Annotated in this window: 37 protein-coding genes (2 of these 37 cut by a window edge); 24 read left to right on the forward strand and 13 right to left on the reverse strand. The window is 59.7% G+C overall.

Annotated elements, in window-relative coordinates; genetic code table 11:
• Nucleotides 1-29: the start of a hypothetical protein gene (locus LOC68_RS02150; protein ID WP_230215140.1), read on the reverse strand. Its footprint begins 1,486 nt before the window's first position; 29 of the gene's 1,515 nt are visible here — the first part of the coding sequence; the start codon lies at nt 27-29; the stop codon falls past the left edge of the window.
• 421 nt (nt 30-450) lie between these two features.
• Here LOC68_RS02150 and LOC68_RS02155 point away from each other — a divergent pair, with 421 nt between their 5' ends.
• From LOC68_RS02155 to LOC68_RS02200, 10 genes are all read left to right on the forward strand, one after another.
• On the forward strand, nt 451-1,200 hold the full coding sequence (locus tag LOC68_RS02155) for a hypothetical protein (protein WP_230215142.1): 750 nt from the start codon (nt 451-453) through the stop codon (nt 1,198-1,200).
• Between the two features lie 111 nt (nt 1,201-1,311).
• Nucleotides 1,312-3,135 carry a vWA domain-containing protein gene (locus tag LOC68_RS02160; RefSeq protein WP_230215144.1) on the forward strand — a complete coding sequence of 608 codons (1,824 nt, stop codon included), beginning with the start codon at nt 1,312-1,314 and terminating at the stop codon, nt 3,133-3,135.
• Nucleotides 3,136-3,337: 202 nt separating this feature from the next.
• On the forward strand, nt 3,338-5,965 hold the full coding sequence (locus LOC68_RS02165) for a tetratricopeptide repeat protein (protein WP_230215146.1): 2,628 nt from the start codon (nt 3,338-3,340) through the stop codon (nt 5,963-5,965).
• A complete protein-coding gene (locus tag LOC68_RS02170; RefSeq protein ID WP_230215148.1) occupies nt 5,962-6,807 on the forward strand; it encodes a DUF4159 domain-containing protein in 846 nt (281 codons plus the stop codon). Before LOC68_RS02165 ends, LOC68_RS02170 begins: the two co-directional genes overlap by 4 nt.
• Nucleotides 6,808-6,872: 65 nt before the next feature.
• Nucleotides 6,873-7,886 carry an AAA family ATPase gene (locus LOC68_RS02175; protein WP_230215150.1) on the forward strand — a complete coding sequence of 338 codons (1,014 nt, stop codon included), beginning with the start codon at nt 6,873-6,875 and terminating at the stop codon, nt 7,884-7,886.
• Complete coding sequence (locus tag LOC68_RS02180; RefSeq protein WP_230215152.1) at nt 7,886-8,854, forward strand: DUF58 domain-containing protein; 969 nt, start codon at nt 7,886-7,888, stop codon at nt 8,852-8,854. The genes LOC68_RS02175 and LOC68_RS02180 overlap by 1 nt, the downstream gene beginning before the upstream one ends.
• On the forward strand, nt 8,851-10,953 hold the full coding sequence (locus tag LOC68_RS02185; RefSeq protein ID WP_230215154.1) for a BatA domain-containing protein: 2,103 nt from the start codon (nt 8,851-8,853) through the stop codon (nt 10,951-10,953). The genes LOC68_RS02180 and LOC68_RS02185 overlap by 4 nt, the downstream gene beginning before the upstream one ends.
• The gene (locus tag LOC68_RS02190) at nt 10,950-14,717 is read left to right on the forward strand and encodes a DUF4175 domain-containing protein (protein ID WP_230215156.1); all 3,768 of its coding nucleotides are present in this window, start codon (nt 10,950-10,952) and stop codon (nt 14,715-14,717) included. Before LOC68_RS02185 ends, LOC68_RS02190 begins: the two co-directional genes overlap by 4 nt.
• The gene (locus LOC68_RS02195; protein ID WP_230215158.1) at nt 14,714-17,092 is read left to right on the forward strand and encodes a glutamine amidotransferase; all 2,379 of its coding nucleotides are present in this window, start codon (nt 14,714-14,716) and stop codon (nt 17,090-17,092) included. The genes LOC68_RS02190 and LOC68_RS02195 overlap by 4 nt, the downstream gene beginning before the upstream one ends.
• A 2-nt stretch (nt 17,093-17,094) precedes the next feature.
• Nucleotides 17,095-18,069, forward strand: coding sequence for a hypothetical protein (locus tag LOC68_RS02200; protein ID WP_230215160.1), 975 nt, complete (start codon nt 17,095-17,097; stop codon nt 18,067-18,069).
• Here the strand turns inward: LOC68_RS02200 and LOC68_RS02205 are convergent.
• Nucleotides 18,066-19,391 (reverse strand): sulfatase-like hydrolase/transferase, encoded by a 1,326-nt coding sequence (locus tag LOC68_RS02205; RefSeq protein ID WP_230215162.1) that lies wholly within the window; start codon nt 19,389-19,391, stop codon nt 18,066-18,068. The genes LOC68_RS02200 and LOC68_RS02205 overlap by 4 nt on opposite strands.
• 233 nt (nt 19,392-19,624) lie before the next feature.
• Here LOC68_RS02205 and LOC68_RS02210 point away from each other — a divergent pair, with 233 nt between their 5' ends.
• From LOC68_RS02210 to LOC68_RS02235, 6 genes are all read left to right on the forward strand, one after another.
• On the forward strand, nt 19,625-20,536 hold the full coding sequence (locus LOC68_RS02210) for a ThuA domain-containing protein (RefSeq protein WP_230215164.1): 912 nt from the start codon (nt 19,625-19,627) through the stop codon (nt 20,534-20,536).
• A 716-nt stretch (nt 20,537-21,252) separates the two neighbouring features.
• Nucleotides 21,253-21,891: a hypothetical protein gene (locus LOC68_RS02215; RefSeq protein ID WP_230215166.1), complete on the forward strand. Its 639-nt coding sequence runs from the start codon at nt 21,253-21,255 to the stop codon at nt 21,889-21,891.
• Nucleotides 21,892-21,899: 8 nt separating this feature from the next.
• On the forward strand, nt 21,900-23,069 hold the full coding sequence (locus tag LOC68_RS02220) for an AAA family ATPase (protein WP_230215174.1): 1,170 nt from the start codon (nt 21,900-21,902) through the stop codon (nt 23,067-23,069).
• On the forward strand, nt 23,066-23,788 hold the full coding sequence (locus LOC68_RS02225; RefSeq protein WP_230215176.1) for a hypothetical protein: 723 nt from the start codon (nt 23,066-23,068) through the stop codon (nt 23,786-23,788). Before LOC68_RS02220 ends, LOC68_RS02225 begins: the two co-directional genes overlap by 4 nt.
• Nucleotides 23,775-26,573, forward strand: a complete 2,799-nt coding sequence (locus LOC68_RS02230) for a hypothetical protein (protein WP_230215178.1) — start codon at nt 23,775-23,777, stop codon at nt 26,571-26,573. The genes LOC68_RS02225 and LOC68_RS02230 overlap by 14 nt, the downstream gene beginning before the upstream one ends.
• Nucleotides 26,570-29,422, forward strand: coding sequence for a hypothetical protein (locus LOC68_RS02235; RefSeq protein WP_230215180.1), 2,853 nt, complete (start codon nt 26,570-26,572; stop codon nt 29,420-29,422). The genes LOC68_RS02230 and LOC68_RS02235 overlap by 4 nt, the downstream gene beginning before the upstream one ends.
• Here LOC68_RS02235 and LOC68_RS02240 read toward each other — a convergent pair.
• Together LOC68_RS02240 and LOC68_RS02245 are read right to left on the reverse strand one after the other, a co-directional pair.
• Entirely contained in the window at nt 29,419-32,517 is a 3,099-nt protein-coding gene (locus tag LOC68_RS02240) for an efflux RND transporter permease subunit (RefSeq protein ID WP_230215182.1), read from the reverse strand. The genes LOC68_RS02235 and LOC68_RS02240 overlap by 4 nt on opposite strands.
• 60 nt (nt 32,518-32,577) lie before the next feature.
• Nucleotides 32,578-34,062 (reverse strand): efflux RND transporter periplasmic adaptor subunit, encoded by a 1,485-nt coding sequence (locus LOC68_RS02245; RefSeq protein WP_230215184.1) that lies wholly within the window; start codon nt 34,060-34,062, stop codon nt 32,578-32,580.
• 298 nt (nt 34,063-34,360) lie between these two features.
• Here LOC68_RS02245 and LOC68_RS02250 point away from each other — a divergent pair, with 298 nt between their 5' ends.
• From LOC68_RS02250 to LOC68_RS02260, 3 genes are all read left to right on the forward strand, one after another.
• Nucleotides 34,361-35,239 (forward strand): sensor histidine kinase, encoded by an 879-nt coding sequence (locus tag LOC68_RS02250; RefSeq protein ID WP_230215186.1) that lies wholly within the window; start codon nt 34,361-34,363, stop codon nt 35,237-35,239.
• Nucleotides 35,236-35,931 (forward strand): response regulator, encoded by a 696-nt coding sequence (locus LOC68_RS02255; RefSeq protein ID WP_230215188.1) that lies wholly within the window; start codon nt 35,236-35,238, stop codon nt 35,929-35,931. Before LOC68_RS02250 ends, LOC68_RS02255 begins: the two co-directional genes overlap by 4 nt.
• Nucleotides 35,932-36,164: 233 nt before the next feature.
• Nucleotides 36,165-38,537 (forward strand): glycoside hydrolase family 15 protein, encoded by a 2,373-nt coding sequence (locus LOC68_RS02260; RefSeq protein WP_230215190.1) that lies wholly within the window; start codon nt 36,165-36,167, stop codon nt 38,535-38,537.
• A 38-nt stretch (nt 38,538-38,575) separates the two neighbouring features.
• Here LOC68_RS02260 and LOC68_RS02265 read toward each other — a convergent pair whose 3' ends face one another.
• The 4 genes from LOC68_RS02265 to LOC68_RS02280 all read right to left on the reverse strand — a co-directional run bounded on the left by LOC68_RS02265 (nt 38,576) and on the right by LOC68_RS02280 (nt 42,079).
• The gene (locus LOC68_RS02265) at nt 38,576-39,055 is read right to left on the reverse strand and encodes an SMI1/KNR4 family protein (RefSeq protein ID WP_230215192.1); all 480 of its coding nucleotides are present in this window, start codon (nt 39,053-39,055) and stop codon (nt 38,576-38,578) included.
• Nucleotides 39,056-39,207: 152 nt separating this feature from the next.
• Nucleotides 39,208-40,545 (reverse strand): HAD-IA family hydrolase, encoded by a 1,338-nt coding sequence (locus LOC68_RS02270; protein ID WP_230215194.1) that lies wholly within the window; start codon nt 40,543-40,545, stop codon nt 39,208-39,210.
• A 122-nt stretch (nt 40,546-40,667) separates the two neighbouring features.
• Nucleotides 40,668-41,318, reverse strand: coding sequence for a rhomboid family intramembrane serine protease (locus LOC68_RS02275; protein ID WP_230215196.1), 651 nt, complete (start codon nt 41,316-41,318; stop codon nt 40,668-40,670).
• Nucleotides 41,306-42,079 carry a M90 family metallopeptidase gene (locus LOC68_RS02280; protein WP_230215199.1) on the reverse strand — a complete coding sequence of 258 codons (774 nt, stop codon included), beginning with the start codon at nt 42,077-42,079 and terminating at the stop codon, nt 41,306-41,308. The genes LOC68_RS02275 and LOC68_RS02280 overlap by 13 nt, the downstream gene beginning before the upstream one ends.
• Nucleotides 42,080-42,303: 224 nt before the next feature.
• On the opposite strand from LOC68_RS02280, the gene LOC68_RS02285 reads away from it, so the two are divergent.
• A complete protein-coding gene (locus tag LOC68_RS02285) occupies nt 42,304-43,710 on the forward strand; it encodes an SHD1 domain-containing protein (protein WP_230215201.1) in 1,407 nt (468 codons plus the stop codon).
• Nucleotides 43,711-43,720: 10 nt separating this feature from the next.
• Here LOC68_RS02285 and LOC68_RS02290 read toward each other — a convergent pair whose 3' ends face one another.
• The 3 genes from LOC68_RS02290 to LOC68_RS02300 are packed head-to-tail and all read right to left on the reverse strand — an operon-like array spanning nt 43,721 to nt 47,024.
• Nucleotides 43,721-45,397, reverse strand: a complete 1,677-nt coding sequence (locus tag LOC68_RS02290) for a hypothetical protein (RefSeq protein WP_230215203.1) — start codon at nt 45,395-45,397, stop codon at nt 43,721-43,723.
• Nucleotides 45,394-45,681 (reverse strand): hypothetical protein, encoded by a 288-nt coding sequence (locus LOC68_RS02295; RefSeq protein ID WP_230215205.1) that lies wholly within the window; start codon nt 45,679-45,681, stop codon nt 45,394-45,396. The genes LOC68_RS02290 and LOC68_RS02295 overlap by 4 nt, the downstream gene beginning before the upstream one ends.
• 8 nt (nt 45,682-45,689) lie before the next feature.
• Nucleotides 45,690-47,024 (reverse strand): procyclic acidic repetitive family protein, encoded by a 1,335-nt coding sequence (locus LOC68_RS02300; protein WP_230215207.1) that lies wholly within the window; start codon nt 47,022-47,024, stop codon nt 45,690-45,692.
• A gap of 144 nt (nt 47,025-47,168) precedes the next feature.
• Between LOC68_RS02300 and LOC68_RS02305 the strand changes: the two genes are divergently transcribed.
• Nucleotides 47,169-47,537: a hypothetical protein gene (locus tag LOC68_RS02305; RefSeq protein WP_230215209.1), complete on the forward strand. Its 369-nt coding sequence runs from the start codon at nt 47,169-47,171 to the stop codon at nt 47,535-47,537.
• A 129-nt stretch (nt 47,538-47,666) separates the two neighbouring features.
• Here the strand turns inward: LOC68_RS02305 and LOC68_RS02310 are convergent, their stop codons facing one another.
• Nucleotides 47,667-50,003, reverse strand: coding sequence for a hypothetical protein (locus tag LOC68_RS02310; RefSeq protein WP_230215211.1), 2,337 nt, complete (start codon nt 50,001-50,003; stop codon nt 47,667-47,669).
• A 238-nt stretch (nt 50,004-50,241) separates the two neighbouring features.
• On the opposite strand from LOC68_RS02310, the gene LOC68_RS02315 reads away from it, so the two are divergent.
• Together LOC68_RS02315 and LOC68_RS02320 are read left to right on the forward strand one after the other, a co-directional pair.
• The gene (locus LOC68_RS02315; protein WP_230215218.1) at nt 50,242-51,702 is read left to right on the forward strand and encodes a sulfatase; all 1,461 of its coding nucleotides are present in this window, start codon (nt 50,242-50,244) and stop codon (nt 51,700-51,702) included.
• 231 nt (nt 51,703-51,933) lie between these two features.
• On the forward strand, nt 51,934-53,889 hold the full coding sequence (locus LOC68_RS02320) for an amylosucrase (protein WP_230215220.1): 1,956 nt from the start codon (nt 51,934-51,936) through the stop codon (nt 53,887-53,889).
• On the opposite strand, the gene LOC68_RS02325 is transcribed toward LOC68_RS02320, so the two are convergent.
• Nucleotides 53,886-56,240 carry a serine hydrolase gene (locus tag LOC68_RS02325; RefSeq protein ID WP_230215222.1) on the reverse strand — a complete coding sequence of 785 codons (2,355 nt, stop codon included), beginning with the start codon at nt 56,238-56,240 and terminating at the stop codon, nt 53,886-53,888. The two genes, LOC68_RS02320 and LOC68_RS02325, sit on opposite strands and share 4 nt — an antisense overlap.
• A gap of 343 nt (nt 56,241-56,583) precedes the next feature.
• On the opposite strand from LOC68_RS02325, the gene LOC68_RS02330 reads away from it, so the two are divergent.
• A protein-coding gene (locus tag LOC68_RS02330) for a PVC-type heme-binding CxxCH protein (protein ID WP_230215224.1) crosses the window boundary here: on the forward strand, nt 56,584-57,671 show its start. The gene runs 2,755 nt beyond the window's last position; the window shows 1,088 of its 3,843 coding nt (coding positions 1-1,088); it begins with the start codon at nt 56,584-56,586; its stop codon lies beyond the right edge, outside the window.

The raw sequence follows: 57,671 nt of genomic DNA on the forward strand, positions 1-57,671 counted from the left end.
GCTACGGAAAGGCCAACCCAGATCATCATGGCGGACAGGGAAGCCGACAGCAGACGGGGTCGAATCGCAAGATTGGTCATAGCGGTGAGACTGTAGGTAGGTGGGAACGGCAGAACGGATCTCGGTACGGTTTAAACCCGAACCGGGCCTTGCAGTTTCTCCCATTGTACTGAACCGTTGGAATCGTTCGACAGGAAATGAAGGAGCCCCGTTGTCGAATATTCCAACACTAGGCGCAAATCGATCGACATCGACTTGGCTAATCGCGGGACGGAACCCCTCATGCGGCTGTCCGCCGACCGTATTGATCGTGCAAGAATTGGCTTTCTCTTCCCATAAATCGACCTCTGGTCATGTGAAACGCGCTGCGAACCCCTTTTCGGCATTCCCTTTGCTTACCTTGAGTTCGCTGGGGTATCGCGACAACTTCCGATTGGCCTGAAGCGAAGAATGACACGTTGTTCCAATAATCACGAAGTTTGGAAGGGGTTTCTCCTTGCTCATCCCTATCGGCTTTGGGGTTGGAACCTGGCGTCGTGGCTGACGCTGCTCATTTGGATCTTGCTTGATGCAAGCGCCGGCGCCAGTTGGAACCAGCTGGCCGCCGCCGTTGACCTACAACTCGGGGAACTATCGCGACTGCCGTTCCCGTTTTTTCTGATGGCGGCGCTACTCGGTTTGAGCCTCTTGGGAATGGTCGTTGCTTGGGTCTCAATTGTCGCCGGCCCGAGAAACTACCGCTCTTTATTGGCCTGGATGGCGACGATTGGCTTGACCTCGTTATGGCTGGGTCTGATCGTCAACATGCCCGACTTGATCTGGAGCGGCTATCGATTTCGTCTTCATGCGGCGCTCCCGAAGTATGAAGCGGCGACGCGCCCGCTTTGCGCGGATTGGCCAAACTCCGATGGCGAAATGGAAGCGTGGGGGCCGTACTCCGCCTATCCCATCGCCCAGCCGAAGATGCTCCTGATGCTGGCGCCGCCCGAGATCTGTTCTGGATCGCACGTCGTCTCGGTAGAACGTGCGGAATCCGGCGGCGTTCGACTGGAACTGACCGGAAAAGAGCAGGGAGTTTGGCTTGAATGGCACCCGCCGGGGTCGGAACCAAGTTCGTTTGTCGGCGGTCTCGCCGATCCCCATAGGCTGATACGCACCTCCCGACTGCGAGACAACTGGTTCGTCGTACGTTATAAGTAGAGGAGTCGCAACACGACTGACCGCATGAAAACATCGGCCCGTTTCCGTTCCGCATGCTAGTGGCGAACAAAGAACTTCGCCATCGGCGGACGCTTTGAGAACCGTGACGCCATGCGAAAACCGCCACGTACCCGCGTCGACTCGTCAGCTTCGCGCTCGAAGTCTGTCCGCAAGTCGAACCATTCCTGGCGAGATCAACGCCCCTTTCTGTTCTCGGTCGCGGTTCATGCAGTTTTGATTCTGTTGTTGGCCCTGCTGGCCGTGCCTGTGATCAGCGGACAGCGGATGGGGGCGGTGATTCTCGACGAGTCGGCCCTCCTGCCGCTCGACTCGCAACTTGCTGAGTCGAATCAACTGGTTCCCGAGCTGGAATTACCAGTGCTGGTGGAAACGCCGCTGGATGCCGAAGACTCCGTCCCGGCGTCGTTAACCTCTCCGTCGCTCGAAGCCGATTTCTCGAAAGAGATGCCGACGAAGTCGGTCGAGAATCTTTCTGGAGAAGGATCGACGCAAGTCGCCCAAGTTTCGCCCCGTAATGGCCGAGGCGCGACGCATGTCGCCGTCGGCAACTACGACGAGGCGATGGACCAGATCACGCGCGAGCTGATTCGCTTGCTGAAAGATGGGGAGGTGGTCGTCGTCTGGCTTTTTGATCAGTCGACCAGCATGGAAGATGATCGCGCTCAAATCGGCGCCCGCATCGGCCGCGTCTATCAAGAATTAACCGCTTCCGGTTTCGCCGAACATAACGCCCTGACGACCGGCATCGCCAGCTATTCAGGCGACTATGCCCAGCACACGGCGACTCCGACCAGCGACGTTCGGCAAATCTATCGCGCCATCGAACGCGTTCCGATCGATACGATCGGCAAAGAACTGACTTGCAAGTCGGTGATCGAAGCGATCGCTCGCCATCGTCGTTACGTCGAAAATAGCAAACGCCAGTTCGCGCTGATCGTCGTGACCGACGAAAGCGGCGATCCGGAAGACAATCAGCGCAACTTGGAAAAGGCGATCCTGGAAGCGCAATCGACCGGCTGTCGCGTTTACTTCCTGGGTCGAGAGTCGATGTTCGGCTATCCCTACGAACATTTAGCCGCAGTCGATCTGCAGCATGGAATTTCGCGCGTCTCCACCTACGATCGCGGTCCCGAGACGCCGTTTATCGAACAATTGCAGACCGACGGATTCGCCGCTCGCACCGATGCGGTCCTCAGCGGATTTGGCCCGTACGAGCAAGTTCGTCTGACCCGCGAAACCGGCGGCCTCTTTTTCATGATGCCCGACGACAAGCCGGCCGGCGGTCCGCCGATGCGCCACCACTATGACCCGGTCGTCCTCGATCATTATCTTCCCGATTGGCGACCGCGCAGCGAAGTTGTCGAAGACTTGAAGCGAGACCCGCTTCAATTACTGATGACGAAAGTGATTCAAGAGCTGAATCCGTTTCAATCGGCGTCGGTAAATGCGGCGGCGATTCGGCAGCTCTTCTCCAGCGATCCGGCGATTCTGATCGGCGAGATACAGCAAGAGCAAGTGAAGATGCGGGCCTACATCGCCTACCTCAACCAGGCGATCCACTCGCTGGAAGTCGCGAAACCGCTCCGCGACGCCTCCCCCAGCCTTCGCCAACAAGCGAACTACGACTTGCTGTTCGCCCAACTGCTCACTTACCGCATTCGCGCCGCCGAATTGCACGATTATCTCACCCTCTTCCTGCAAGAACGGCCAGCAGGGGGTTCAAAGTGGGGTTGGCGGATCGTCATGACCAAACAGTTGATGACGCCGCAGAATCATTGGGCGGAAGTGGCGCTTGCCCGCAGCTTTTTGGAACATATCGTCACCGCGCGAAAGGGAACTCCCTGGGCCGCCGCCGCACAGCTCGAACTCGATCGCGGTTTTGGCGCCGCTATTCAACCGGTTCCAGCGCCCTGAGTCGCCAAACGATTGGCTCCCGTCCAAGAGTGGTAGTTTCCGATTCTTTTGTGAAACAGCTCGCTGAAGTCGGGCAAGCCGGACGACTATCTGCCGCATTGCGCTGGGAGCTAAGGCGAAAATTTCTTGTATAAAGCGATTCCAGCCTTCTACAATGGCGTCACGAACGCGCGGGCGTTGTGAAATCGAGAAGGAGTCGGTTTTGGAAAGATTGGGGAGCCGTCAAAAGCGGATAGTCGCTTTCGTTGGTCGATCGTTCTGCTGGGCGATCACGTTGGCGGGGCTCTTTCTGGTCTGCAGCCCCTGTGCGGCGGAGACCTTATCGGAAGCGAAAGAACTCTTCCGTACCGGGCAGTACGAAAAGTGCGCCGACGCCGCCGCCAAAGAGATCGCCGACGGAACCTATTCGGAAGAGTGGCGACTCCTTCGCTTGGAAAGCGAACTGATGCTAGGTCGCTATGCCGATGCTCTGACGTCGCTGGAAGAAGCGAGAAAGGTCAACACCTACAGCATCCGCCTCCGCTGGCTCGAACGGGACATCCGCCGCTACAACGGCGATTCGGCGAAGGCGAAAGAAGTGCTCGCCGAGATCGCCGCCGAAGTCGAACGCTTGAGCGCCCGCTATCGTTCGCCAGAAGATATGGTGGTCGTCGGAAGTTTTTTCCTGGAAATTGGCGACGACCCAAAGCAGATTCGCACCAACCGCTTCAAACAGATCCAACAGCGTGCCCCGGGGTTCTCCGGCGGTTTTATCGTCGCGGCCGAACTCGCCCTGGCGAAAAATGACTACGCCTTGGCCGCCGAAGATTTCCAGAAGGCGATCAAGGTCGATCCCGAGAACCCGCGGATTCTCTACGGTTTGGCCCGCGCCTTTGAATCGAGCGATGCCGAAAAGGCAGAAGGATTTCTCGCCCAATCGCTCGAGATCAATCCGAACTACATCCCCAGCCTCCTTTTCATCGCCGAAGAGCACCTCCAAGCCGAACGCTACGACGAGGCGGAAAAGCAGCTCGAAAAAGTGTTCGCAATCAATCCGGCTGAGCCGAAGGCCTGGGCGATTCGCGCGGTAATCGCTCACCTCAGCAGCGACGCCGAAAAGGAGAAAAAGGCCCGCGAAGAGGCGCTTAAGCATTGGACCGACAATCCCGAAGTCGATTACCTGATCGGCAAGTACCTCGCGCAGAAGTACCGCTTTGCCGAAGCGGCCGCGGCCCAGCGACAGGCGCTCGCGTTTGATTCCTCCTATCTGCCGGCCAAGATGGAGCTTTCCAACGACCTGCTGCGGCTCGGTGAAGAGGAAGCTGGCTGGAAACTGGCCGAGGAAGTCTTTGACGCCGACAACTACAACGTCGTCGCCCACAACCTTTCTACGCTCCATGATCATATGGCGAAGTATCGCACGTTGATCCAAGATGGCTTCGTCGTTCGGATGGACGCCAAAGAGGCCGAAATCTACGGCCCGCGCGTGCTGGAACTGCTGGTCGAAGCGAAGCAAGTGTTGTGTGAAAAGTACAACGTTGAGTTGCCTGAAACGGTCGCCGTCGAGATCTTTCCGCGGCAGCAGGACTTTGCCATTCGAACCTTCGGTTTGCCAGGGGGCGCTGGCTTTCTGGGAGTTTGCTTCGGCAGCGTCGTCACGATGAATTCCCCCGCTTCGCAAGGAAGTACGCCGTCAAACTGGGAAGCGGTTCTGTGGCACGAGTTCTGCCACGTCGTCACGCTCACCAAGACCCACAACAAGATGCCGCGCTGGCTGAGCGAAGGGATTTCCGTTTACGAAGAGCGTCTGCGTGATCCGGCGTGGGGCCAATCGCTGTCGCTTCGCTACCGCACTATGATTCTGGGAGACGACCTGACGCCGGTCAGCCAGTTGAGCGGCGCGTTCCTGCGGCCGAAAAGCCCGCAGCATCTGATGTTCGCCTATTACGAGTCTTCGCTGGTGGTCGAGTTTCTGGTCGACAAGTTTGGGATCGACGCGCTTCGCGCTATCCTGGATGACCTTGGCAAAGGATTACAGATCAACGACGCGATCACGCGGCATGCCGCGCCGGTCGAAGCGTTTGACGCCGAATTCGAGAAGTACATTCGCGAGCAGGCCAATGCCTTTGCCGAAGGCGCTGACTTCACCGAAGAAGAAATACCCGCCAGCGGTGATGCGGCCGTTTGGAAAGAGTGGCTGGCCAAGCATCCCGATAGCTTTCAGGGACTTGGTCGTTATGCGATGGCCCTGATCGCCGAAGAAAAGTGGGAAGAAGCCCGCGAGCCGATCGAGCGTCTCGTGAAACTGGCGCCTGACTACGCAGGGGAGGGGAGCGGCCTGCCGATGAAAGCGAAGATTTCTCGCGAGCTGGGCGAAACCGAACAAGAGGTCGCCGTGTTAGAACATTTGGCCGAATTGTCCGCCGATGGGCTACCGGTCTATCGACGCCTGGCCGATTTGCACGCCGAACAAGAGAACTGGGAAGCGGTCACGGTAAACGCGCGGCGGATACTCGCCGTCAATCCGCTCCTTCCCGAACCGCATCGCTTGTTGGCGACTGCTGGAGAAAAATCCGGGGACCGAGACGCGGCGATCGATGGATTACGGGCGATCTCCTTGATGGACCCGTTCGACCCGGCCGACGTGCACTATCGAGCGGCGAAGCTGTTGCACGAAGCGGGACGTTCGGACGAAGCCCGCAAGCAGGTTCTCCTCGCGCTGGAAGAAGCTCCCCGCTATCGCGACGCACACCAATTGCTGCTTCAACTAGTCGAAGCGAAAGAAGCGGACAGCGACGAGGAACCCGCTCCGATGAAAGAAGATCCCATGACGGAAGAGGCTGCCCAGTGAGTTGGAAACGATCGACAGTCCGGCTCGTCATCGCCGTAGCCCTGTTTGCGATTCTCGGCGGCATCGTCTTCGCCCAGTTTGGCGGCGGAAATGGCTTCTTTGGTCGTCGCGGGAGAGGAGGTTACCGCGGTTACGCGCCCGAAACCGGCGCACGTAACGATTGGGAAATCGACGAACGGTTCCAGCACGACGCGTTCCGCTTTGCTCGCGTAAAGTATTCGGAATATGGGGGGGGCACGAAATGGGCCACCGATTTTCCCGAAAGCGATCTCCACCTGCCGCAGCGTTTGCGTGAATTAACCTCCATGGAAGTCCATCCCGAAAGCGTGATCGTCGAACTGACGGACGAGCGACTTTCCGACTATCCATTCATCTACATTATCGAACCGGGCAACATGCAGCTAACCGACGAAGAGGTCGCCGGTTTGCGCCGCTATCTGCTCAATGGCGGCTTCCTGATGGTCGACGACTTTTGGGGAGAATGGGAATGGGACAATTTCTATCAAAACATCAAGCGAGTCTTCCCTGATCGCGAACCGGAAGAACTCCCGCTGGAACATGAGATCTTTCATCTCGTTTACGACCTTGAAGAAAAGCCGATGATCGTCGGCCTTGATACCTGGAGAAGCGGCCGCCGGGCCGAACGTCCTGACGCGCAAGAGCCCCACTACAAAGGCATCTTCGACGACAAAGGGCGAATGATGGCGATCATTTGCCACAACACCGACCTCGGCGACGGCTGGGAAGAGGAAGGGGTCGATCCGACCTACTTCAAAGAATACTCCGAGCGTTTCGCCTATCCCCTCGGAATCAACATTATCACCTACGCGATGACGCATTGAGTGGGCCGCTTCAAACGTTCCGCCCAATCCTCCTCGATTGACCTCAGCGAGAAAGTCCACAGATCGTGAGTACCGAAACCGACGCCTACGCCGCCGAACAAGCGGCGGTAGAACAGATCCGTACCGGCCGCGAGCGGATTCTGTCTGAATTGTCGAAAGCCGTGATCGGACAGCAGGAAGTAATCGAGCAATTGCTCCTCTGCTTGTTCGCCGGCGGTCACTGCTTGATTACCGGGGCGCCCGGTCTGGCGAAGACCTTGCTCGTCAACTCGATCTCTCAGATTTTTGACCTCGAGTTTCGCCGCATTCAGTTCACTCCCGACCTGATGCCGGCCGATATCACCGGAACCGAAATTCTGGAAGAGACGCACGACGGCAAGCGGAAGCTGCAGTTCGCGAAAGGCCCGATCTTCGCCAACGTGATTCTCGCGGACGAAATCAACCGTACGCCTCCCAAGACGCAAGCGGCCCTTCTGGAAGCGATGCAGGAGCATCAAGTCACCGCGGCCGGCGTTCGCTATCCGCTCGAAAAGCCGTTCTTCGTGCTCGCCACGCAAAACCCGATCGAAATGGAAGGGACCTATCCGCTGCCGGAAGCGCAGCTCGATCGCTTCATGTTCAATATCTGGATTGATTACCTGCCGGAAGATGACGAAGTGGCGGTCGTCAGCCAAACCACCTCCCGCAGTAACCAGCCGATTCAGTCATTGTTCTCCGGCGACGACGTCCTCCGTTTCCACCAGATCGTGAAGAAGGTGCCGATCGCGGAAAACCTGGTTCGCTACGCGGTTCGTATTGCCGACGCATCGCGACCGGGCCGCGCATCGACCCCTGACTTCATCAATCAATGGGTCACTTGGGGTGCTGGTCTGCGTGCCGCCCAGTATCTGGTTCTGGGTGCGAAAGCCCGCGCCTTGCTGCAAGGTCGCCCCCATGTGGTCGCCGACGATATCAAGGCGCTCGCCCACGTCACGCTGCGGCATCGCATCCTGGTCGGCTATCGCGCCGAAGCGGAGGGAATCACTGTCGAGAAGGTGATCGACAAACTGCTGAAGACCGTCGCAGTGCCGGGGGCCTAATGAGCACGGCAGCGAATAGATCGACAGGACATCCGCAGCGCGGCGCCGCGCTGATCGATCCCGGTTCGCTGATGCGCATCAAGAATCTGGAGCTCCGGGCCCGCGCGATCGTCGAAGGTTTTCTCTCCGGTCTACATCGTTCTCCCTATCATGGCTTTTCGGTAGAATTTACCGAGTATCGCCAATACTCGCCGGGCGACGATCCCCGTTTTCTCGACTGGAAGTTGTACGCTCGTTCCGATCGCTACTTCATCAAGTGCTTTGAAGACGAGACCAATCTCCGCTGTCATCTGCTGGTCGACTTGAGCCGTTCCATGAATTACGGCACGGTCGGCTATAGTAAAGCGGAATACGCCAAGACCGCTGCAGCGACGGTCGCTTATTTCCTGTCGCTCCAGCGCGACGCGGTCGGGCTCCTTACCTTTGACGAGAAAATCGTCGACGTGATTCCTCCGCGGTTCCGCACTGGGCATATCCATCACCTGATGATGAGTCTCGAGCGAGCCCCGGCCGGCAAAGGGACCGACATCGAAAAGCCGCTCGAGCAAATCGCCGCGACCGTCGCCAAACGGGGCGTCGTCGTCCTGATCTCGGACCTATTGACCCCGATCGGCGCTCTAAAGAAGAATCTCAGCTACCTCCGCGCGCGAGGGCACGAAGTGGTCATTTTGCGGGTCCTTGATCCGCGTGAGGTCGACTTCGCTTTTGATCAACCGGCGATGTTCCACGATATCGAATCGGGACGCGATCTCTACATCGATCCGGCCGCCGCGCGGGACAACTATCTCTCTGCGTTTCAAGAACATTCCGGCAGCTTGCAGACGATCTGCAACCAGCTCGGCATCGAGCTGCACATGATCACCATCGATCGTCCCCTCGAATTGATGCTGTTTGACCTGCTGACCGAACGGATGAATCGGGGCGCGAACGTTCGCCAGCGAACTCCGGCCGGGGGAGGCGCGTCATGAGCTTCCTCACCGGGGCGTTCCTGTTCGGGGCGCTCGCGATCGCGGCGCCGCTGCTGTTTCACCTGATTCGCCGGACGCCGAAGGCCCATTACGAATTCAGTTCGTTAATGTTCCTGAAGCCCTCGCCGCCGAAACTGACGCGGCGGAGTCGACTTGACGAATGGTTGCTGCTGTTACTCCGAGCGCTGGCGATTTTGCTGTTGGCGTTCGCCTTCATGCGCCCCTATTTCCGCACCCAAGCCGAGCTGTCTTTAAACGATGCGCCGCAGCGGCATATCGCGATCCTGATCGACCGCAGCGCCAGCATGCGGCGCGGGGAGCTGTGGGAAAAGGCCGTTCAAGAAGTTGAATCGGCGCTCGACGATCTCGAAGATACCGACGAGGTTTCCCTGTTCGCCTACGACGAGAAGCTGGAAATGCTCCTCGCCCCCGAAGGCGCCGACAGTGTCAATCGCGCGGAACGTCGTGAACTGGTCCGGGAAAAACTAAAAGAGTTATCGCCAACATGGGGCGGCAGCAACTTGGGAGCGGCGCTGTTAGGAGTCGCCGAACGGCTCGAGACGGCCGATGACACACGTCAAACGCACGCGGCGCTGCAGATCTTGCTGGTGGGTGATTTGCAGTCCGGTTCGCAGCTTGACGCGTTGCAAATGAGCGAATGGCCCGAGACGGTCCGGGTCGATGTTCATGCCGTGGCGCCGAAGACGGAAGGGAATGCCCGCGTTCGCCTGGTCGAAACTTCGGCCGATGAGACCGATGATGCAGGCCCGCCGCGAGTCCGCGTCCGCAATGCCGCCGGATCCGACGTCGAACAATTCGAGGTCGTCTGGAGTGACGGCGAGAGCGATCGTTCGCGGCAAGTTTCGTTCTACGTACCTCCAGGCGAAAGCCTTGTGCTGGAAGTCCCCGCGGAACATGGCGCCATCGCCCCCGATCGCGTCCTGTTGCGTGGTGACGGCCCCGGTATGGAATTCGACAACGCCTTCTACCAGGTTCCCGCGATCCAGGAGCAAATCAAGCTCGCCTACTTCGGCGCCGACCGCGACGACGATCCGGAGCAGATGCGGTTCTATCTCGCCCGAGCGTTTGACGAGACGCCTGCTCGCAAGGTTGACATCGAAGCGATCGAGGGAGACGCGATGCCGAACTGGGAATTCGACTCCGAACCCCGCTTTGCCGTCATCGCGGGCTCGCTGAGCGAAGCGCAGCAGAAGGGACTCGACGGCTATCTCAACCAAGGCGGCGACGCCCTCGTCGTCCTTCGCGACGACCAGATGATCAGTGACTTAGGCAAATGGCTCGGCGGCGTCGTTTCCACCGAAGCGGAGCCCGCTTCCAGTAAACAGTCGTACGCGCTGCTCGGCAGCATCGACTTCCAGCATCCGCTGCTCGCCCCCTTCGCTGGCGCCCGCTACAACGACTTCACTAAGATTCGCTTCTGGCGCCATCGTCGCGTCAGCCTGAAAGAGGTTGACGCAGCGACCGTCATCGCCAGCTATACCGACAACACGCCGGCTCTCTGGTCGATCGAACGCGGTAAGGGAACGTTGTACGTCATGTCCGCCGGTTGGAACCGAGACGACAGTCAACTGGCCCTTTCGACCAAGTTCATCCCGCTACTTTCTCGTTGGTTGGAACTCGCAGCTCGCGGCGGTCTCGCAGCGCAGTCGTACGTGGTCAACCAGCCGGTTCCTTTGCCGCCGGCCGAAGGAAAGCGCAGCGTCAAAACGCCCGATGGCGAAGTTCAGGAACTCGCGCAAGAGGAAACGACGTTCACCGCGACGACCGTCCCCGGCATCTACACGCTGATAGATGCTGGGAACGAGACGAAGTTTGCGGTCAACGTCGCCGATGCGGAGAGCGAAACCGATCCGCTCGACGTCGGTCGTTTGGAGCAATTCAACGTCGTGCTCGGCGCCGCTCCCACGCAAGCGGCGCAGCTCGATCAACTGCGACAGTTGCGGGACGCCGAGCTAGAAAATCGCCAAAAAATCTGGAAGTGGCTGGTCGTCGCCGTTTTGGCTCTCTTGGGAGTCGAAACGCTGCTTGCCGCCCGTCGAAGTCGTCAACCGGTTCAGGTCGCAGGAGACCTCGCATGATCGATCGCCAGTTAAGTCGACAATTGCAGCAAGCCGCCGTCCGGCTTCGCGCGTACCGGATTTGGACCGGCGTCGCGATCGTCCTGTTCGCCGCCACCACCTTGTTGGGCCTCACCAAACTGGTCGGCATGGCGAACGGCGTCGTCTTCGCAGGCGCCATTCCGCTGGCGCTGCTGCTCGCGGTATTGGGTTCGCTGATTGCGTGCGTTATCGGCGCCCGCTCCGGACGAAACATTCGCCGTCTGGCTCAAAAGATCGAAGCGAAGTTTCCACAGCTCGACTCGACGCTGATGACGGCCGTCGAGCAAGACCCTCACGTTTCGGTGGCCGGACTTGGCTACTTGCAGCGAGCGGTCGTCGATCGCGCCCTCGATCATGCGCGGAGCAACGACTGGCGCAACATCGTTTCGCCGGCCCGGATGGGGCTGATTCGCTTGCTCGCCTACGCTGCGGCGGCGCTCTTGATCTTCGCGGCCCTTTCGCTCCATTGGCAAAACGTCGATCTCCTCGCGCGGCAGCCCGACGCCGAGCTCAACTTCGGCGACGTCGTCCTCAGCGGAACGCAATACGAAGCGACGATCGAACCTGGCGATGCAGAGGTCGAACTCGGTTCGAGCCTCTTGGTCCTCGCCCGGTTCGCCGATCGGCTGCCGCCGGAAGCGACCCTCGTCTACACCGCCGAAGATGGCGAAGAGCATACCTCCGCGATGTCGCAGTCGCTCGACGATCCGCTCTTCGGCGGGCGCATCGCGGCAGTCAGCACGCCGCTCCGCTATCGCGTCGCCTTTGGCGATCAAGTTTCGCCCGAGTTTCAAGTCACCGTCTTCGAGTATCCCGAACTCTTGCAATCGGACGCGAAGCTCGTCTTCCCCAGCTATACCGGCCAAGAGGAAAAGCTGGTGCAGGATACGCGCCGCGTTTCGGCGGTCGAAGGGACCGAACTGACGCTCTATTGCCATGTCAACAAGCCGCTCGCTGCAGCGGAGCTGGTCGAAACGACCAAAGAGGGCGAACAGACGATCCCACTGGCCGTCGATGCAAAGGATCCGCTCACCTACGTCGTCACGATGAAGATCGAGCGTTCGCAGCAGTTGACGCTCCGTTTGACCGACGACGCCGGGCGAACCGACCAGCACCCGGCCGAGTTCAAGATCGTCATGATCACAAACCAGCCCCCCGACATCAAACTGGCGCAGCCGACCCGCGATATCGAAGTCTCGCCGATCGAAGAGGTCGATCTGGCCGCTTCGGCGTGGGACGACTTCGGCCTGAAACGAGTCGGCATCAGCTATTCGATCCCCGGTAAACTTGATCGCGAAGTCTCGCTTGGTGAGTCGTTCCCCAGCAAAGAACGCGTTCAGGCCGAACATCTGCTCGCCTTTGAAGAGCTGAAGGCCGAGCCTGATCAGCTCCTCTCTTGGCATTTCTGGGCGGAAGACATCGGTCCGAACGGCGAAGTCCGCCGCACGTCGAGCGATCTCTTCTTCGCCGAAGTTCGTCCCTTTGAAGAAATCTTCCGCCAGGGAGAACAACCGGCCGACGGCTCTCAGCAACAACAGCAGCAACAGGGTGGTCAAAACGCCGAGCAAGCCCAGAAGCTGGCCGAACTGCAAAAGCAGATCATCAACGCCACGTGGAAGCTGATCCGCCGTGAGACCCGCAGCGAACCGACGCCGGAGTTCACGCCCGACATTCAGCTGCTGATCGAGTCGCAACAATCGGCTCTCGCCCAAGCGGAAGAGCTGGAGCAGAACCTGCAAGATCCGCAGTCGCTGGAGCATGTCCAGCGCGTCAAACAAGCGATGCAGCAAGCGATCTCGACCCTCGAGGCCTCTGCGGCCGGACCGTCGATTCCAGAACTGCAGCCGGCCCTCGGCTTCGAACAGGCCGCCTATCAAAACCTGCTTCGCCTCCGAGCCCGCGAGCACGAGGTGGTTCAGTCGAGCCAATCGCAACAGTCCAGCCAATCGTCGCAATCGCAAAACAGCCGTTCGCAGCAGCAACTTCAACAGTTGAAACTGCGCGAAGATGAAAACCGCTACGCTGACGAGCAGCAGGCCCAATCGGAACAGCAGCAAGAGGCCCGCGAAGATCGCCAGATCTTGAATCGGTTGCGGGAGCTGGCCCAGCGGCAGAACGACCTGAACGAACGAATCAAAGAGCAGCAAGGGGCGCTCGAAGCGGCCGAGACCGAAGAAGAACGGGCCGAGGCCGAACGTCAGCTCAAGCGTCTCCGCGAAGAGCAGGAAGAGATTCTTCGCGACACCGAAGAGTTGCAGCAGCGGATGGAAGAGCCCGAAAACCAGGAGCGAATGGCCGAACAGCGGCAGCAACTGGAGCAGGCCCGCGAAAACGTCCGCCAATCGGCCGAAGCGCTCCAGCAGCAGATGGTCACCCAGGCCGCCAGCGCGGGGACGCGCGCCCAAAGCGATCTGAACGAATTGCAGGACGAATTCCAAAAGCGATCCTCCGGTCAGTTTGAAGAGCAAGTTCGCGAAATGCGGAAGCAAGCTCAGGAAGTCGTGCAAAAGGAACAGCAGCTGGCCGAGGAGCTCGAGCAACTGCAAACCGGCTCCGGAGGCGATGAGAACTCGCTCCGCGACACCGGCGATCGTTCGCAAACCCAGGCCCAAATCGCCGAGCAGCGTGAGCGGCTCGGGCGGCTGATGGATCAGATGCGGGAAACGATCGAAGAGGCCGAAGATTCGCAGCCGCTGTTGGCCGAAACCCTTTACGATTCGATCCGCGAGACCCGCAAGGCCGATCCGCAGAAGGCGCTCGAAGCGGCCGAGTCTTCGCTCCGCCGCGGCTTCGTCGACGACTCGATCCGTCAGGAAGCGCAAGCGCGACCAAGCATCGACCAGTTGGCCGAAGGAATCGAACAAGCGGCCGAACAGATCCTGGGAGACGAAACCGAAACGCTCCGGCGAGCCCTCAGCGAACTGCAAAACTTGAATAACGATCTGGAAGGGGAAATCGCCCGGGCCGAAGGACGCCAGCCGAATCGCCAACCCACGCAAAACCAACAAGGCGAACCTGGCTCTCCAGGCGAACAAGGCCAAAACGGCGGCGAACAACCAATGGAAGGAAGCCCGCAGCCTGGCGAGTCGCCGGAAAACCAACCAGGTCAACAACCAGGTCAGCAACCAGGTCAACAACCAGGTCAGCAACCAGGTCAACAACCAGGTCAACAACCAGGTCAACAACCAGGTCAACAACCAGGTCAGCAACCAGGTCAGCAACCAGGTCAGCAACCAGGTCAGCAACCAGGTCAGCAACCGGGTCAGCAACCGGGTCAGCAACCGGGTCAGCAACCGGGTCAGCAACCAGGTCAACAACCGGGTCAACAAGGTGGCGGCGGCGGTCGTGGTGACTTAGCCGGCGGTTGGGAACAGTTTATGGAAGGGGGCGGCTTTCAGCCGACCTCTCCGTTTGGTGGCGATGACTTTGTCGACTGGTCCGATCGACTTCGCGACGTCGAGGAAATCGTCGACGATCCGGAACTTCGCGCCGAAGCGGCCCGCATTCGGGACGCCGCTCGCGAAATTCGTCGCGAGCTCAAAGGGACCTCTGCGCCGCCGCAATGGGACATCATCAAGCGAAAGGTGGCTCAGCCGCTGTCGAACTTGCAGAACCGCGTCGCCGAAGAGCTGCTGAAGCGAACTGCGGATGACGCCCGGGTTCCGATCGACAAGGATCCTGTTCCCGCCCAGTACGAAAACGCCGTTCGTCGCTACTACGAGCGTCTCGGGAGCAGCGAATGAGCGAGTGGTTTCGCGAACAGTTCCTGATCGAGTGGCCGAACGTCTGGGCCGATCGCGGCTGGACTGTGCCGGCCTGCGTCGTCGGCGGTGCGCTCTTCCTATTGATCTTGTGGGCGTACCGTTCAATTCAGGCTCCACTTTGGCTGAAGTTTACCTGTGCGGCGTTCAAGACGCTGGCCGTGCTGCTGCTCGCGGCGATACTGGTCGAACCGATGCGGAGCGAATCGAAGCCGGTTCCCGGCGCCAACCTGTTCGCGGTGCTGGCCGATCGCTCGCAAAGTTTGCAGATCGCCGACCGCGGCGAGTCGTCTTCTCGGGCCGACAAATTGAAGCCGCAGCTCGAACGGAGCGCTCCGTGGCAGGTCGCACTCGGCCAACAGTTCGACGTTCGCCGTTACGAGTTCGATCGCCAACTCGCGCCGGTCGCCGACTTCCAAGCGTTCGCCCCCGATGGCGAAGGGTCGTCGATCGTCGCCGCGCTGACCGGCGTCGCCGAGCGCTACGCCGAACGCCCGATCGCCGGGATTCTGCTCTTCACCGACGGCAACGCGACCGACTTCTCCGACAAAACGATCGACTGGAGCCAATCGCCGCCGATCTTTCCGGTGGTGCTGGGCGCTGAGCGAACCGCCAGCGATATCGGCATCCGCCGCGTCACCGCGAGTCAAACCAACTTTGAAGCGGCGCCGGTCACGATCACAGCCGAGCTGGAAGGGGATGGTTTCGCCGGCAAGTCGGTAACGGTCGAATTGCTCGACGAAAAGGGAGAGCGTCAGCAGACGCAGACCGTGTCGGACGTCCGCGACGGTCAGCTCTTCTCGGTCCGCTTTCAAGTCAAACCGACCGAGCGAGGCGTTATCTTCTACCAGGTCCGCGCCTACGCCAAAGGGGAAGAAGAATCTCTGGAAGATCCCACGAAAAGCGACGAAGCGACCCTGCTGAACAACCAGCGAATCGCGGTCGTCAATCGGGGCCAGGGGCCTTACAAAGTGCTCTACGTTTCGGGTCGCCCCAACTGGGAGTTCAAGTTTCTCAATCGTTCGCTCGCCGAGGATGACGAGATCAAACTCGACGCCTTGGTGCGGATCGCCAAGCGGGAAGCGAAGTTCCAGTTTCGGGACAAAGATTCGAGCGCCAATCGGATCTTCACCAACTCCGACGACGAAAAGAAGGAGCAGGTCGAACAGTACGACGAAGCGGTTCTGCTCCGCGTCGGCAAGCTCCAGCCGGGCGAACTCTCCGGCGGCTTTCCCAAATCGTCCGACGAATTGTTCCAGTATCACGCGATCATCCTCGATGACCTCGAAGCCGACTTCTTCACCCAAGAGCAAAAGTCGCTTATCCAGGACTTTGTCAGCCTGCGCGGCGGTGGTTTTCTGATGCTCGGCGGGACGGAATCGTTCGCCGAAGGTCAGTTCCACCGCACTCCGATCGGCGAGTTGCTCCCTGTCTATCTGAGCGGCGTGCAAAACCCGCCGCAGCAGACCGAGTTCGGGCTCGAGATGACCCGCGAAGGGTTGCTCGAACCGTGGGTCCGCGTGCGGGCGACCGAGCAGGAAGAAGAGAAGCGATTCGAAGAGATGCCGCAGCTCCGGACCCTCAACTCGGTCGGCGCGCTGAAGCCGGGGGCGACGCAACTGTTGGCGACGCCGATTGGCGAGAGCGAAACGCGTCCGGTCCTTGTGACGCAGCGGTTCGGCAAAGGACGCACCGCCGCGCTGATGCTCGGCGATCTGTGGCGGTGGAAGCTGCATCAAGATTCGCCTGACAACGAGGACCTCGAAAAGGCATGGCGGCAGACGATTCGCTGGCTCGTCGGCGACGTTCCGCAGCGGGTCAAAGTCGAAGCGAACCGCCGCACCGCCGATCCGAATCGTCCGGTCGAAATCGCCGTCGAAGTCAACGACGAGAACTTCAAGCCGCTCGATAACGCCAACGTCACGATCGAAGTGAGCACGCCGGACGGAGAAACTCTGACGCTGACCGCCCAGCCGAAAGACGCCGTGTCGGGGAAGTACGCGTCGACCTATGTGCCGCGAACGCCGGGCGCCTATCGGGCCAACGTCATCGCTTACAACCCGGACGGCAGCGAGATCCAACAGACCGAGACAGGCTGGGTCGCCGAACCGGCCAGCGAAGAGTTCGCCACGTTGAAACCGAATCGGGACTTCCTCGAAATGATCGCGCAGAAGTCGGGGGGCGAAGTCGTTCCGCTCGATAACCTCGATGCGTTCGTCGCAACGCTTCCCGATCGCGAGATTCCGATCGTCGAGCCGAAGATTCATTCGGTCTGGCATACCTGGGGCGTCTTTCTGTTGGCGATTGTTTTGCTCGTCGGCGAATGGGGCCTGCGGCGCTGGAAAGGATTGGCCTAGCTATGTTGTGGATCGTTGCGTGCGTCGCCCTGCTGTCTGGCGTCGAAGCGGAGAGCGAAAAAGCCGTTCCCGCCAACACCGTCATCGTCGCGGTCGGTGAGCCGGGGGAACCGCAGTACGAACAGATGTTCGCCGAGTGGGCCGCTCGTTGGCGGGAAGCGACCGCCAAGTCCGACAGCAAATGTGTGGAGATCGGCCTCACGCCGCGCGAGGCCGACTCGAAGGCCGATCGCGACATTCTCCAAGCGACCCTCGCCGAACTTGCCAAGGATCCGCCGCAAACGCTCTGGATCGTCTTGATCGGGCACGGCACCTTCGACGGCAAAAAGGCGAAGTTCAATCTCCGCGGCGCCGACATCACCGCAGCCGATCTGGCCGAGCGGCTGGCGCCCCTTTCGTGCCGGGTTGCGATCGTCAACTGTGCGTCGGCCAGCGGTCCCTTTCTCCAACAGCTGACCGGCGAGAACCGCGCCGTCATCACGTCGACGCAAAGCGGTTTCGAGCACAACTTCGCTCGTTTCGGCGGATACTTATCGAAGGCGATTGGCGACGCGGCCGGCGATCTCGACAAAGATGGCCAGACGTCGCTGCTCGAAGCGTGGCTCGCGGCCGCCAAGCAGACGCAAGAGTACTACGATTCCGACTCCCGTTTGGCGACCGAGCATTCGCTGCTCGACGACAACGGCGACGGCAAAGGGACGCCGGCCGATTGGTTCCGCGGCATCCACATCATCAAAACGTCCAAAGACGCCGCGCTACCCGACGGTACGCTCGCCAACCAGTTCATCCTGACGCCGAGCGACGCCAAGTCGGCGCTGCCGGAAGAGCTGCGTCAGCAGCGCGATGAGCTGGAGCGCAAACTGGCCGAGCTTCGTCAGCAAAAGGAGACTCTGGCGGAAGAGGAATACCTCCAACAGCTGGAGGCGATTCTCATTCCGTTGGCGAAACTCTATCAATCGGCGGAAGCGAAAGACTAGTCATCACTCGCCTTCTTTCCCTTCTTCGGCGCCCAGAGCGTCGCCTGGTGCGTTTTGACCCACGTCTTGTAGCCATCGTGCAGGCGTTTCACCACCTCGGGATGTTCGGCGGCGATGTCGTGCGCTTCGGCGATGTCTTTCGAGAGATTGAACAACTGCAGCTTCCCATCCTGCTCTTTATGTCCGCCGACCAACTTGTAGTCGCCGCTGCGGACCGACCAGTTGCTTCCCATCTTCCAGAAGAGCGCTTCGTGCGGGTCTTTCGCCTCTTTGCCGCTCAAATACGGCGTTAGATCAACCCCGTCGAGCGGCTGACCGGACGGTTCGACCCCGGCGGCGGCCAGACAAGTCGACGCGATATCGAGTGCGATCACCGGCTCATCGTAAACCTTTCCCTTCGGCAGCTTGGCCGGCCAGCTGACGACGAACGGCACTCGCGTTCCCCCTTCCCAGCAGCTTCCCTTAAAGCCATGCAGCGGGCGATTGTCATGCGCCGGGGTACCGCCGTTGTCATTCAAGAAGAAGACGATCGTGTTGTCGGTCAGATCGTTCTCCTGCAGCGCATCCATCACCTTACCGACCGCGCGATCGAGCGCGATCGTCATCGCCGGAACCTTTTTGCCGCCGGTCGTCGCCAGGTCGGCTTCGGTCGCATGATTCGGGCCGTGAGTCGCATTGAACGCCAGGTAGATGAAGAACGGCTTGTCTTTGCTGTCGGCGATATACTTGGCCGCTTCGTCGGCCAGGTGATCGGTCATGTAGTCGAACTTCTCCGGACGAACCGGATCGCGATCGCGCAGAATTTGATTCAAGCGGGTCGGCTTCTCCAGCGGAAAGTAGCTGCGCTGCCCTTGAAGAAAGCCGTAGTAGTCAGTGAAGCCGCGATCGAGCGGATGAAACTTCGGCGCGTAACCGAGGTGCCATTTGCCGAGGGCGATCGTGCGATAGCCCGCTTCCTTCAGCATCGCCGGGAAGAGCGTCTCGGTCAGGGGCAATCCATTCACTTCGCTATACGCCGGGGGAATGTTGTACTCATGTCCAAACCGCTGTTGATAGCGACCGGTCAACAGGCCGGCTCGCGATGGACTGCAAACGCAGCCAGAGACATATCCGTTGGTGCAGCGAACGCCGCTTTCGGCCAGGGCGTCGATCCGCGGCGTAGCGGTCTCGCCGCCGTGCATCGTGAAGTCGTTGTACCCGGCGTCGTCCGACAGGATCACAATCAGGTTCGGCCGATCCGCGGCTTTCTCCGCCGCGACAGACGCCGCCGCCGAGATCCACGTCCCCAACACCGCCGCAATCAGAAGAGCCGCTCGCGTCATATCAAAAAATCCGTCAAGTTTCTTCAAAATATGCCTGTCTCTTTGAATGTAGTTGGAAATCGCTGCGTGCGAATAGGCGAAAACCCGCGAACACTGCGAATAGAATCTCCTCTCCCGTCGTGGTCTTTCTCCCGCCTGATCGGCTCTTCGCGCAATCTAGTCAAACATTTGCTCGGCTCGAGTATTCGGGGTAACATGCCGCCAAGTGACGGCCTACATCGTTTGGAGCGACCATGAACAAAAAGCTGACTCTCCTGCTGCTGTTGACCTGCTTCTTCTCCGCATTAGCGGTCGCCCACAGTCAGGCCGAGGACGCGCCGCGAAAGAAGATCGTGTTGATCGCCGGCAAGAAAAGTCACGGCCCGGTCGGCAACGGTATTCATGACTATCCCTGGTCGGTGAAGCTGCTGAAAGTGATGCTCGATCAAAGTAACGTCGCCGATCAGGTAAAGGTCGAATTCCACCTGGAAGGCTGGCCGCAGGACGAAAGCACGCTCGCCGACGCCGACGCGATCATGGTCATCTCCGACGGACGTGACGGCGACAAGTTCGAAGAAGCGCCTCACTTTCAGTCGGACGAACGTGTCGCCGTCATGCAAAAGCAGATTGATCGGGGCTGCGGCTTTTTGACGTTTCACTTTTCGACGTTCGCTCCTGACAAGTACGCGTCCCAGATCCTCGACTGGAGCGGCGGATTTTTTGATTGGGAAGAAAATGGGAAACGGCAGTGGTATTCGGCGATCGAAACGCAAACCGCCGCGCTGCAGCTTCCGGCGGCCGACCATCCGATCTCGCACGGCGTAAAACCGTTTACGCTGCGGGAAGAGTTCTACTACAACCTGCGGTTCAATCCGGACGACGCGCGGCGTCAGTCAATCGCCGCCGTCCCAACTCTCCCGGGCCGCGAGCCGGACGGCAAAGTGGTCGCGTGGGCTCGGGAGCGGGAAAACGGGGGCCGCGGATTCGGCACAACCTGCGGCCACTATTACGACAATTGGCAAGAGCCGCAGTTCCGCAAACTCATTCTGAACGCAATCGCCTGGTCGGCGCACGCCGAAGTTCCCCCCGGCGGCGTCGAAGCGAAGTTCTACACGCACGACGAAATCGAAGCGGCCCTGGCCGCCGGGTCGTCTGCCGAAAAATAGGACCGGACCGCCGCCCGTTTTTTTTGGGCGGGCGAGCTTCCGTAGGGTCCGCTGTGCGGACCATCGGAATTGCCAACCGACTGGCCCGATCAATCGCCACATCCCCGGTCCGCACAGCGGACCCTACGGCTGAAGAGTGGACTGGACCGCTGTCGATTTTTTTTCGAACCACGCCCGCTGAATTCATTAGCGCTCAAACGGACAGTGGACTGGACCGCAACTTTTTTTCGCGACGACATCTCGGCAGGTCCCAAATCGTTTGCCTGACCTGCGATCTCCCAGTTTTGTTCCCCTTTCCTTACCCAGACCGCCTAGCATGTGGACCGCAGCGCTCATTTTTTTTCGTCACAGAGTGGACTGGACTGCGCGCGAAAAAATTTGCTTCGCGGCGTCCCGAGTTGAATGACGAATCCAACCTGACTCTCACAATGACCTTCCACCGGTCCCGAAACAGGACCGGACCGTTCGCATTCTTTTTCTAGCATGCGACGACTCCATGAGCGGACTATCTCCTGGCTTGCCGACCAAGACCCGACGCTTCGCCAGGCAAAGTCGACCCCATTTCCGTGCGCTTTGTCAACAGACAAAGTTACGGCGAAATCATCGCCGCAGGCGTCCAAAAACTGGTCCTAGCGAAACGGAAACGCGAACCTCCCCTCGGCCGCGGGAATCCCCTAAACTAGTAGCAATTCGTAGGACCACCGTCAGGATTCGGCATGAAGTTCGGCTCGTTTCTTATCCAGTTGTTCGCCGAGGGAGACGTTGCGTTCCCGCCGCTTGGCGCTATGACCGAGCGGGAACTGCTCGAAGGGGACGCCGTCTTAACCGAGCACGAAGCGCTCTGGCGACTCGATCAGCCGGCGCCGACGCCTAGTTTTGACCTGACGGCCGGTCGCTGGGGAGCGGTTCGGCTGTTCCGCGCCTGTCAGTTCGTGTTGTATCGCGAAGCGGACGCCGCGGCGATCGAAGAAGAACTGGCCCCGCCGTATCCCGGCCCGCTCACGCCCGCAGTCTGCTATTCGGTCGATCTGACGTTTCGCTATTTGCCGCAGCTGATCAACTTCGCCCGGTCGGCGTCGCCCGACGATCCGCTGGTCGCCCGCTTGCAGATTTGGGGAGCCGAATGGCCGTTGTCTTCGGTCGGCATGGCGAACCTCGAAGAGCTGCCGATCGACGTCCTGATCGACCATCCCGGCCTGCGGCGTCAATACGTCGACCGGATCATCGCAATCGGAGATCTGGCGCGACTTGACGATCCTCGCGTGCAAGCGGCGATCGGCCAGGCGCTCGGAATGTATCCCGAGCTTGCCCCGCGAATCGCCCAGAAAATTCCTGCTTTCACCACTCCAACTTGATGAGCGACATGACGGAAGAAGCCCGCGTAAATGAACTGCTGCAACTTGGCGCCAAGCTGACCAGCGACGTCCTCGGTCCGATGAAGGAAGCGTTCGTCGGTAAGGATGAGATCATCGACTTGCTCGGCATCTGCCTTGTCGCGCGGGAAAACCTCTTCATCCTGGGTCCACCAGGGACGGCGAAGAGCGCGCTGGTGCAGCAACTGGCGCGGCGGATCGAAGGGAAGATGTTCGACTATTTGCTGACCCGCTTTTCGGAGCCGAACGAGATCTTCGGCCCGTTCGATATTCGCAAGCTCCGCGACGGGGAACTGGTCACCAATACCGAAGGAATGTTGCCAGAGGCGACGTTCGTCTTTCTCGACGAACTGTTGAATGCGAACAGCGCTATTCTGAATAGCTTGCTCTTGGTGCTGAACGAGCGAGTCTTTCGTCGCGGGCGGGAAACGCGACACTTGCCGACGCTGATGGTGGTCGGCGCCAGCAACTGTTTGCCGCAGGACGATGCGCTGGGCGCTTTGTTCGACCGCTTTCTGCTCCGCGTGCGAAGCGACAACGTCAATCAAGAAGAGCTGGGGGATGTTCTGTCGGCCGGTTGGAAGCTCGATCAAAGCCGCGATCGCATCGCGACCGGCATTACGGTCGAAGATGTGCAGCAGCTTAGTTCGCTGCTGACCGCAGCGGACTTGTCCGAAGTTCGCAGCGACTATGTCGAACTGGTTCATCGTCTGCGTCATGCCGGCGTCGCGGTCTCCGATCGCCGCGCGGTGAAGCTCCAGCGGATCTTGGCGGCCAGCGCGATTCTTTCCGGTCGACTGAAGGTCAATCGAACCGACATGTGGGTCCTGAAACATATTTGGGACACCGAAGAGCAGCAGGACGTGCTGAAGTCGATCATCGGCGACGTCTTGCAGCGGGCCAGCGACGAAGAAAAAGAGCAAAGTCACCCGCGTAGCCAGAGCGCCGACGCCCCTGATCCGCAGCGTTTGGCGGACGAGCTTGACCGGATCGCGAGCAAAATCGCCCAAGGGGTGCTGCAAGCGACCGAGAAGTCGTACGTCCGCGATCAACTCGGGTTGCTCGCGTCGCGCTGCCAATGGGTCGCCGATTCGCAGCAGCGTGAATTCTTGCAGCAGCGGACCAGTTCGCTGTTGGATCAACTTGGGGAGGCCGCATGACGCCGCAAGTGCTGCGGATGGAACGTCGGTTCGCCGAGACGCTAGGACGGGTCCGCAGCCGGCCCGAGTTGTCGGTCGGCGAGACCGCGGAGCATCTCTGGGTCCGCTGGGAACAGGAGGAGGAGACGCTCGACGGCGAACTCTTGAGCCTGCCGGCCGTTGGCTTTGCGGTCCTGGAAGATGGCCAACTGATCGAGCGCGGCCGGAGCGTGCCGCTCGGCTATTTGCCGGAAGTCGAATGGACGCCGATCGCCGAGTGGATGACGATCCAAATCGATGCCCCGGCTTTGGCCGCGACGATCCCCACGCCCGTTCGGTTCCAGATGAAAGCGACGTCCGTCGCACAGGAGAGCAACGTCCTGCTCACGTCCGCCAAGAAGTGGCGCGACTACGCTGAATCGGCGCCGCAGGTTCGTTTGAATGCGCTCGTTTTCGCCCAGAACGCCGACCAGGAAGTGATCGTGCGCGGCACGCCGCTGCCGCCGATTGCCGGAACCTACTTCGTCGAGCAAGCAGGCGTCGCCGTGGTCGCCGGTTGGACCTGGAGCCCGCCGGTCGCGGCGGAAGTGCTGGCGCGTTCACTGCGGATCTCTGGCGACGATTTGGCGCTGCTGCATGCCGACGGGAGTTGGGAGAAGATTCGGGGAGAGGAGTTTGTGCGGGCGACGCGGACGGCGGTGCGGTTGTCGACGCAGGAGCGTGACGATGAGCAAAAATGATCTGGAAATCGCGCGCGAGTATCTTCTCCCCGGCCCCAACAGCTTTTGGAGGTGGGGAGACAAAGGAGACGCGATCGAGTGGACCCAAGGAGGGACGATCGCATTTCGCCCAGAGTTGGTCTTCGTCCTGCGCCATTTGGTCCCAGTCGGTCTGCCGCCGCGCGATTGCGTCCTCTTGCTACTCGCGGCGACGCGCGACAATTGGAGCGCCGCGCCGCATGATGCCATTTTCAATTCGATACCGTGCGAAGTCGCCGGCGAAATGTTGGATCTCCAGCAATCATCCGCCCTCCGCGAGCGACTCTTCGAGAACGGTCGGGGATTAAGCAAACTCGTCCAACTGCCGACCGCACTCCGCAGTTCTTTGGAAGCGAAAGCGACGTTAATCGAGGTGGTCCTGGAAGAGTTCAGGGCCGTGACGACGCCAAGCGAGGCGAACATCGTGCTCGACTACCTCGAAAATGGAATGGGCGAGATCCTGGCCTGGTACGACTCATCCGTCGAGGCCCGAATTGAATCGACGCTATCGCGCGAGCGATTGGAGACGCTCTGCGAAGGCCTGGAACGAGCGACGCCAGAGACGCTACGCAATCGGCGGCAAACTTCGCTCGATCAACTCCCGCAAGCCATCGACTCAGAACTGCCGCAATCGCAGCAAGCTCGAGCGCTACTGACCAGCTTGCTGGACGATGACCAACTGCAAGGCCTGGCCAAGTTGGCGCGCGATTTGATGGCGGCCGTTTCGTTGCCGCGGGCGTTGGCCGACCAGGAAGAAATGCAAATCGGCGGCGTATCGGACATTACCAATCGGGGCCCGCTCGACCGGCTGCTGCTGACCGAACTGGTCCATGACGACTTGACGCTCGCCGTCCGAGTGAGCGTCAATGAGGCGCTCTATCTGCGCCGTGAGTCGCCGCCGCGGACTCCGCAAAAAGAGCGGATTGTGTTGCTCGACTCCGGAATTCGCTCGTGGGGCGTTCCCCGCGTCTTTGCCACAGCCGTGGCGCTGGCGCTGACGGCGACAACCGGGAGCAACACGCAAATCTCGGTCTTTCGCGCCGCTGACGAGAAGGTGAAGCCGGTCAATCTGCTGACGCGGGAAGGTTTGGTCGAACATCTGCAGCAGTTGGACGCGACGGCCCATCCCGGCAAAGCGCTTCCCGCGTTTCTGGAAGCGTTTCAGACCTTGGATTCAGCCGCCGAACCGGTGATCGTGGTGGCGGAAGAGGTGCTAAGCGATCCGGAGTTTCAACAGGCGCTCGCCGCGGCGGCATTTCCCAGCGTTCACCTGGCTTCGGTCTCGCGGAGCGGACGGTTTTGCTTGATCGAAAAGAATCTTCGCGGTTCGAAGCGCGTCCGTGAGGCGGAGCTGAACGTTGAGCAACTCTTCGCCGACCGCCCGGCTACGGCGACTCCGCTGATCGATCGGAGTTTGGCGAACGACTTGCCGGTGATTTTCAAGCAGCGTCCCTTTCCGCTGCGGATTTCGCACCAGGTCGAATATAAACAAACGATCTCGCTGGCGGAGCATGGTTTTCTGACCATCAGCAATCATGGGTGTCTTCATCATTGGGATCAGAAGTCCACATTCGGCTCCCGCATTTTGCACGACCAACTTCCCGCGGGAGGTTTAACGTGGTGCAAGTACGACGCATCGGAGAAGATGGCCTATGGTGTGATTACGAAGATCGATCGGCGCGAGTTGGCGTTTCTGCAAGTCGACGTCACGAATTCGGTGGCGAAGACGAGTTTCGTAACGCCGCGCAGCAAAGGAAACGTGATCGCGCTACGAGACGGCGTGTTGCTGGTTCTTTCGCCGAATCAATCCCATTTGGAAGCGATTTCCTTGCAGACTGCCGAGTCCCTGGATGTGCTGCGGCTGCCCACCGAGATTGCCTGGACGCATGACCGCTTCTTTCGCGGCAGGCACGTTCAAGATCCCTGGCATGCGGCGTCGTTTGACGGTAGTCGCTTGCAACTCGACTCGGTCGTTCATTCGGACGACGCCAAGAAGTACGAATTCGTCCACTTCGGGGAATACCACGGCTTGAACGCTCCGTACGGCGTCACCCGAGACGGCATGATCTACTATTCCGACACGCGCGAGGTATGGCCCATCTGGCGAGAAGACCGCTTGATCCAAGACTCTCCCCGCGTTTCCCAAGACGGCCGGCGCCTGTTGCTCTATCCGCAGCTTGCGAAAAACAGTCCTGAACTTCCCTGTTGTCTGGTCGACTTGCAGTCGCGAACGCCGGCCATGATCCAGTCGCCCAAACCGGAGAAGATTTTTCCGACGCTTCATCCCGAGGCGAAGCGTTTCCTGACGTCGCACAGCATGCGGAACCACTTTACCCATGTCGCCGTCTCCAGACGAGACGACCTCGATTGCCTGGTGCTAGTCACACGCAGGAAAGGGCTGCTGGCGTTGAAGAATCTAGCGGAAGGGCGTCCGCGACTCTATCGCGAAAAGTATTCGGAGAACGTGACGCTCGGCAAGACGTTCAAGATGGTCAAGGCGCCGCGCTTTCAATTCTCGCTCGGCTGTGCGACTTGGGAGGACGGCAGCCAGGCCTTTCTCGATTCTCGGGGGATCTTGCACCTGCGGTCGTCCGATCCCAACTTGCCGGAGCTTTCAATCACACTTTCAGATTGGGAAGCGACCGGTTGGAGTTCGGATGGGCGGCATTGGGGAGCCAGCTGGCAAACCGGACGCCCAACGTCGTCCGATTCGGAAGGGAAGCCGCTCGAAAATCTGGTCCGCCGGTTTATTAGGAACTTGCGATGATCGAGCGAACCGTTCAACTGCGCTACACGCCGCATCCGCTGCGGGACGCGACCGCGTGGCTGATCGCATCGCCGGATCCAGCCGACTGGCTGCAAGCGATCGCCGCTTGTGGCGCCCAGACGCAGATCGCGGTCCGTCTGCTGATGATTCCGGGCGAGCGGTACTCGCAAACGGTCGGCGGCGCGTTTCTCTTTCTGCCCGAAAACGCCCGCGGCGACTTGCGTCCGCTGCAAGCTGCGGCGAAGTGCGTTCCGTACGGTAAGGTGGGGAAGCGGTTGTTCGTACCGATCGAAGCGACGTTTGACCCAGCCCTCTCTCCGGAAGAGTTGCAAACGATTCTTGCCGCCGATCTGACCTACGTCTGGCATCCGGCGGCCGGCCTGATTGGGTTCGAAGCGGACGATGTGTGGCAGTCGGCCGACTTTCTGGAGGCTGGACTTGCCGTCGATCGCCGCTGGGATCGGGCGACGGCCGGAACGCAGCTGGCGCCGAAGCTACGCTCGCTTGCGCCGAGCGAGCCGCCGGGGATCGAGATCGTGCTGCAGCAAGGGAAGGGAGACATCGGATCGGAAAGCGAAGAGTTGGGCAATCGCCCGCCCGATGCGGACCGTCCCCAGCCAGGCCTGGGGCATTCGATCCAGTGGTTCGGTTTGAAAGTGTTGGGCGCCGGACTGGCCGGGTTGAGCGCGCTCGGTGGAGCGCTGGCTGCTGGCGCCGGTTCAACGGCAGGGGGCGCGGCGGGCGGTAATCGTCCAGGACCTCAGCCGAGCGGCAGCGGCGGGCCATCGTGGCTCCAGCGGCTCGAAAGCTGGATGTCCGAGCGTCTGGCGGGGCTCGACCAGGCGCTCCTCAGCGAACGTGAGAAGGCGATCCAGAAGCTGATGGGCTTGCTCGATAGCGATCCCGACGAAGGGCTGAAGTACGCGCTGCCGCTCGGCGGAAGAGCGGGGCGCGGAATCGCTCCGCCGGGGAGCCGGCTTTCGTCCAACGACGTCAACTTCAACATGAATCGCCTTGGTGGCGGAGGAGGGCCCGGCGACGCGTGGAATCTCGATTGGGAAACTCAGCAGAAGCTGACCGCCCGATATCGCGAGTTGGCCAATCGCGAACTGCGGCTGGGACGTTATCGCCGCGCCGCCTATATCTTCGGCGAACTGCTGAACGACATCAGCGCCGCCGCGAGCGCCCTGGAACAAGGGGAACATTGGCGCGAAGCGGCGGTTCTCTACCGCGAACGGCTCAAGCAGCCGTTGGCCGCCGCGCGCTGCTATGAGAACGGGGGCCTCTGGACCGAAGCGTGTCAGCTGTACGAGGAGATCGACGAATTTGAAAAGGCAGGGGACATCCTCACACGGCTTGAGCAGCATGAGGAAGCGAAAGCGCAGTATCGCAAAGAGGTCGTCAAACGGCGGAGCAGGGGAGAGCTGTTGGCGGCGGCGCGCTTGCTGGAGCTGAAGCTCGACGCCGTCGACGAAGCGGTGGAAGAACTGGAATCAGCCTGGCCCGCGACGTCACAGGCCGGTCCCTGCCTACAGGAAATGATCGCCCTCTTGGGACGACATGCGCGGCATGACGCGGCCGGGACTCGGTTGAGAAAACTGCGGGACGAAACGGTTCCCCACCCAATCCGCATCAAGCAGATCGAAATCATCGCCGAAGCGAGCGCGTCCTATCCTGATCGCCGGGTCCAAGCGCAAGCCGCCGACGACACGCGGGTGTTGGCGTCGCGGATGTTGAAGGGAGGGAGCGTCATCGATTCGTCGCGTGTGCTCGACGCGGTCCGTAAGGTGGCGCCGGAAGATCGGTTGCTCGCGCGCGACTGCACGCGATTCGACGAAGCCCGCAACGCGCGGGCGCCGCTACCAACGCTCAAGTCATCGCGGCTGCAGCGAACCGCCGAATTGATCCATCAATTTCAGATTCCGTGGAAAGCGCTGCGCTGGAAGTCGGCTGTTTCGTCGGCCAACATGATCTTCGCCGCGGGCGTCTTTCACGGGCATCTAAAACTGTTCCGCTACGGATTCGACGGCAATCTGGCGCCGCAGCAGTTTTCCCCCAATCGGCAAAGCCAGTTTTCCGATCCAGAAATTCTGCTGGCGGTTAACGGCAATCACCCCGACTTCGTCGTCATTCATCCCTTTGGCGGACCGCCGATCGCCGACGCGTTCGAGTTTCCCGAGACGAATCGGATCGCTTATCGTACGCGCGCCGGTTCGCTGCCGGGGATGACCGGCAATTTGTGCGGCGCCGCCCATTCAGGACAAGATCTCGTCTGGCTGTTGGAGTTCCGTAACCAGTCGCCCACGCTGATCGGCGTGCGAACTGGCGGCGAGATCGCCGTCACCGAAACGCTCGATATCGACTTTCACACGGTTGCCTTACCGCTGAACGAAAGTCGTTTCGTGCCGATGTTCGCCAATGGGCGGATGGTATACATCGGAGCCGGCGAGCGACTCTGCGCCTATCGACAAGGGGTATTACAGCACAAACTGGAGCTCGATCAGCCGATCTATCAATTGGCGGGAACCCTCCCCAACACGCGCAGTCGGGTCGCCGTGGCGATGGAGCGCGGCGGGGTCGTCTTTTGGGATGATGCGCCGGATGGAAAACGGGAACGCTTCTCCACCCAAATGTCCCATCCGCAAATCGTGTTTAATCGGGGCGGACTTTTGATTTCCGCCAGCGGACGGACCGGCGAAGTTTACAGCACGCATGATACGAAACTGAAGCTGGAGGCCGAACTGGAGTTCTCCGGCAACGTCGTCGCCGTCGCGTCCGACATCAGCCCGAATCGATTCTCGGTGTTGCTCGAATCGGGCGAGATTCAGCAGTTTCTCGTCAGCGGTTAGGCGACCGGATTCGCTTCCGGATCCCGTTCGATCGGCAGTCCTTTGGCGAACCAAGGATAGATGCACGGCACCACCAGCGACGTGAGAAGCGTCGACGTGATCAGCCCGCCGATCACGACCGTCGCCAAAGGACGTTGCATTTCGGCGCCGTCGCTGGTTGAGAGAGCCATCGGCAAGAAGCCGAGACTCGCTACGAGCGCGGTCATCAGCACCGGTCGCAACCGGGCCAAGGCGGTCGTGTGGCTGATCCCGTCGATCGGCACGCCTGCCTTGCGGAGATTTTCCGCCGAGCTGACCCAGACCAGTCCGTTGAGCACCGCCACGCCGAACAGGGCGATGAACCCGACGCCGGCCGAGATGCTGAACGGCATCTCTCGCAGGTAGAGCGCGAAGATGCCGCCCGACGCGGCCATCGGCACCGCCAGGAAGATGAGCAGCGCCAAGCGGACCGAGCCGAGACTCGTGTGCAACAGCAGCAGAATGATCAACAGCACGATCGGCGTGATGATCGCCAAGCGTTGACTGGCCGATTGCAGATTCTGGAAGTCGCCGCCCCACTGGATTTCGTAGCCGGTCGGCAACGCGACCTTTTCGCCGATCGTGCGCTGCGCTTCCTGCACGAACGTTGCGACATCGCGACCACGGACGTTGGCCGACACGAAGGTTCGACGTCGGCCTCCTTCATGTTCGATACCGGGCGGAGTTTCTTCGAGCGTGATCTCGGCCAATTCCTTAAGCGGAACTGGTTCACCGCCGGCTTCGGCGACTGGAAGTTGCTCCAGCAGATTGAGCCGCTCGCGCCATTCCAGTGGAATGCGGACCATGATGGGGTATTTCGCTCGCCCTTCAAAGATTTCCCCGACCGGCACGCCGCCGATCGAAGCGACGACGTCGAGCACCGATTGGGCGTCGACGCCGTACCGAGCCAGCTTCTCCGGCTGCGTTTTGATCGCGATCGTCGCGAGGTTCGCCTGGTAGTCGGCTTTGACGTCGACGGCGCCGGGGATTCCGCGGAGGACCGATTCGATCTCTTTCCCCTTCTTGGCGAGAATCTCCAGATCGTCGCCGTACAAGAGCACCGCGACGTCGGCTTTCACGCCGGCGACCAACTCGTCGACGCGCATTTCGATCGGTTGAGTGAAACCGAAGGCGACGCCGGGGACGTTCGAGTTGAGCTTTTCCGACATTTCCTCAATCAGCTCGTCGCGAGTCTTGTGATCGGGCCAATCATGCGGCGGCTTCAGCAGCACCCACACGTCGGTTTGATGCACGCCCATCACGTCATTGGCGATTTCGGGACGACCCGTTTTGCAGAAGACGGTCCGCACCTCAGGGAATTCTTTCAGCAACTTTTCGATCTGCGTCGACATCGCGATCGATCCTTCGAGCGTGGCGCTCGGCAGACGAACCGCTTCAACCAGAAGGTCCCCTTCGTTCAGTCGCGGCATAAACTCGGCGCCCAGGTCCATCGCGACGGGAATGCTGATCAAGAAGACCGAGAGGGCGACGGCGACCGTTGCGCCGGAGTAGCGAATCGCCCGGGTCACGATCGGATCGTAGATCCACTTGATCCAGCGAATCAGGAAGATTTCTTTGTCTTCCATCGTTTTCGGCAGCATCAGCGACGCCATCGCCGGCATGAAAGTGAGCGACAGGACGAGCGAACCGGCCAGTGCGAAGAGGACGGTCATCGCCATCGGGCGGAACAGTTTTCCTTCGGTCCCTTGCAGCAGCAAGATCGGAATGAACACGACCGATATGATCAACTCGCCGAACATCGTCGGCTTGCGAACTTCAATCGCCGCGTCCCGAATCACGTCAGCGTGCAGCTTGTCGCCGTTGTCGTGCGAAAGTCGGTGGATGCAGTTTTCGATCATGATCACCGAGCTGTCGACGATCAAACCAAAGTCGATCGCCCCCAAGCTCATCAAGCTGGCGGTCACGCCGACGGTCGCCATAACATTGGTCGCGAACAGCATCGAAAGCGGAATCGCCATCGCCACCAGGATGCCGGCGCGAAGACTTCCCAGCATGAACAACAGCACGACGACGACCAAGAGTCCACCTTCGGTCAGGTTCGTTAAGACCGTTTTCAGCGTTCGGCCGATCAGCGCCGCTCGGTCGTAGGTCACTTCCAGACGGACCCCTTCGGGCAACGTCTTTTCGATTTCCTTCAGGCGTTCCTTGGTCGCCATCACCACTTCGCGCGAATTCTCGCCGATCAGCATCATCACCAGCCCCGTGACCGCTTCTCCACGACCATCACGCGTCACGGCGCCTTGCCGCGTCATCGGGGCGATCACCACGTTGGCGACGTCGCCGACCAGGATCGGGGCTCCGTTCGCTTCGCGGCGAATGACGATCGCTTTGATGTCGTCGATGTCGCGAAGGAGCGAAATCCCGCGGACGAAACGCTGTTCGCCGTAGTGAATCACATAACCGCCGCCGGAAGTGGCGTTGTTGTTCCGCAGACGCTCAAAGAGCGTTTCCAGCGTAATGCCGTAGCTGGTCATCCGATCGGGATCGGGCTGCACTTCAAACGTCTTGTAGTAGCCGCCGTGCGTGTTGATTTCGGTCACGCCCGAGACTTCGCGCAAGCGGGGAGCAATTTCCCATTCCAGCATCGTGCGAAGCGCCATCGGCGAATGGCGATCGCTACGGACCTCGAACTGCAAAATTTCGCCGAGCGCCGTCGTCAGCGGGCCAAGCGCCGGAGTCCCGTATCCTTCGGGAATGTTGGCGGTCGCTTCCACCAAACGCTGCGCAACCAAGTTGCGCGCCCAGTAGATGTCGGTCCCTTCCTGAAAGACGATCGTCACCACCGAGATGCCGAACTTCGAAACGCTGCGGACTTCCTCCACGTTCGGCAGCCCACCCATGATGTTTTCGACCGGGTAGGTGACGTAGCGTTCGACTTCGACCGGCGACAGCGAACCAGCGTCGGTGACGACCTGGACCTGAACGTTGGTCATGTCCGGCACTGCGTCAATCGGCAGCTCGATCGCCGAATAGATGCCGGCGCCGGCCATGAGCAGGGTCAGGATGACGACCAGCCCACGGTTCTTCAGCGAGAATTCGATCAGGTGAGTTAGCATGGCGGGATTTCAGGGAATGCGGGAAGGTGATTCTTATCGGCGGGATTGGGACGCAAGCGGCTATTCCCCTTCCCCTTCCAATAGCCACTCGGATTTGAGGACGAAGACCCCTTTCTCGACGACGCGTTGTCCGGCCGTGAGACCCGATTGAACTTCGACCCAGTCTTCCGATCGCAAATCGCCGCAGACGACCGGCGTCGGCTGAAATTCGCTGTCAGAAACTGCGACGAAGACGAAGTCGCGGTTGTCATGCTGAAAGATCGCTTCGGGGCGAACGGCGAGGACCGTTTTCGGCTTGCCGACCGGCAGCGAGACGCGGGCAAACATCCCGGGACGCAAAACTCCGTTTTGATTTGCGATCACAGCGACCAAGGGGACCGCGTTCGTATCGGCGTGCACTTCGCGACCGACATAGTGAACGCGGGCCGTCATCTGGGTGTCGGGAAGGGCCGGGACAGAAACTAGGATCTCCGCGCCAGGTTCGATCGAAACCGCTGGCCAATCTTGCTCACGAATGTCCGCGGAAACGTACAGCTTGTCCGTGTTCGCGATGACGAACAAACCATCAGCCCGATAGACCCGTTCGTTCTCTGCGAACTTGCGGGACTCAACGGTGCCCGCGATCGGCGAGCGAATATCGAGAGTCGACAAGTCGTCTTCGGCCGAACTGACGTACTTAGCGCCCCCCAGCATCGCATTGAGTTGTTCCCTGGCGATCTCGGTTTGCCGCCGGGCGTTGTCCAGTTCGGCATGCGCTTCACGCTCGGCTTGCGTCGAATCGAAGATCGCCTGATCGCGGGCCGCCTGATATTCGGCCATGGCGACTTGATACTCGGCGTCACGTTCGCGAATCGTACGTCCCGAAAGGGCGCCGGTACCGGTCAAGGGGCGAACGTTTTCCAACAGTTCGGACGCCAGGCGATACTTGACGTAAGCGGGTTGCAGCGTTTGGCGATAGTCGCCGATCGTCCGATTTTCGAACGCAGTTTCGAGCTCCGCCGCATCGATGCGGTCTTCCAGCATGGATGCGAATTGGCGGACGTTCGCGGCGACGTCTTTCGCGCGGTCGTAACGTGCGGCGACGAGCTTCTCTTGCGAATCTTGGCGCATCAGTTCGGCACGGGCCTGACCGATTTCGGGGCTGCTGATTTTCGCGATCGTCTGGCCGACGTCGACAACCTCGCCGGTTTTCACCAACACTTTCGCGAGGACGCCGTCGATCGGCGAACGGACCTCAATATGATGCGATTGGTCGTAGCCGATCCGACCCGGCACCTCGTGAATGTGCTGAATCGCATGCGGTTCGGCGAGTCCAAACGCCAATCCGGCCGACGCCAACTTCCCTTCGGTTAACGTGACGCGGTCCGCAATCGGCGCTTCCACGTCGGCCGTTGACTCCTCCGCATGGTCGGCCCCTTCGGTGTCCATGTGATGGACCGCCAGCCATCCGGCGCCAAGCAGACTGAGCACGAACAGGGACGAAAGAACCTTGGAAACCGTCGCCATCATCGGGGATCGCGTCACGAGGTTCGGGGAAGCTGACATGGCACTGTCCAAGCGGGAAGGAAGGGAAGGCGGGTCGAGACGAAGCGAGGCGATATCGACCTGCAGTCGAAGCCGATAATCGCCCCAAAACATTGTCCGCTGTCGACCCGAAATGAGGCAATTCAGGAGAAGCGGCAAAGTTTTCAGGAATGTCGGGGTTTCCCTGACGGATGTAAGGGTCACGGCAGGTTGAAACGGCGTTTTTCGGTGTTTTCCGCAGAGCGTCTTCTCCCGAACCGTCCCTTGGATCGATGTACAATGAGGATCACTTGGACGAACTCACCACCGGAATCGCCTCATGAAAACGTCACGTCTGGAAACCGCTCGCCCGGTGAGGCCGCTCCTGATCTGTTTGACGATCTTGCTGGTCGTCTTTGTCGCGGAAATCATCGTGATGATGCTCTTACCGTCGGTTTTTGGCGAAAGCGCTCCGTGGAGCGAAGCGATTGCCGACGCTGGACTGTTGACGATCATTCTGACGCCGGTGCTGTGGTTTACCGCGATTGCCCCGTTGCGTGAAATCGCGACAATGCGAGCAAGGCTGTTGGAACAATTCGTTTCGCTGCAAGAAGAAGAACGTCGCCGGATCGCTTTCGATCTACACGACGAAATTGGACAATCGCTGACGTCGGTGATGATGGGTTTGCGAGCGATGGGAGATCGCCCTGACCCGGAAAACTACCACAAGCGGTTGGCCGATCTGCGCGAGATCGTCAATCAGGCGGTGCACGAAGTGCGACGGATTTCCAACGGACTGCGTCCTGCGGCGCTCGATCATTTGGGTTTGCCTCTGGCGCTAGAACGACTAGCGGAAGATGCGAGTCAGGTGCATGATTTGCAGGTGGAGCGTTTGATCGATGCGAAGGATATCGAATCGCTTTCTCCACCGCTGCAGATCGCCGTTTACCGCATCTTGCAAGAGGCGCTGACGAACGTGGTGCGTCATGCGGGGGCAGACAAGGTTCGCATCCTGGTCAAACGCCAGGGGGACGAACTGGTTTTGGAAGTCGAGGACAATGGCCACGGGATGCCGGCCGAAACGACCGAGTCGCCCGACGGGCATCTTGGCCTGGCCGGAATGATGCAGCGCACGGCGCTGCTGGAGGGTGATTTGACCCTCCAGTCGCAGCCGGGCAAAGGAACTTTACTGCGAGCGAGGTTACCAATACTGCGATGACGCCGCCAAAAAAGATCCGACTGGTAGTCGCCGACGATCACACCGTCTTTCGGGCCGGGCTGAAACTATTGCTCGAAGCGCACGACGACATGGAAGTGATCGGCGAGGTCGCCGACACGCACCATGTGCTTGACGAGGTCGTGCGTTTGCGACCGGACGTCCTGATCTTGGACCTCACGATGCCCGGCGGCAGCAGCGTTCCGCATATCGAAAAGATCCGTCGCGCGGCGCCAGAGACGCGAATCCTGGTCTTATCGATGCACGACGATCTGGGCCTGGTCCGCGCGGTCTTGGCGAGCGGCGCCAGCGGATACGTCGTCAAAGCGGCGGCCGATACCGAAGTGGCGGCCGCGATTCGGACCGTCGCCAGCGGCAAGATCTTCGTCGACTTGGATCTCGATCCGACCCAGGTCGGTTCGCTGCTGGTCGCGGAAAGAAAAGAGCCGGCGGGAAAAGTAACCGGGCCGCTAGAAGGATTGAGCGATCGCGAGAAGGCGGTCTTTACGCGCCTGGCCAAGGGGCACACCAACCAAGAGATCGCCGACGAATTGGAGCTTAGCGTCAAAACGATTGAGACCTACCGCGGGCGGATCGGCGTGAAGCTGGGGCTCCGCAGCCGGGCCGACTTCGTCCGCTTTGCGATCGAACTGGGACTGATTGGTCCCGAAAGCTACAGCTCCGACTCGGCCTGATCGCCAACCGCTTCCATTCCCGCTCGCTGATCAATGCGACTCTTTTCGCGCAGCAACCTATATTGATAGGGAAGAGCCAGGCTCTGCCGCGGGACCACTTATCCGGCATAATCGCCCGCATCCTCTTAATCGACCAGAGCATGACGCACTCGTCTTGCATCGCCGAAGGAGGATAAGAGCCGATCTCGCTCGTTTGTCGCGCCTGCTGTGATTCTGGAGCTTGGATTCCCCCTATGAACGACCGCATCGCCCCTGGCGCTCCTGGAATCGAACCGCGTTGGACTTCCAGCGCCAAAGATGGTCTCGGAACCGCCTATCACAGCGGCTCGCACGTCTGGTTTACGCTGAGCCACGGCATCGTTAACGAGATCTATTATCCGCACGTCGACTCTCCCAATACCCGCGACTTGCAGCTGTTGGTTACTGACGGCGAGAGCTTCTTTCATGAAGAAAAGCGGGATCTGACGCACAAGATCGAACGTCCCGAGCCGCACGCGCTCCTCTATCGCTTGACGAACACTTGCCCCAACGAGCGCTATCGCATCGTCAAAGAAGTCATCAGCGAGCCCCATACCAATGTGGTGCTGATGAACGTCAAGATCGAGATCCTCGATCCGGCGCTCGAGAACAAGCTGAAGATCTTCGTGCTGCTCGCACCCCATCTCGCCGATACCGGCGAACACAACACGGCGAAGCTGTTGGACCTTGCAGGCAAGCGACTCCTGCACGCCAAGCACGACATCGTTGACCTGGTGCTCGGCTGCGATACCGATTTCGTCCGTCGCTCGGTCGGTTACGTTGGCGTCAGCGACGGCTGGCGCGACTTGCGCGATAACTTTCAGATGGACTGGGAGTACGAATTAGCGGAAGACGGCAACGTCGCGATGATGGGTGAAGTCGATCTCTCTCGGGGATTGGAATTCAACATCGGCGTCGCCATGGGGCACAATTACAAAGGAGCGGCTACGCAACTGTTGCAGGCGTTCCTCTTTCCCTTCGAACTGCAGCGAAAGCGCTACATCGAGCAGTGGAAGCGGACGATCTACGAAAACCCGATGCAGCTCGAGGATCACGCGACGGCGTCTCTCGTCCGGCTGAGCCAATGCGTTTTGATGGCGCACGAAGATAAGATGTTCGCCGGCGCCACGGTCGCCTCGATGAGCATTCCGTGGGGAGAAACGAAAGACGACTCCGACTCTGGCGGCTATCACCTCGTTTGGGCCCGCGACATGGTGCAGACCACCACGGCGCTGTTGGCTTGCGGGGAAAAAGAATCGCCGCTGCGAGCTTTGACGTGGCTCTCGTGCGTGCAGCGCGACGACGGCGGAATGCCTCAAAACAGCCGCATTGACGGGACCGCCTATTGGAATGGGGTGCAGCTCGACGAAATTGCGGCGCCGGTCATCCTCGCGTGGCGATTGCAACAAGTGGGGGGACTGGCGAAGTTCGATCCTTCGATCATGGTCCGCCGCGCCGTTCGCTTCCTGATTCTGCATGGACCGGTGACGGCGCAGGAACGCTGGGAAGAGAACGAAGGGTATTCTCCTTCCACCTTGGCGGCGCTGATCGCGGCGATTATTTGCGCCGCCGACTTCGCTGATTTGCATAACGATCCGGAACTGGCGGAATTCTTACGCGACTATGGCGACTGGGCCGCGGCGTCCCTCGAAAAATGGACCGTCACCGATTGCGGCGAACTTGTTCCTGGCAAACCGCGACATTACGTTCGCATCACGCCGGCAAGCCCGCATCCCGGCTGCATTTCGCCCGACCCGAACCGCGAGTACGTCCAAATCGCCAACGGCGGCGGCGAACATTTGGCCCGCAACATCGTTGACGGCGGTTTTCTGCAATTGGTTCGGCTTGGCGTGCGGGCTGCGGACGATCCGATCATCGTCGACACGGTCGCCGTGATCGACGAAGTCTTGAAGTATGATCTGCCGCAAGGTCCTTGCTGGCGGCGGTACAATCACGACGGCTATGGACAACATCCTGACGGCAGCGCCTTCAATGGAACCGGCGAAGGACGCTGCTGGCCGCTACTGACCGGCGAGCGCGGGTTCTACGAAATGGCGGCCGGTCGCGATCCTTCTCCCTACATCAAAGCGATCGAAGGGTTCGCGAATGACGGGGGGATGCTGACCGAGCAAGTCTGGGACGCCGACGACATTCCGGAAAAGGAACTCTTCTTCGGCGGTCCAACCGGCGCGGCGATGCCGCTCTGCTGGGCGCATGCCGAATACATTACGCTCGTCCGCAGTCGCTCCGACGGCGTCGTCTTTGACCGGATCGAGTCGGTCTACCAGCGCTACGCCGTGGAGAAGACGAAGAATCGGGTCGAGATCTGGACCTTCGCCCATCAGCCGGCCGAAATGCCGGCCGGCAAACCGCTCCGGATCATCTGCGACGCACCGTTCGTCGCTCACTGGAGCGACGATGAGTGGAAAACGCGCGACGACGTTGAGGCCCGCGAGAACGCGCTAGGACTGTACGTCGTCGATTTGCCGATCGGCGATCAACCGCCCGGCGCCACCGTTATCTTCACGTTCCACTGGATCGCCGAAGATCGCTGGGAAGAGCAAGACTACTCGGTGAAGATCGTCTAATCGCCGCACCGGTCCTGCGGCCCTCCTTTTGAAGTAGGTTAGCGTGACCATCCCTTGGCTCGGATATGGTCGAGCCATTCGCTTTCAACCGGCGGTCCTCCAAAAAACTCCGTGTACCACTCACCACAGCAAATATCTTCGATAAGCGTCTGGAAACTATCGCACAAGGGAACAGGTTCATCGGGAAGTGGATCGCTGCCAATCGTGGCGATCGAACCGGAACGATGAATCACAAAGGCGTCGCCACTGGGAAGTTGACCGACGGCAACCCAGTCGTCTGATCCGTAAGGCTTGACGTAGAATTCTGACCTGGCGATTGGAAAAACATGTCCATTCGCAAGGCCGTAGAACACAAACATCTCGAGTACCGCCCCGTCCGTCATTCGAAGAAACTCAAGGTAATCGTGGGGCAACCACGGGCGAGTCGCCAGTAGCTTCGTGATTTCCTCTTCGGGAGCAGGAGGATATGTATTGAACCAGCATGCGAGAAACCTTTCCGTCATGCCTTCGCGTCGCATGAGCTCTTGGAGTCGGGGAAACGCCATGAATCGCAGTGCCCATTGATATGCGGATAGAGAGGTGTTCGGCACGGCCCCTGATGTTGGGAGGACCATGCTTGATAGTCTAGACTCCAGCCGCAAGAAGTTCCATTGCCGTTTCGTCGCCGCGCCTACACGTCGACGTCGAGCCCCAGCGCGAGCAGCGAATGTTTCGTTTCCCGCAGCGAGCGATGGCAGATCCCGTTGATCCCTAGCGCTCGGGCGATCTCCACGAACATCGGACGATCGTCGACATAGGCGATTTGCTTCGGCTGGGCGTGGGCGACGTCCATCGCCAGGCGATACATTTCGACATCCGGCTTCCGCAGATGGACGAAGCAGGACGAAATGAAGCAGTCGAAGAGATTGCCGAGCTGGAAGTTTTTGATCCGATACTCGTTCAGCTCGCGTCCTTCGTTGCTGACCGCGATCACGTGCAGGCGATTCTTCTTTTTGACGGCGGTCATGAACTCCAACATCTCCGGCAGTTCCTGAGACTGGTTGAGCATGAACTCTTGGAAGTCACGACGGCTGAACGTTCGCTGTTGATAGAAGACGACGCGATCGAGGTACTCGTCCAGACTCAGCCGCCCGGTTTCGAGCTTGTCGAACGTGAGGTGATGTCGTTCGTCAAGCTGTGCGTAGTCGAGGTGAAATTCCTTCGCGGCCAGGATGCGGGCGTTGTGATCCCAACCGTTGGTCAGCAGCACGCCGCCGATATCGAGGAACAGCGTCGTGATCTTATTGTCCGATTCGCCGGTATGTCGGATAACGCGAGGAGCTTCCCGCTCTTCCACTCGTAGCGAGGCGCCGCCGATCGATTGATCCCACATGCGGAACCCGCCGAGGAAGGCGTTGTTGTTGTTCCCCAGGGTCGTGTTCGGCGGTGGTTCGTCGACCAGACGCGCGTTGCCGCCGCCAAGAATCACATACTCCGCTTCGAGCGCCGCTTTCAGCAGTTTGACCACTTCCAGCACGGTGGCGCGCCATTTCTTTTTGCCGAGCCGCTCCAGCCCACGCACGCCGATGTAATCTTCGAATGTTTTGCTGTTCTTGAAGGGAAGGTGCGCGAGTTCCATCGGCTGCAAGATGCCGTCGACGATCATCGCCGAACCGAGTCCGGTTCCCAGACCCAGGAAGAGCATCCGCCCGCCGTGGTAGTCCCCCATCGCCTGCATCGCGGCGTCGTTGGTCATCTTGGTCGGCTTGCCGAGCGCCGCTTCAAAATCGAACCCGACCCAACCTTTGCCCAGGTTATGCGGTTCGCGGAAGATCTTGCCCTGGACGACCGGAGTGGGAACGCCGATCGAAATGACGTCATATTCCAGGTCGGCCGTCTTCTCTTTGACCCCTGCGACCATTTGCTCCGGCGTCAGATCGGGGCCGGACGGAAAGGCTCGCTTTTCGTCGATCGCCGTGGTGAGCATTTTGACATTGGTGCCGCCGACGTCGATGGTCAAGATAATCATGATGTCCCTTCAATGCGATTCACGACCGAGCTTCCAAATTCTACCGAAAACCTGCCGTGATACGCCATTGCTATTCGCTGCGAAAGGGGAGGCGAAAAGAAGAATAACTCACCGACGCTCGTTTACGCCTGCCCCACGCTTCCCCACGCGAGTCCGAGCGTAAACGCGATAAGATGAGCAATGTCTGCGGACAGATCTGGCTCGTTTTTTCCCACGAAAAATAGGCTCCGCACGATCCGGAGCGCCAGATAGAGCGCTACGATCCCGATGAAGGGCGCTGAAAAGCCGCTCAAAGAAAGTACGGCGCCAAAGCATCCGTAGTAACCGGCCGAAGGCCCGACATCGTGCGTTAAATGGAGAGCGTTTCCGAGCGGATGCCGGAAGAAGCGGAGCGGAGCGATAATCGCCGCCGATTCGATCAGTAGCGTCGCCACATGAATCGCGAAAAAGAAGACCGCCGTCCGCGTGGCGCCGTAGATCCATTCCAGCCGTCCGACAAAGACCGCCGTCGCTAGCAGCGACGCGTAAAATCGCCAGCCGCCGACGGTCATGAAGATCGAGGAAAAGATCCGCCGCCACTCAAAGCCCAAAAGATGTCGGGGAGCGTACCCGTAATCGCGTAAATCGTCCTCGCCGATCGCACCGCGATGCGTGTTGGTCCAGATCGCAGTCCCCACCAGCGCCGCGAGCAGCGTCAGCGTGAACGGCAAGCGAAGCGGCGGCATGTCGGAATTGGCGAGCAGCAGGAGCGACACAGGGCTTAATGCGTCCATCGCAGCGGATCTTGGCGGTAATAAGTGCGGAGCACGTCGTACAGGCCAGGATCGTGCGTTGAGAGCGGTTTGGGCGTCTGGAAGAACGCCTCGGACAAGACGGCGAAGAACTCCGCCTCGTTGGTGGCGCCGTATCGGTCGACAAGTGGCCGATGACCGGTTTGGCAGTCATGCACCTGTTGCTCGTAGGCGCGGCGGAAGTTGGCGATCCACGCTTCCGCTTGCTCCTTCGTCTCCATCGGCGGAATGCCGTCGGCGACGCTGCAGTTGAGCATGTCGAGCTGATGGGCGAACTCGTGAATCACCAAGTTGCGGGCATGGTTGGGGCTCTGAGATCCTTCGAAGACGTCCGGCAACGACAAAATGACTGGACCGCGATACCAGGCTTCTCCTAGTCGATCGGACTGCGTCGACATCACGATGCCGCCGGTCGCAACCTGCGATTCGGCCCGATAGGCCGCAGGGTAGATCAGGACCGACATCACCTTGTCGAAATACTCTTCCCCCAACCCCAAGGTCATCAAGCCGACCTGAGCGGCGACCGCCACTTTGGAGATGTCATTCAGCTCCAAACCGTTGCACCCTTCCCAATTCTTCTCGGCGAACAAAATCGCGATCGAGTGCTGCAGTTTCTCACGCTCCTGGGCATTGAGCGCCGGATATTGCCACAGGTGAGCTGCGACGAACGCCTTCCAATCGTCAGGAAAGGGCTGCCCCTTGATCCTGTCGCGCGACCGTCGTTTCAACCAGGAAAAAAACATCCGATGATCCCGACTCAACTGTTTGGCTTGCAGTTTTCGACTCGACTTATGATCCCCCCTGGTCCCGGCGCCGTAAAGCGGGGCGAACGGTACGACTCGCTTCGATTGGACCGGGCTGGAAGGGCGATTTCAATTTGATCGTCGAATCGGGGACTCAATCTTGACGCCCCTTGCGTCATCACTCAAACTAGCGGCATGCAAGAACCATTCGGGTGGCAAGGCGCATGCGCGGTTGTTTTCTCTTGATTGTCGTTCTCTCGCTCCTATGCGGTGGGGACATGGTATGCGCCGACGCGTTTTCGCCGATCATTCGTTCGCTTCCCCCCAAGCTGAAAGAGGCTTTGCCGAGTCCGCAGCCGATCGGCGTCGACGATGCGGGGCCAAAGTTGGTGGGGATCCGCCGCTGGAAAAACGCTAGCGGCGAGTTTTCGACGTTGGCTTCGCTGGAAGGAATCGAAGCGGGAAAGATCCAGCTGAAGAAGGAAGATGGCCAGCTGATCAGCATCGACGCGCGACAGCTCCACGAAGAGGACCAACGCTTTCTGCGCGAGACGTGGTCTCTTTCGCCGACCGATAAGATCCACCTTGGCGTGATCGCGCCCGACGAGTTGACGGAGATGGCCGATGGATGCCATCGGGCCGGCGACGCGCTCGCTCTGTACGAAGCGTTCCTCGAAGCCCCCAATCTCGAAGACGCTCTTCGTCCGCAGCTGCAACTTCGGATTGTCGACCTCAAACAGGCGGCCGAGCTTCAGCAGGTAAAGCTGAACAGTCGGTGGGTCTCGACCGGAGAATGGAATCAGGCGCGCCAGCGGCAGATTCGAATGCTCAGCGACGCCGAACGGACCCACAATCCGCAACAATCGCAGGAATTCAAAACGGCGATCGAGCGCGCCGCTCGCGAAGTTCCGGAGAACGTGCACCCCAGCTTCTTGCTCGGCGTCTATCACATCCAAGTCTCCCGACTGCCGAAATACGCCATCATCGAACTCAATCGGTGCGAGCGTAGTTTGCTCGCTCGGCAGCAGTCGCTAGCGCCGTTTGAAAAGGCGAATCTCGTCGCCGTCAATCACAACCTCTCGGTCGCCCATTTGCGCAGCGGCAATGTCGCGACCGCGATCGCTTGCATGACTCGCCTGCGTGAGTATGGCGTCGTGCCGGTCGAAACGGTGCAGAATATTCGCCGCATGATCTGGCTGGCCGATACCGCCGAACAAAAGGGAATGGCTCGCGGAACAGGCGTTCTGTCGACCCGGCAGCGCGGGCAGCTGCTCGACATTATCGCCGAGGCGCCGACCAGCTCGCAGAATTATCAGCGCAGCTGGAAACTGATGAGCTACGTCGAGAGCGTCCCGAGCGACGATTGGCGCGATTCCGAGCGATGGGAGATGGCGCCCAGTTCGCTCCTCTCTTTCGAAGACGACTGGTGCCTGGCTTGTTACGGCGCCGGGAAGGTGTCGTGCCCCGTCACCGGTTGTTCCGGCGGGACGGTCCGCAGCTACACGCGAACCGTCACCCAGACGGCGAACGGTCCGATCATTCACGACACGCCGACCCGTGCCCCCTGCAAGAATTGCCGCGGCACCGGCGGGGTCGATTGCCCGATGTGCATCAACGGCAAATTCAGGTAGCGGACCCCAGTTAGCGCGGAAGCTTTTCTTCGTGCGCTGCGATCCGCTTGGTCGCCGCCTCTCGCTTGAGGCCGCTCAGCTGGGGCAGGATCTTCTGGTAAAGTTCGACCGCGTGATGTTCGATCGCCAACTGCTCCCATTCGTCCCCCCGCGATTGAGAAGCGCTCCACCAGAGACCGGCCGAAGTTTCAACCCCTTGGACGTCGCCGGTGCGCGTCGCGGATTCGGTTTCGGCGGCCTGCTTTAGTTGTGGGTCCGTTCCGCTGGCCAAATGACTGATTCCGGCCGTCCAATCATTCTTGTAAAAGCAGAGCCATTCCCCCAGCGTTTGATTCGCTGTGGTCGCTTGCCCGGGATCGTTCAATGCGGATCGCGCCTGGTTTGCGGCGACGCTCTGTTCCGCATATTTGTCGAGACGCCGTAGATTGATTTGCGCGATCATGCGGGTATCGGGATCGGCCGTCTGAGCGACGATCCGCCCGACGTCGACTGTGAGCTGCTGCCGGAGCGAATAGTCGTCGTCCGCGATCGCGCGCTCCATCAAATCGTAGGAGAACTGGAGCCCTAAATCGGCGCATTCCGAATCAGGCGAGCCGGCGATCTGATTTATCACCGGCAACTTCAATTTCTGTTCATCCAGCTCATAGCGTTTCAACAACTCCGACGCGGCGATCTCTACCTGCATCGGACTCCCCGAATCGAGCGCCATCGCTAGCGCATGCTGATAAAGCACGAACGTGGAGTTCGGATCATCCATCGTCTGGCGAGCGAGTTGAATCCATTGCTGCGCCAACTGGCGGCTCAGCGCCTGGTCCTCTTTCGCCGCTTTCCGCTGGTCGCCGTACAACTCGTCGAATAACGCCTCCGCCTCGGCCAGCGCGGTACCAGTTGGCGCTGGTAAGCGACTCGCGGTCGAAGAATTGACGGTCGGACTTGTCGGCAGCGACGACGCGTCGCTCATTTGTGGGATCTTCGGCGGCGTGAATGAGTTCTGCGCCGGAGGAGCGACGACGTTATTCGGCGTTGAATTCGAATTTGGCTGCGTCGGCTTGGTAGGGGGAACGACCGGCTGTCGCGGGATTTCGATCTTTTCCCGTTTGGCGACCGGCGCCGGTTTCTTGGCAGGCTCTGGATTCAGGTATGACTTCACGTGCGGCGCCGCCCACAGCGCCAAGAGAATGCCGCATACTGGGCCTGAGAGGAAAAACAAGGCTCGCAGCCACATCGGCACTCGAACCCGAGCCGGGACCGCGGCAGGAGCTCTGCGGGCCGGCGGAACGCTCGCCGACTTTGCGGCCGGTTGCGATTGCGGTCGCGGACTGCCGATCGCAAAGACCCCAGAATCGGTAAGGAGCTGGCGATATTCGTCAAATTCAGAAAGCGCCCGGTGGAGTTGCCGGTCGATCAGGCGTCGATCGTAAGCCGCTTGCCGCTGCGGATCTTGAAGGACGGCGAACGCCTTATTCATCAGGTTGATCACCTGCATGCAGGCTTCCCCTTCCGGCCCGGCCAACCGCATTTGCAGCTGCTCCATCCGGTACCGCAGGCCGATCTCAAGCCGCTGCCGATCTCGCTCGAAAATTCGTACGCCCAACAGCGCATAGAGGTGGACCGGCGTCTCCAGCTCAGTAAATCCGAGCCAGGTACGCATCATCTGAATCGATTGAGGAGAAATGCTGGTGCTCATTGCGGCAGGTTCGCTTGACTGACGAGCCACTGGTCGTAAGCGGCGCGACCGACGGGATCGGAAAGGGCGTAGTAGGCGCCATGCAAAATGGCGTTGGCGCGGGCGAGTGCATCGCCGGTCGCTCCGACTTGCGCCAGTTGTTGACGGCGGATGTCGTATCCTTGGGTGATGGCGGCCGCGCTGGTTTCGAACGCGCGAACGCCCAGCCAACGATAATAGTCGGCCGGCAATTCCATCGGCGTGATTCCGAACCAGGCGGCGATTTGAGGGTCGTAGATTTCCATAGATTCCATTAGGGCGCTTTGGCCGCGGCGTCGATCCGTTGGGTAAGCAGCACTTTGTTGGCGCCGGTTACGTTGGGAAGCGCCCGTTGATACCATCCTGCCGCGTGACGTAACAGGGCGCCGCGATACTCTTCTCGGACCTTATCCCTGCGCTCCCACCATTCATCCCCAATCGCAATCTGCTTTTCTGGGGTGTCGGCGGGGCCAAGTTCGAGCTGTGCCCCGTAAGAAAGACCGCCATAGTTGGATTTGGCGAGATACGGAAGTCCGGTCGCCCAGTCGTCATGCAAAAAACAATAAATGAACCCAAGGTCTAGGTTCGCGCGAAAACTATCCGGATGTCGCCGAAAACGCTTTAGGACACCGGCCAGTTGCGCGCGTTTGGACAGCACTTCGTCGACTTGCTTCACCAGAATTGCCGCCTCTTGGTGATATTGGTCAAGTTTCCGATCCGCTTTCGCGTAGGTGAGAATGAATTCGAGATATCCTAGGGCTTGTTCCGGCGCCACCGGAATTCTTTGACGCGCGTTCGAGAGACAATATTCGAACCAGACCAGCCGGTCGACTAACGAAGATTTAGAGTCAACGCGGGTAAACGAGATGTTCTTCACGAGTAGTTGATACTCTTCATCGTAGGAATCGACGTCATACAAACAGATTCGGACGTAAGTCGCCATTAGCATGTCCGGAACGTTACGTCGATATTTCGAAACATTTTCGGCAACGTCCAGGATCCCCGCAGCGTCGGCGCCGCTATCTTTAGTTTCCAAGGCGAGCTTGATCGATTCCAAGAAATAATACTGATGTTGATCGTGAGCCTTGGGACCTTCCACATATTCCTCGAAGATCTTTTTCGCCGAATCTTGACTGCGCTTTAAATCCGCATTGTTCGGAAATGGCCGACGACCACCGGCAGCGGCCTTCTGCGCCTCCTGAATATAGGGTCGAAATTCGTCGAATTGCATGAGATAGCTGACGAGATCGATTTGCCGATTCGTTGGTTGGAAATCCGCTGTGTCGATCGGCTTCCAAGTATCCAATTTGGCGACGCTGGCTCCATTGGCTTGTGCCGGCGGCATCGGCGACGTGGGCGTAGTCGTCTGCATCGGTTGAGCCGGAGGAGTCATGTTCGTCTGCGGCGCGGGGGCTGGCGTCCTCGGCTCTGGCGCGGGTTCCGGCGAATTCGTCTGCGGTTCCGGTGATGGCTTGGAGACCGGCGAAACGTCGATCGACTTATTCCGAGTCGCAACGGCTTTCGGCAGATCGGCGCGCCCCAACCCGAACGCCTCCGGACGCAAAAACATTACTGTCATAAGCGTCGTGACGACAAAGAGAATCGCCATCAATCCCAATCTAGTTGCGACCGACGTTTCCTTTCGTTTGGGAGTTGAATTCTCTCTTTTCGGCGTTTTGGAATGCGGTCGCGGCGGAGTGGATGCGGCAGTCGTCGGCGTAGCCGGCGACTGCCCTGGGGCAGCGGGGCGTACGTGTTGCAGCGCCGCGTCGTAGGCTTCCTTGGTAGCGCTATTGAGCAGCGTCGTTCGCGCCTGCTGCAACTTGTTGAGCAAGTCGACGCACTGGACGACGTCGGGCCCGCTGATATGCGGCTGCACGCTGGCGACTTGGCGCTGGTAGGCCGCTTCAATAGCGCCAGGATCGGCGGCAAAAAGCGGAAGATCCAGCAGTCGATAAAACGTTGGCGGGTACTCTGCCGGCGAAATGCCCAACAACTTCCATTGGATTGCGGCTTCAGGAGTCATCAGGTTGGTCGGGGCGGCAAGAACGAGACGTCGTACGGAATGGGCATGATTTATCTAAATCATCTACCAAACGGACGTTTCGGGCAAGTCTTTTAGGGGGGCGTCGCCTGCCGCGTTCGTCTCCCTCCAACCTGTGAATCGGAAAGGGCGAGATGTCGACATGCAAAATGACGTTGGCGGCGGCGGATATGCGATTTGTGGGTCTTACGCTTCCACGGAAGTCGTCTAGTTGTTCCCCTTCGGAGTCGATTCCTTGATACCCAATTCCGCCTTCTTCTTCGCGAGTCCCGTGAGATTCGGCTCGGCGCGTTCAAACCACTCGCGGGCATGCTTCAGCACCGCATCGCGTCGCCCGTCTCCCACGATGCCTTTGCACGAATACCAAGCCTCCGCGATCGCGAGTTGTTGCTCGCCGGTACTGCTGTCTCCCAGTTCTAAGCGGGCCGCGCGACTGTAGGGGTATTCCGCCGACTTGGCCAACATCGGCAGGCCGACGTCCCAATCGTCCAGCACCAGGCAATGAATGATGCCGAGCGCATGGTTTACGTACCGATCGTCCGGATTCTGTTGCAAACGCTGATGCGCCGCGGACAGCGCGGCCGGTGCTGCGAAGGTCGCGTCGACCTGATTCATCAGGTTCAGCGCTTCGTCTTGGTAGAGTTTAAACTGGCGAAGCAATAGACAATTCACCCAAATCAATTCCAGGTATCCATTCGCTTCTTCGGGCGCCGTCTGCAATCGATGCCGCGCATTCCCCAGACAATAGTGGAGCCCGTAGAGACGATTGGCGTTCTGATCCGGAAGATGCCCGTTCTGGAGCAAAAGATATCGGTGCACGGTGCGATATTCAATCGTCTTCGCATCCAATTGGAACAAGCGCGCTTTGACCATGCCGGCCATCAGTTGATGCGGAAAGTTGCGAGCACGTTCGGAATCCTCGATGACGAGTTCGAGAAGCCCTGCGCTTTCGTCTGGATCGGCCCGCATATCCAACACGGCGTCGATGGCGTCGACGAAAAATGCGTCATGATCCTTCCGTTCTTTGGGACCGTTTAGGTAACCTTGATAGACTTTCTTGGCGGCGTCCTTGGCCTTGAACACTTTTTCCGAGACCGGATACTTTTGCCGCTCTTGCGGTGGGACCTGGAGCGCTTTGAGCACCAGCGGCCGCAGCTCAGCAAACTTCATCAAGTAGGTGACCATGTCGAACTGATCGTGCTTCGGGCTGAAGTCGTTCTTGTCGACAGGCTCCCAAACGCCGCCTGGCGCAAACTTGCTGTGAGGAACCATCGCCGCGGCAGGGGGCATCGCGACCGAAACGGCGCTCGGGCCGATCCCCAACATCTCTTGCTTCAGCTTCACGATGTCGGCTTCCGGCATCAGGCCGTTGTTGTTGGCGTCGCGGGCGATAAAGAGGGTCTTCAGGATCGTCACCTTCCCCGATCCGACAAATTGCAACTTTCCGCCGGCGACATCCTTCGGACGAGAAACGGCCATGCTCAACGAGCGGGACGCCATCGCGTCGGGAAAGAGAATCACTTGACGCATCGGACCACGCTGCGAGAGCCCCATCACAAAAAGGTCGTTGAGCGTGCTGATCGGCGGACTGTCGGGAGCGAACTTGACGTCCGACGCGCTGGCGGCCACCGTCTTCGGATCATCGAGAAAACCAATCTTGAACAAATAAGCGTCGCGCCAAAAAGTTGCCCCGTTCGCGCACAAGCTGACGCCGTCGCCCGCGCCGCTGCAAAGAAAGAGGACGTCAAAGTTCTGCGCGGCTTGTTCGAATTCAAGCTTGGCGCCATGCTCGCCGTTGGGCTGCAGTCCACTACCGACCTTCCGCCAACTTCCGTCGATCACGTACTGACTCTCAAAAAACATCCCGAGATCGACCGGTTGATCGTGCGGAAAGTCGAGACGCCCTTGCGCTTCGCTCAGCGTGGTCGCTTGCGGCAGTTTGGGGGGCGAAAATACTGGCGTCGGGGCCGGCTTTGGCGAAACCTCAGGCGTCGCAGGCGCGGCGACAATGGTCGGCTCCGGCTGCGGAGTCTCGGAAGTTGCGACATCGGTTGGCTTACCCCCAATTCCGAACGCTTCGGGGCGGAGGAATGCGACCGTCATGACGACGGTGACGACAAAGAGAACCGCCATCAGCCCCATCCGCGCGGCAACCGGCATTTCTTTGCGCTTGGGCGGTTGTTTCTTTGGCCGGGCTGAATTCGGACGTGGGGAGGGGGCCGCTTTCGGCTGTGACGCAGCCGCCGGCGACGAAGGGGCAGAGGGGCGCGCTTGTTGAAGCGCGGCGTCGTACGCCGCCTTCGTCGTGCTGTCGAGCAACGTCGTTCGCGCCTGCTGCAATTTGTTCAGCAGATCGACGCACTGGACGACGTCCGGCCCGCTGATGTAGGGCTGAACGCGTGCGATTTGACGTTGATAGGCCGCTTCGATCGCGGCGGGATCACTGGTGAACAGGGGCAACTCGAGCAGCCGATAGAGCGACGGCGGATATTCGGCCGGCGAAATGCCCAACAACTTCCATTGGATTTCGGCTTCAGGAGTCATCAGGTTGGTCGGGGCGGCAGGGAAAAGACGTCAATCGAAAAGGGCATGATTTATGTAAATATCTACCAAACCGACGTTTGGGGCAAGTCTTTTAGGGGGGCGTCGCCTGCCACGTTCGTCTCCCCTACGACCAGCCATGGGGAAAGTGCGCTTCCTCGGCACTAAAATCAGGCGTTCAACTCGACTATGTTGGTAACAACGCCAATCTCAGTTCCCTCTCGATTCGGAGAATCGACGCATGCGCCGTCTCTTCCCCCTCGCCATCTCGTTCGCCCTGTTGTTTCTTGGGACGGCGCTGGCCGCCAAGAAACCGAACATCGTGCTGATCTTCGCCGACGATCAGGGGTGGATGGATACCGGCTACCAGGGACGAGGCTTCATCGAGACGCCCAATCTCGACCGTCTCGCCAAACAAGGGATGACGTTCACCTCCGCTTACGCCGCCGCCGGCAACTGCGCTCCGAGTCGCGCCTGTCTTATCTCCGGCACCTATACGCCGCGGCATGACGTCTACGCCGTCGGCAGCACCGACCGCGGCAAGAAACGCGAGATGCGTCTGGTCCCGATCCCGAACAAAAGCGGTTTGGCCAAATCGAACATTACGATCGCCGAGGCGCTCAAAGAGGCTGGCTACGTCACCGGACATTTCGGCAAGTGGCATCTGGCTGGCCCCGATGGCGCCCTGCCAAGCGAGCAAGGTTTCGACGTCACCATGGATTCGTTCGGCGAAGGGAAACTGAAAGAGGGAACCGAGACCAACAAGAAAGGTCCGCCGGAAGATCCGAAAGGGGTCTTCACCCTCACCCGCAAAGCGTGCGAGTTCATTGAGGAGAACAAAGATCGTCCCTTCTTCTGCTATCTCGCGCATCACGCGATCCACACGCCGCTGCAAGGACGACCCGATTCGCTCGACAAGTTCAAAGCGAAGACCAGCGGCAAGCTCGACCCCAGCGCGATGTACGCCGCCTGCACGTATGACCTGGATGCGAGCGTCGGGATGTTGCTCGACAAACTGGACGAGTTGAAGTTGACCGACAATACGCTGGTCGTCTTCACCAGTGATAACGGCGCGACGCAAGCCGCCGACCAGAAACCGCTGCGCGGCAGCAAGGGCGGCTATTACGAAGGGGGAATTCGCGAACCGTTCATCGTTCGCTGGCCCGGCGTCACCAAGCCCGGCAGCAAATCGGACGTGCCGGTAATCAACGTCGACCTTTATCCCACGTTTCTAGCCGCCGCCGGCGCGAGCGTGCCGGCAGGAAAGACGCTCGATGGCGAGTCGCTGCTGCCGCTCCTCTCCGGCGAAGGCCCGCTCAAGCGGACCGGCATCTTCTGGCACTTCCCCGGATATCTCGATTCGCCGGTGATTCGCGGCCGCGAGCTCGACGTGCAGACCGGATTCCGCTCTCGCCCGGTCACGGTGATTCGCAAAGGGGACTGGAAGCTCCACCTCTTCCACGAAGAGTGGCAGCTGGACGGCGGACGTGAGCGCCTGGCGACCAACAATGCCGTCGAACTCTACAATCTGGCGGACGATCTCGGCGAGCGGAACAATCTCGCCAACGCAGAACTCGCCAAACGCGACGAACTGCTCGGCGATTTGCTCGCTTGGCTGACGGCAGTCGAAGCCAAAGTTCCCACCGACAAGAATTCGAAATACGACCCCGCGCCGCGAAAAGCAGGCGAAAAATCGCAGTAACGGCGTTCACCCTCGCGCCCTGCTACGATAGGCTATTAGCGACCGCTCGATACTCCGCAACTGAGAATTGCGGCGTCATTTCCTGCGGCGATGCGGCCAGTGGCAATGGTCAGGCGGCTACCATTGGCGCACTGGCACAAGATTTTCACCCCTGGGAAGGGATGCGGTAACGAAAGAGAGAGACTTGTCGCACTCGGCAGGCGAGCTAGATTTGCTTCGATGGAGGATGCTATGCACTCGACGCCACCAGCCAGGAATCTTACGCGCGAAGCGACAGCGCTGCGGCGACTGATCCCACGACTGAAGAAAACGTTCGCCGACCGAATTGAGCCGACCGAGTGGGAAACGTACTCCCGCCGCATCGACGAACACTTTCCCGAATTGTTTCGTCAGCTCTTCGCCCTCTACGGCCACCAGTACGACTTCTACTACCATCTCGAAGGGATCCTGACGTCGATCACCGAGATGTGGCTCGATCGCTCGTCCGAGCTGAAAGCGCTCGACGCGCTCCGCGAAGCCGATCCGCATTGGTATCAGTCGCAACGAATGACCGGCGCGATGTGCTACGTCGACCTCTTCGCCGACAATCTTAAAGGGGTCCGCGACAACATTCCCTATCTGACCGAAATGGGGATCACGTACCTTCACTTGATGCCGATCTTTCGTTCGCCGAAAGGAGACAATGACGGCGGCTATGCAGTCAGCAGCTATCGCGAAGTGAATCCCGATCTCGGCACGATGGAAGAGCTGGCCGATCTGGCCGGCGAATTGCGGCATCGCGGCATTTCCCTCTGTCTCGACTTCGTCCTCAATCATACGTCGGACGAACATGAGTGGGCTCGCAAGGCGCTGCTCGGCGACGAAGAGTGCCAAGAGTATTACCGGATGTATCCCGACCGGACGATGCCCGCGGCATTCGAGAAGAGCATGGGAGCGATCTTTCCCGAAGAGCATCCCGGCGCGTTCACCTATCGCAGCCAACTGCGCAAGTGGATCTGGACGACGTTCCACAACTACCAATGGGATTTGAACTACGAAAACCCGGCTCTCTTCAACCGGATGATCGAAGAGGCCCTCTTCCTGGCGAACCAGGGTGTCGAGATCCTGCGAATGGACGCCGTGGCGTTCCTCTGGAAGCGGCTCGGAACGACTTGTCAGAACTTGCCCGAAGCGCATTGGGTGCTGCGCGCCATGAACGCCGCGGTTCGCATTGCGGCGCCGGCGATGGTCTTCAAGTCGGAAGCGATCGTCCATCCCGACGACGTCCGCTCGTACATTAGCGAAAAAGAATGCCAGCTCTCCTACAACCCGCAACTGATGGCGCTCCTGTGGAACTCCCTCGCGACGCGGGAGACGCGGACTCTTCGCGACGCCCTCGAGAAGCGGTTCAAGATTGACCCCGGCTGCGAGTGGGTCAACTACGTTCGCTGCCATGACGACATCGGCTGGGCCTTTTCCAATGAAGATGTCGAAGGGGCCGGGTTCGACGCCAACTCGCATCGTCGCTTTCTGACCGACTTCTACTGCGGCAAGTTTAAAGGAACCTTCGCCTCCGGATTGCCGTTTCAGGAAGATCCAACCACCGGCGACGCCCGGGTCTCAGGCACCTGCGCCTCATTAGCAGGTCTAGAAAAGGCGATCGCGGAAAACGACGAGGAAGAGATTGACCTGGCGATTCGCCGGATTCACTTGCTGCACGGCGTGATCATGACGATCGGCGGCATTCCGCTCATCTATCTCGGCGATGGCATCGCGTCGCTCAACGACTACAGCTATGAGCAAGACGTCGACAAGATGGGGGACACGCGCTGGGTCCATCGCGGTCAATTCGATTGGGAGCGTGCGAAGGAGCGTCACAACCCGGATTCGATCGTCGGCCGCGTCTACGAAGGGATCCTGCGTCTGGTCCACTTGCGTCATCAAACCCGCGCATTGAATCGAGCGCAGACCGAGTTCGTCGACGCCGGCAATAGTCACGTTCTGGGCTACTTCCGCAATTCGGTCGACTCTTCGGTGCTGGTGTTGGCGAACTTCTCGGAGAGCCCGCAGCAGATCGAAGGGCGTCATCTCCGAATGCTGGGACTTCGCAAAACGGTGATCGACATCTTGGCCGGCCAGACCGTCACCGCGATGCACGAACTGAGCATCGCGCCCTACCAGATGTTGGTGTTGATGCGGCCAGGCTAGTCCGCCAGCTCCTCGAACGTCGCATTCCCAATCCGATACGACTTCCAGTCCTTGTAGTCGAAGTGCCACCACTCGAACTCGTAGACGGCGAAACCTTCCGACTCCATCGCACGGCGCAGGTTTTGGCGGTACCAGCGTTGTCGCGACGTACCGCCGGGGTAGGCCGGAAACGATCGGGACGAGAATTCATCGTAGGTCGCGACCATTTCAATCGGTCGTTTCGTTTCGAGATCGTAGAGCGTCAGGTCAACCGCGCATCCCCGATTGTGCCGTGATCCATTCGCTGGGTTCGCCACGAAGTCGCGCATTTCGTTGGGGGTCGCATCCCAGAACATTTTCGTCACGTGCCACGGTCGGTAAGCGTCGTGAATTAACAGCCCCAGTCCTTGTTCACGCAAACGCTCGTTAACCCGCACGAGCGCTTCCGCGGCCGGCCGCTGAAGGTACGCTTTGGCCTGCTTGTAAAAAACTTCCCCCATGAAGTTGTTGTTGGTCGCGTAGCGAATATCCAGGCGAATCGTCGGATCAAGCGACGTCACGTCGACCAACTCGGGCGCGCGGAACTCGCCCGATTCTTTCGGCGGAGTCGCGGCAAGCGCCGCCGTCCGCAGTTCGCCAATCGGTTTCAGCGGGGTGATTTTGAAGGTCTCGCCATGTTTGGTTCCCACTTCGCGGCGATCGAAGCGAACGCTGGCTGCGGTCGCCGCGATCGGCTTCCCTTCGGCGTCACGAACGAAATGAATGCGTTCGCCGTGATAGAGTCCATAGTCCGGAAATGCGTACTCGTCGTCCCCAAGGGGCGTCAGCGGATACTCGTAGAACCATTCGATCAACGCGTGGAGCTTGCCATCCCGTTCCAGGATGTAGAGGACGTTGTGGTCCCAGCCATATTCGCCGATCAGGTCGTTCCATTCCGCTGGGGACGCAACCGGAGGAACGTCGGGGAGCCGTACGAACGATTTCTCCCCAATCGACAGGCCATTGTCACCCTTCAGTGCGACTTTTGCGCCCGATCCAAAAACGTCGTCGATCCGAATCTCGCCATTCGCCAGATCGGCTTTCAGCTTGCGGCGGAACGTTCCATTCTGCAGATAGACTTCGCCCCCGAGCGCTTCAATTTCGGCACGCTCTTCTCCATCCGCTTCGCGATAGCTGCCAACCAAGCGTTGAGCCCGCTCGGCAGCGATTGGCGCCGTCGACGGATACTCGGGGAGCGGCTTCCGATCCTGAACTGCCAGCATCAATCGCAAGGCGTAGTTCGCCAGCGATTGGACGACCCCGTTGGCCCCATCCAGCGACGTCGCGGCGGCGACTCCCAATTTACGCTCCGGCAGCGCTTCCAATTGCGTCGCGAACCCATACACCGCGCCGCCATGTCCCACTTTCTGATGACCGTCGAACTCCGAGACATGAAAGCCGATGCCGAATTCGCGACGCTCTGCGTGATGCTCGTCAGGCGTCGGCGAGATCATCTGGTGCAGCGTCTCCGGCTTCAAAACGGCTGAGCTCTTCCCCGCGTTGCACTGAAAGAGCCAGACCAGAAACTTGGCGAGATCGTCCGTGCTGGAATAGAGATTGCCGGCCGGCGCAGTTCCCAGCGCGAAGGTTGGCGCCTCAAACCGGGTCCCGTCATACGTCCACATCCAACCAGTCGCGGTCTGACCGGCCGGGACCTGTCCGGCGACGAAGGCGCTATTCTCCATCTTCAGCGGCTGCAAGATGGACTGGCGAATCTGCTCGTCGTAGGTGCGACCGGCCACTTTTTCCAAAACGGAACCGACAACCGCAATCGCCGCATTGGAGTACTTCGTCTTCGTCCCCGGCGGATAGACGAGCTTGGTGTCGTTCAAGCTCGCGACGGTCGCCGTCAACGACGGTTCGTCGGGATCGAAGTAGTTTCCGATCGGCGATTCGCGGACAAGCCCGGAACGATGGCACATCAATTGTCGCAGGGTGATCGGCGTTTCGGTCGGATTCGGAACTTGGAAATCTGGCAAGTATTGCGTCACCGGCGCGTCGAGATCGAGCTGGCCGGACTCGACCTTTTGCATCACGGCGATGTCGGTGAACAATTTCGAGATCGACCCGACGCGATAAATCGTCGCCGCCGTCGCTTTCATCTTCTCGTCGGCATCTTGATGGCCGAATCCCCCCGACCAGACGACGCGATCGTCGTCGACCAGCGAGATCGAAAACGCCGGCAGTCGCTGTTGCTCCACTTCGCGCTCAATTGCGCTTTGCAGGAGCCGGACAGCGTCGCCGTAATCGGGTTGTTGTGCGAACAGTGGTTTCGCTCCCATGACAAACAATAGCAAGCCCATCCAGAGAAGACGAGAAAGGGAGGAGGTCATAGATCTAGTCGCGACAGGAATGGAGGGAAGTCGATTGTTCACCACGGAATAGAGGTCTCTATTCTCGGTGCATAGCGGGAGATGTTCGACCTGCATTTGCAGAAAAGTTTTTCAAAAATGCGCAGGTCGCGAGAAACCTCCGTGGGATGGAGGGCCATCTGACTTCGGAATCCGTTCCGAGGATCGGTCCAACTCCGCTGGCTGATCCCCAGGGCCAGATCGAGCCCCTTGGACCACACGCTTGCGACACTTGAAATCCCCGATAGCGGAAGCTACTGTAAGGCCAACCGAGTTCCCGCCTTGTGATTTTTTCCGCACTAACACCCACCAAACGCCCCATAAAATGAAACATCTTACCTGCCTGCTGAGCGCCTTTGCGCTAATCGGAATGGGTCTCGCATCGACTGCGAATGCTCAGAGATGCCTCCTCCCCAACTTCGAGGTAAAACTCCTTTCTCAGGTCCCCGAAATCGAACATCCGTCGGTCGTAACCTGCGATGAAAAAGGAAATTTGTTCGTCGGGCTCGATCCGATGGATATGCGTGGTCCAGCCACCAAAGAGTTCGATCAAATCGTCCGCTTTGAGATGGACGCCGACGGCAACCCGGTCCGCAAGACCGTCTTCTGCGAAGATCTGGCGGCCGTCTTCGGCATGATCTGGCATGACGGCGCTCTCTATGTGCTGCACGCGCCTCACTACACGATGTTTCGCGATACCAACGGCGACGGCGTCGCCGACGAGCGAATAGAGCTCGCCGACGGCTTCGGTCCTCCGGCCGGCGTCTATGGCTTCAACGACCACATCGTGACCGGCACCCACCTTGGAATGGATGGTCGCGTCTATATCAGCATCGGCGACAAAGGGGTTCCCAAAGCGGTTGGCGCCGATGGTTCGACGGTCACCTTGGAAGGGGGCGGCATCGTCCGGATGAAGCTGGACGGTACGGAACTGGAGATCGTCTCTTCCGGCACGCGTAACCACTTGGACGTGGCGATGGACTCGCTCGACAACATGTTCACCTACGACAACACCGACGACGGCGTCGGCTGGTGGACCCGCTTCACGCATCATGTCCCGACTGGCTACTTTGGCTATCCGTACGACTACCATCCCCATCCGGAACGTCATCTCCCCCGCATCTCGGAACATGGGGGAGGTTCGCCGGTCGGCGCCGACGCCTATCGCGAAGCGGCGTGGCCTGCCGATCTGGTCGACGTGCCGTTCATGTGCGAATGGGGAAAACAAAAGGTGCAGCTCTTCCGTCTGACCCGCGACGGCGCCACCTTCACGGCGCAGATGGAAGACTTCCTCGTTCCGGACGAAACCGGCGAACCGTTCCGTCCGCAAGACCTCTGCTTTAGCCCCAACGGCAAGCATATGTACGTCGCCGACTGGAACTACAACGGCTGGGTCAACGCCGCCGTCAAAGG

The sequence above is a fragment of the Blastopirellula sediminis genome, assembly GCF_020966755.1.
Classification (GTDB): Bacteria; Planctomycetota; Planctomycetia; order Pirellulales; family Pirellulaceae; genus Blastopirellula; species Blastopirellula sediminis.

Coding starts and splice junctions, on each gene's coding strand:
- LOC68_RS02200 (WP_230215160.1), top strand. CDS start 17,095: ATGTTGTGGATCGTTGCGTGCGTCGCCCTGCTGTCTGGCGTCGAAGCG.
- LOC68_RS02190 (WP_230215156.1), top strand. CDS start 10,950: ATGATCGATCGCCAGTTAAGTCGACAATTGCAGCAAGCCGCCGTCCGG.
- LOC68_RS02245 (WP_230215184.1), bottom strand. CDS start 34,062: ATGTCAGCTTCCCCGAACCTCGTGACGCGATCCCCGATGATGGCGACG.
- LOC68_RS02260 (WP_230215190.1), top strand. CDS start 36,165: ATGAACGACCGCATCGCCCCTGGCGCTCCTGGAATCGAACCGCGTTGG.
- LOC68_RS02195 (WP_230215158.1), top strand. CDS start 14,714: ATGAGCGAGTGGTTTCGCGAACAGTTCCTGATCGAGTGGCCGAACGTC.
- LOC68_RS02320 (WP_230215220.1), top strand. CDS start 51,934: ATGCACTCGACGCCACCAGCCAGGAATCTTACGCGCGAAGCGACAGCG.
- LOC68_RS02225 (WP_230215176.1), top strand. CDS start 23,066: ATGACGCCGCAAGTGCTGCGGATGGAACGTCGGTTCGCCGAGACGCTA.
- LOC68_RS02235 (WP_230215180.1), top strand. CDS start 26,570: ATGATCGAGCGAACCGTTCAACTGCGCTACACGCCGCATCCGCTGCGG.
- LOC68_RS02285 (WP_230215201.1), top strand. CDS start 42,304: ATGCGCGGTTGTTTTCTCTTGATTGTCGTTCTCTCGCTCCTATGCGGT.
- LOC68_RS02325 (WP_230215222.1), bottom strand. CDS start 56,240: ATGACCTCCTCCCTTTCTCGTCTTCTCTGGATGGGCTTGCTATTGTTT.
- LOC68_RS02215 (WP_230215166.1), top strand. CDS start 21,253: ATGAAGTTCGGCTCGTTTCTTATCCAGTTGTTCGCCGAGGGAGACGTT.
- LOC68_RS02180 (WP_230215152.1), top strand. CDS start 7,886: ATGAGCACGGCAGCGAATAGATCGACAGGACATCCGCAGCGCGGCGCC.
- LOC68_RS02185 (WP_230215154.1), top strand. CDS start 8,851: ATGAGCTTCCTCACCGGGGCGTTCCTGTTCGGGGCGCTCGCGATCGCG.
- LOC68_RS02250 (WP_230215186.1), top strand. CDS start 34,361: ATGAAAACGTCACGTCTGGAAACCGCTCGCCCGGTGAGGCCGCTCCTG.
- LOC68_RS02220 (WP_230215174.1), top strand. CDS start 21,900: ATGACGGAAGAAGCCCGCGTAAATGAACTGCTGCAACTTGGCGCCAAG.
- LOC68_RS02310 (WP_230215211.1), bottom strand. CDS start 50,003: ATGACTCCTGAAGCCGAAATCCAATGGAAGTTGTTGGGCATTTCGCCG.
- LOC68_RS02275 (WP_230215196.1), bottom strand. CDS start 41,318: ATGGACGCATTAAGCCCTGTGTCGCTCCTGCTGCTCGCCAATTCCGAC.
- LOC68_RS02240 (WP_230215182.1), bottom strand. CDS start 32,517: ATGCTAACTCACCTGATCGAATTCTCGCTGAAGAACCGTGGGCTGGTC.
- LOC68_RS02205 (WP_230215162.1), bottom strand. CDS start 19,391: ATGACGCGAGCGGCTCTTCTGATTGCGGCGGTGTTGGGGACGTGGATC.
- LOC68_RS02300 (WP_230215207.1), bottom strand. CDS start 47,024: ATGGCGATTCTCTTTGTCGTCACGACGCTTATGACAGTAATGTTTTTG.
- LOC68_RS02155 (WP_230215142.1), top strand. CDS start 451: ATGACACGTTGTTCCAATAATCACGAAGTTTGGAAGGGGTTTCTCCTT.
- LOC68_RS02290 (WP_230215203.1), bottom strand. CDS start 45,397: ATGAGCACCAGCATTTCTCCTCAATCGATTCAGATGATGCGTACCTGG.
- LOC68_RS02230 (WP_230215178.1), top strand. CDS start 23,775: ATGAGCAAAAATGATCTGGAAATCGCGCGCGAGTATCTTCTCCCCGGC.
- LOC68_RS02315 (WP_230215218.1), top strand. CDS start 50,242: ATGCGCCGTCTCTTCCCCCTCGCCATCTCGTTCGCCCTGTTGTTTCTT.
- LOC68_RS02255 (WP_230215188.1), top strand. CDS start 35,236: ATGACGCCGCCAAAAAAGATCCGACTGGTAGTCGCCGACGATCACACC.
- LOC68_RS02280 (WP_230215199.1), bottom strand. CDS start 42,079: ATGTTTTTTTCCTGGTTGAAACGACGGTCGCGCGACAGGATCAAGGGG.
- LOC68_RS02295 (WP_230215205.1), bottom strand. CDS start 45,681: ATGGAAATCTACGACCCTCAAATCGCCGCCTGGTTCGGAATCACGCCG.
- LOC68_RS02210 (WP_230215164.1), top strand. CDS start 19,625: ATGAACAAAAAGCTGACTCTCCTGCTGCTGTTGACCTGCTTCTTCTCC.
- LOC68_RS02265 (WP_230215192.1), bottom strand. CDS start 39,055: ATGCGACGCGAAGGCATGACGGAAAGGTTTCTCGCATGCTGGTTCAAT.
- LOC68_RS02270 (WP_230215194.1), bottom strand. CDS start 40,545: ATGATTATCTTGACCATCGACGTCGGCGGCACCAATGTCAAAATGCTC.
- LOC68_RS02160 (WP_230215144.1), top strand. CDS start 1,312: ATGCGAAAACCGCCACGTACCCGCGTCGACTCGTCAGCTTCGCGCTCG.